This is a genomic window from Streptomyces sp. NPDC029292, assembly GCF_055569295.1.
In genome coordinates this window covers 95,209-149,984 of the sequence record NZ_JBVHXR010000001.1, presented here as the reverse complement: position 1 = coordinate 149,984, position 54,776 = coordinate 95,209, and the positions used below count along the sequence as shown (strand labels likewise).

Genomic DNA, 54,776 nt, shown 5'->3' with positions numbered 1-54,776 from the left:
GCTCTCCGTGAAGGACACCTGCTCGGCGGTCGGCTCCTCCAGCAGTTTCAGGGCCGTCAGCTCGTCGACGGTCTCCCGGGCCGCCGACTCCTCGATCTTCAGCGCCCCGGTCAGCCGGCCCACGAGCCGGTCGCGCTCGACGGTCCCGCCGTTGTCCGAGACGGCCCGCAGGGCCACCGACTGGTTGAAGGTGGTGCCGGTGCGCACCAGGACCGTTTCCAGGGCGGCCCGGCTCGCATAGTGGGCGAGGCCTATGACCTGGCCGCCGACGGGGGGAGTGGTGTTGGTCATGACTGCTCCTTCGCGGAAGGTTCGTTCTCGGGATGGGTCTTCGCGGGGTGGGTCTTCTCGGGCTGGGGATCGAGCGGTACGTCGAGCAGGGTGGCCAGCTCGCGGCTGAACGTCTTCGTACGTTCGCCGTCGAGCCCGCCGAGAGGTTCGAGGAGCTGCTCCAGGAGGCCCTGGACCACCCTGATCGCACGACGTGCGATCTCGCGCCCCTCCTCGGTGAGCGCCAACTGGACGGCCCGGGGGTCGGCGGGGTCCCGCGTGCGGTTGACGACTCCGGCCGCTTCCAGAGCGCGGGCCAGCTTCGAGACGTAGAGCGGTTCGAGTCCGGTGTGGTCGGCGAGTTGGCGCTGACTGGGCCGTCGCCCGTCCCGGTGCATGCCGTACAGCGACGCCACCAGGGAGTACTGCGCGTGGGTCAGCCCCAGCGGGGCGACCGCCCGGTCGACGGCCACGCGCCATTTCATCGACAGACGCCAGACGAGGAAACCGGGCGTCGCGCTCTCAGTTACCGAACTCATGCGAGAAACAGTACATGGCTACTATATCCATGGCTACTATTTTGCGGCCGCTCGGACCAATGGCGTACGCGCCTGGGACCGCGGTCGTAGGCCCCGCGCCGGTTCTGAGCCAAGTGCCCCTCAATGGGCGGGTCGATGGCCTGACGGAGGATCCCCGACGGGGTTAGGTTGTCCGCCATGAGCAATCTTGATCGCGAGGCGGTTCCCGCCCTCTGCGGTGGCCGCGGGTTCGTGGTGGCCGAGCCGGTGCGCGAACTCCTCAGCCCCCGCCGGGTCAAGCTCGGCGAGTCCACCGAAGTCCGCCGCCTGCTGCCCAACCTGGGCCGTCGCATGGTCGGCGCATGGTGCTTCGTCGATCACTACGGGCCCGACGACATCGCCGACGAGCCTGGCATGCAGGTCCCGCCGCACCCGCACATGGGCCTGCAGACCGTCAGCTGGCTGCACGAGGGCGAGGTGCTGCACCGCGACTCGACCGGCAGCCTCCAGACGATCCGCCCGCGCGAACTGGGCCTCATGACCTCGGGCCGGGCCATCAGCCACTCCGAGGAGAGCCCCAAGTCGCACGCCCGCTTTCTGCACGGCGCGCAGCTCTGGGTCGCCCTCCCGGACCCCCACCGCCACACCGACCCGCACTTCGAGCACCACGGCGATCTGCCCGTCGTGACGGCTCCCGGTCTCAAGGCCACGCTCATCCTGGGCACCGTCGACGGTACGACCTCGCCCGGCACGACGTACACGCCCATCGTCGGCGCCGACCTGGCCCTGTCGAGCGGCACCGACGTACGACTGCCTCTGGAGCCCGACTTCGAGTACGCCGTACTGTCCATGTCCGGTGAGGCCCATGTGGACGGCGTACCGGTACTCCCCGGCTCGATGCTCTACCTCGGCTGCGGGCGCAGCGAACTCCCGCTGCGCGCCGAGTCGGACGCGGGGCTGATGCTCCTGGGCGGCGAGCCCTTCGAGGAGGAGCTCATCATGTGGTGGAACTTCATCGGACGCACGCAGGCGGACATCGAGCAGGCACGCCAGGACTGGATGACGGGCTCGCGGTTCGGGGAGGTGGTGGGCTATGGCGGTGCCCCATTGTCTGCTCCTGAACTCCCGCCGGTACCGCTGAAACCGCGCGGAAGGGTGCGCTGAACCGGGGTTACGGCTCGGGGGCATGGATGCTGACCCAATGCCGACTTTCCTGACGCAGTGTCAGTGCGACTCCGGAGGTGTCGGAGCGGGTCCGGCGCCCGAGCCGAAGCTGCCGCTCGTGTGTGGGCCAGGCTGATGCTGACTTCGGCAACTCGTGCTGGGTGCAAGGCGCCACCAAGTGGCTGGGCGAACCGGATGCAGCCGACGGTCGCCTGCGCCCGGACGCCACCGACGACCGGGCGCAGCGGGTTCCAGGTAGCCCAGCCGGCGCAGGATCGACTGCCTCGGCACGTCGAGCTTGCGGTAGTGCGGCTCAGATGCGAAGGCACCGTCCACACCCATCGGGACCAGCCGGGCCGGACACGACGACAGCATGACCGCCAGCGGGGAGCTGTTCCCGCGGTCCATCAATCCTGCAGGCCGGGGCTACTCGGCGAGCCTAGCGATGTGGGCCCCGGCGGGCGGCGCCGGTGTCCCCAGTGCCCTGTCGCGGCGCCGTACCGTCCAGGCGGAGCGCGAGGACGGCCCGGTCGTCGTTGTCGGACCTCGCCGACCAGCGTTCGGTGTCGGTCCGCACGAACGACACGACCGCCTCCGGGTCCGGGGCGTGCTCGCCGCGGAAACGTTCGCCGAGCCGCTGCAGGACCGGATAGAAGACGCCGTCCGCGTCGCGCGCCTCGCTCACCCCGTCCGTATGCACGACGAGCACCTCCCCGGGCCCCAGCGGGTGCACCGTCGTGTCGTCTCCGCCTGCCGCCAGGGCGCCCAGGCCCAGCGGCAGCCCGGGCGCCGTGACCAGTTGGCGGGCGTCCTGCGGGCCGATCACCAGCGGCGAGGGGTGTCCGCGGTCGACGATCCGCACCTCGCCGCCGCCTGGCGGGAACTCCAGCACCAGCGCGGTCACGAAAAGCTCGGGGTCGCCCTCGTCACCAGCCGGGCTGTTGCGGGCGATGCTGAGCTCCAGCCGCTCGGCCAGACTGCTCAGGCTCTGCCACTCGTGCGCCGACACCCTGAAGCTGCCCAGCACCGCCGCGACGGTCTGGACCGCATCCAGCCCCTTGCCGCGGACGTCGCCGATGATCGCCCGTACCCCGAAGGGCGTCTCGCATACGTCGTACAGATCCCCGCCGACGAGCGTGCCGCCCTCCCCCGCCTCGTAGAACCCGGCGGCATGGACGGGGCCGAGCCGGCGCGGCACGGGCCGCAGCAGGGTCCGCTGCATGGCTTCCGCGACCGAGTTGGCCCGGACCAGGTGCTGCCGGGTCCGCTCCCGCTGCCAGGCCAGCGCGACGCTGGCGATACCGATGAGGAACGTGGCGGCGTAGACGGCGACATGGTGCTGCTCGTCGAAGTGGCCGGGGCGGCGGGCGGCCATCCACATCTGCAGGCCCAGGCACACCACGGCCGACAGCGCGGTGCCCCGCGGGCCGCGCGTCGCGGCCGCGAGCGGCGGTACGGCGATGAGCATGAAGCTCACCGGTTCGCGGCCCCTGACGATCACTTCGGCGAGCACGTCGACGGCCACTGCGATCAGCGGCAGCCACCACGCCCACCCCCGGCGCGGGGACGGGGGCCGCGGCCCGGCACGAAGGCTTCCTCGGGACACGGCGCGCGCCCTAGCTTCCGTGCCCGCCGGGACCGGTCACGGAGCGGGCGGTGCCGCCGCCCGTCGCCCCGCCCGTCGCCTCGGCCGCCGCGCGGCCGCCCGCGCCGGGCAGGCCGGCCTCGATGCGGGAGAGCTGGGCGGTCAGGCTCGCCAGCCACACCTCGAAGTCGACCAGCGCCGGCAGCGGCGGTGTGGGCGGCCGCGCGGGTTCTGGCCGCGTTCCGTCCGGCGGCGGCCGTTCCCCGGCGCACAGGGCGGCCAGCCGATCGGTGGCCCCGGCCGCCGCCCGGGCACCGGCCCGGGCCCGTTCCGCGGCGCCCGGAGGCAGGGCACGCGCGGGCATGTCGAAGCGGGGCAGCCACTGGGCACCGAGCAGGACCTGGCGGGCCGCGATGAGCACGCCGTGCCAGTCGGCGCTGACGGAGGCGCCGGCGGCCGGTTCACTGCGGAACTGGTCGTAGGCGGACTCGGCCAGGCGCAGCCGGTGCAGGGCGGGGACCGTCGGCGGGGGAGGCACGGAGGCCGGTGGCACGGCCGTCAGCACCTCGGCGGTGCCCTTGATCAGCGGCCCGCACTCGCGCAGCAGCCCCGCCATGGTCCTGCGCACCTCCCGGCGGGCACCGGCCGGCCAGGCGAGCATCGCGCACAGCAGACCGATGGCGCTGCCGGTCACCACGTCCACGATCCTCGCCTCGGCCAGCCGCCAGGTGGCCGGGGCGATCTGGGCGAACGCGGTGGCCACCACGAGCGTGAACAGCCCCTGCGCCCAGGCGATGCCGAGCAGCGGCCCGAGCGCGAAGGCAAGCAGCATGCCCGGTGCGAGGATCGCGGCGTAGGCGTCGGTGTGCTGTCCGACGCCGATGAGCAGGGCGCCCGCCGCGACGGCGCCCACGAGATTGCCGGCCACTGCCTCGCGAATGGCCGCCCAAGTCGCCCCGACGGTGGTCCTGCTCAGCGTCAGTACCGCCAACAGCACCCAGAACCCGTGGGTCAGGTCGAGCGAACCGGCGACCAGCCGTGCCGCGCCGAGGGCCAGTGCGATCCGGACGGCGTTGTGGAACTGCACCGAGCGGAGCGTCATGTTGCCGACGATCCGGCGCAGCCACAGCCGGGACGTGGTCGCCCCCGCGTACCAGAACAGCTCCCGTGGCTCGATCGGCGGGGTGCGCCGCCCATCGAGGCCGACCCGTACGGAGATTTCCAGGATGCGCACCGACTCGGCGACGGCCAGCAGCGCAGCCTGCCGACGCAGCACTGTCACCAACGCCGGCACCTCGCCTGCCGGCTCCGCCACCTGCCGCACGCGCATTTCCTGGAAGGCGCCGATCGCCTCGTCCATGCCCTGCGGGCCCGTGGCGGCTTGGCCCGCCCGCAGGGCCGCGGCAGTGTCGTCGCATAGCGACGTCACCTGTGGCAGCAGCCACTGGGATGCCGCGTCGGTACGGGCGCCACCCCTTTCGTCCGCCCGGCAGCCGTCCCGTATGTCGGCCCGGCCGTCCCGCAGGAGGTCGCGCAGTTGTCCCGTCTCGGTCTGATGGGCCAGCTGTTCGAGCAGCCGGCGGGCCCCCGAACCCGCCTGGGAAAGGCCGCGCATCGCACGGCCCGGGCCTGCGGGGCGTTCCGCGGGCGGGATCTTGGACAGCCGCAGCCGCGCGCCCGCGGCGCGCAGGACCTCGGGCGAGGGGCTGGTGCGGCCGGCGAGGGTGTCGCCCGCGGTCGCCACGGCCTTCGCGAGGCTCCATCGGTACGTCTCGCCCGCAGGCTGCGGCAGGAGGAACAGCTCGCACAGCGCCAGTACCACCACGCCCACGGTGAGCCCGGCCAGCCGCGCCCCCAGGGTCTGCGGTTCGTAGGGCGGGAAGCAGGCCAGGATGTAGAAGAGCTGGAGTCCCGGCGCCGCCCCGGCCGGCCGCGGCCCGGCGATGGCCGCGAAGGCCAGGAGGAATCCGACGACGAGCATCCCGAGCACCGCCGCCCAGGTCTGCACCGCCAGCACGGTCCCCAGTGCCACCAGCACCAGGCCCACCGGCAGCGCCTTCAGCATCACCGCGGCCCGTTGCCGCCCGGACCCCGGGATCGAGGACAGCAGCCCGAGAGCGATGGGCGCGAACAGCGCGTACAGCGCCAGCACCGGCTCGCCGAGCCCGTACAGGAAGGGGTAGAACCCCGCGGACGCCGCCAGTGTCACCCGCACCGACCGGTGCAGGATCTCGGCTCGCTCGGCCCCGCCCTTCACGGCGGGCCCCCGCCGGGAAGGGCGCGCGAGCCGAGCGGCGGGACCAGCGAGACGAAGACGGTGACGGCGTAGCCCATGTTGGTGACGGAGCCCGTGCCCGTCACCAGGACATAGGGGATGTTGCGGAAGATCCGCGACCCGGCCGCGAACAGCGCCGTCCCGGCAAGCAGGGAGCCCCTGCGCCCGAAGACGTCGCCCACTCTGCCGCCCACGATGAAACAGCAGCCGATGGCGAGCAGGTACGCGGACAGCTTCCACTGGGCGGCCGAGGCGGCGACACCGAACTCCTCGGCGATCCCCGGGACGGCCAGGTTCAGCGCGAAGAAGTCGAGCTGGATGCAGAACAGGGCCAGGGCGACCGCGATGAAGGCCCCCGTCCGCGCGGCCGGCGAAGACTCAGCGCGCATGAGCACGTTCCTCTCGGGCCGACGCCGCCGAGGCGTCGTGGGCGGGCCGGACACGCGCCCCGCCACCCCATTGTCGGTCGACCCCGTACGCACCGCAGCCCGGCCACCCCGGACCGCGGCGGGCTGTCTTCGGCTCGCTGGCGACCCGAACGCCTTCCGCGGCAGCTGCGACCAGGGCATGAGGATCACCGTGGTCCGAAGCGCATGGTCCCTCCGGCGGTCCCGATCTTGCCCGTGGCCCGAGTGACGCATCCGGAGCCGGGAGCCGCGAGCCGGGGGCGCGCACGGGGCGCCGCCATGGGGACGGCGCCCCGCGCGGGTGGTCAGCCGACGCGCAGGGTCAGCGCGGCGGTGTGCAGCTTTCCGTCGGTCTGGAACTGCAGGAACAGGCGCCAGTTGCCAGAGGCGGGCAGTTCGGCGTGGAAGGAGAGGTCCGGTCCGCCGTGATCGCCGTTGGCCTTCGTCTCCGGGTGGAGATGGGCGAACGCCTGGTCGCCTTCGTGGAATGCGGTGAGGTGGGCGTAGGTGTCCAGGTAGGGCTGCAGGTCGGTGACGGGCTTGCCGTCCTTGGTGATGCGCACCTTCAGCGGGTGTGCCATCCCGGCCATGAGTTCGCCCTGGACAGTGACGGTGTACCCGTCGACCTCGGCGTTGGCGGCGGCCGTGGGGAGCGGCGTCTTCGCGCTCTGGCCGGGGACGGTCACGGTGCGGCTGAGAACGAAGTCCTTGCCGCTGCCGCTGCCGGGGGTGAAGGAGGCGAACATGCGCCAGGAGCCCGGTGCGAGGGCGGCGAGGTCCGCCGTCCAGGTGCCGTCGGCGGCCATCGTCGGGTGGATGTGCTGGAAGCCGGTCAGATCCGAACGGATGGCGTAGAAGTGCATCCGCTTGGTCTGGTCGAGTGCGAAGCCGGTGACCGGCTTGCTGTCCTGACCCGTGATCGTGAAGCGGTAGGCGGCCTGCTTGCCCGCGGGGAGCGTCGTGTCCTGAGAGGTCAGGTGGTAGCCGCCCTTGGTGTCGGCCAGGCCGTTGCCGGCCGCCGTGTTCTCCATCCCGGGCATGTCACTCATCGACGGCGACGTACTCGCCGAGGAGGAGGCGGACGACTTGGCGCCATGCTCCATGCCCGGCATGGAGGATGAGTCGCCCGAAGAGCCGCAGGCGGCAAGCGTCAGGGCGAGAGCGGCTGCCGTACCGGCTGCGGCGAGGGCGCGACGGCGCCCGGTAGAACGAGAAGAAGCGAACATCGAACAGTGTCTTTCCGGTGGGCACGCCACACCGATGGCGCGCGAGTGAGCAGGAGGCGGGGCCGCTACCCGGTCGACGACCGGGTTCCGGCACGGGCCCTGTCACGTACGCGCGATACACACCTGGAGCAGCAGACCTCTTCCGCCTGCCGGTGGCCCCCGGCGCCCGGTGCGGGCCAGGCTCCATGGGCGGTCGGCCCATGACAGTGCGGTCAGTGCGGCGACGGCGAGGGCCACGAGCCCCGCCGCCGGCAGGGGCAGACGGTCGCGTGCGGGCGTCGAGACGCACTGCGCGCCGTGCCCCATCGCCGCTCCGTCTGTGGCCTGGATCTGCGGGTCGGCGGGATGGACCATCGCCGCAGTGGCCGCGGTCGTCATCGCGGCGGCGTTGCGGCCGTGATGCGCCGTGGCCGTTGTGGGCACCGCACCGTGGCAGCCGTCGGCGGCACTCGCCGGGGCGCCGTGCATGAGGAACAGGCCGAGCAGGACCGCGCACAGCGCCAGCAGCCGGGCCAAGCCCCGCCCGCGCTGCTTGCTGTCCATCATTCCCCGGTCCCTCCTGCTCTGTCCCGCACCTGCAGCCACAATACCCCCGTAGGGTAGCGCGCGTCGGGATGGTCCCCGTCCGCAAGTGACACGACTGAAGCGAATGCCATGAACGGCCTTGGGTCATCCAGACGGCGGCTTCACGCGGGTCGCAGTGCGTCCAGCTGCTGTTCGAACGGTACGACGGCGGTGCCGTCGGTCGCTCGGGCGGCAACCCCCGCGCGTTGGCGCATCAGCCCGGCCAGTTCGCCGGCCGCGCGCACGATCCGCTGGGGCAGCGTGTCGGTCAGCGGGTCGCCGCTGCCGCCCCAGTCCTCGGAGGCCGCGTACACCGCGGTGGGTACGACGACCGCGCGCAGGTAGGCGAAGAGCGGACGCAGCGCGTGCTCCAGGGCGAGCGAGTGCCGTGCCGTCCCGCCGGTCGCCGCGGCCAGCACGGCCTTGCGCGTCCTCGGCTGCACCGGCGCCATGCTGGGGCTGTGGGTGCAGGACCTCGACGGGTCCGGCGCGCACGCCGATTTCGCGTACGCCACCTACCGGGAGTGCCACCAGTGAGAGACCTCGGCCGCATCCGTCTGTTCTGCACAAGCCTCGGTCCGGCCGATGCCCCCGCCCTGCTCCTGGTGCACGGCTGGGGCGGTGACGGACGGGAGTGGTCGCCGCATGCCGAGGCGCTGGCCGAGCGGTTCCGTGTCGTCGTGCCCGACCTGCGTGGGCACGGCCGCTCCGAGGTACCGGGGGACGGCAACACTCCGGCGGAGATGGCCGAGGACCTCGCCGCGCTGATCGACGCCCTCGGTACCGGGCCGGTGGTCGCCGTCGGGCATTCGATGGGCGGCCAGGTCGTCAACCTGCTCGCCGTACACCATCCGCACGCCGTACGGTCGGTCGTCGCCCTCGATCCCGCCCACGGCGCCCACGGCGCGGAGGTCGACGGGATCCCCGCACGGCTCGCCGACTACCGCGAGAACGGCGCTCGCGCGGCGGCGTCGTTCGTCGCCGGGGCGTTCTCCCCGGCCGCTCCGCCCGGACTGCGCACCGCGCACATTCGCACCCTGCTCGGCACCCCCGACCATGTGATCGCCCAGGCGTACGCGGGGATGTACACCGACCCGGGCGCGGTCGGCATTCGCCCGCTCAGCGAGGCGTACCTGCGCCGACGCGCGCAGCCGGCACTCACAGTGTGGACGTCGCAGGAGGCCGCGGTGTGGGAGCGCGGCGTCCGGAACGTGCCCGGCTCACGTGTCGAGCACTGGCCCCGCACCGGCCACTACCTGCACGAGGAGCGGCTGGACCGCACGATCCGGCTCCTGCGGGACTGGGCCGGACAGACCACCGGCGCGCTCTGACGGCTGTGCGTCACGGGCCTTCCAACGGGAAACGTCCGTCCTCCTGAGACTTGAGCTGAGCGGTGTTGCCTGTGCTTGGGCCTGCGCGGACATCGCTCATGCCTCGATGCGATGGTGCAGAAGAACGGGCATCGAAATCGCCGGCGAGTGAGCCATATTCGGCACCCTCCAGTGTCAGTGGCGCGCCCTACTCTGGGCCGACACAGGATCCGCGACGAGAAACAGGAGGTTCCCATGACGACCCTGCCCGATCGGCCGAACACCGCATTGCTCGTCATCGACGTCCAGAACGGGGTGATGGAAGGCGCCCATGGCCGCGACGGCGTGATCGCGAACATCAACAGCCTCGTCGACAAGGCCCGCGCGGAGGACGTCACCGTGGTCTGGGTGCAGCACTCCGGCGACCATCTCAAGCCGGACAGCGAGAGCTGGCAGTACGTGCCGGAGCTGGTCCGCCGCGATGCGGAGCCTCTCGTCCACAAGATGTACGGCGACTCGTTCGAGGACACCGAGCTGGAAGCGCTGCTCGCCGAGCGCGGGGTGGGCCGGATCGTCGTCACGGGCGCCCAGACCGACGCGTGCGTCCGCTCGACCCTCCACGGAGGCTTCGTTCGCGGGTACGACGTGACGCTGGTTGGCGACGCGCACACCACGGAGGACCTCAGTGCCTACGGTGCTCCGCCCCCGGACCAGGTGATCGCGCACACCAATCTCTACTGGCAGGGGGAGAGCGCACCCGGGCGCCGCGGCGGAACCGTCGACGCGGCGGACGTGACCTTCGCGCCGGGCGACGCGGGCTGAGCCGCCCCACCGGCCATGACCGCCGCATGAGTGGCGCGAATGACGGGTGCCATTTCACGCCTCCCGTGCGAATGCATACGGAGGCCGGTCACACTCCAGGATTGAGTGATTGCCGGGCGTCATATTATCGGCGGATCTGTTTTGGTGGCCCGATGCGGGGAATTTGATTTCTAGTGCTTCGGACAGGAGGCACGTCCGTGGGAGCTGGTACGCCAGACCGCGGGTGTCTCCTGTCGGTCCGCGTGCGTGCCCTCCCATGGTGACTGTCCACCTCAGCACCCGTTGTGGGAGTGGTGAGCGCCATGCGTGTCACGGCCGGCATGAAGCAACATCCGCACGACGATGCCCCGGACACCGCGGCTGCCTTCGCCCGGCTGTCCGGTCTGCCTGACGGCCCCGAGCGGCAGGCGCTGCGTGACGAGATCGTCCGCTCCTGGCTGCCCATGGCGGAACGAATCGCCGGCCGCTACCGGGGCAGGGGCGAGTCCCTCGAGGATCTGAGGCAGGTCGCGGCCCTTGGCCTGGTCAAGGCGGTCGACCGGTACGACCCGGCCCTGGGCAACGCGTTCGAGAGCTACGCGATCCCGACCATCACCGGCGAGATCAAGCGTCACTTCCGCGACCACATGTGGATCCTGCATGTGCCGCGCCGAGTCCAGGACCTGCGCAACCGGGTGCGCGTCGCCATGAAGGAGCTGTCGCAGACGATCCCGGGCGCTCGGCCCACCGTCGCCGAGATCGCCGCGTACGCGCACCTGAGCGAGGACGACGTGCGCACCGCCCTGGAGGCGCTGGACAGCTTCGTAGCCCTGTCGCTGGACGCGGAGCTGCCGGGCAGTGAGGACGGATACGCCCTGGGGGACGCCCTGGGCGAGCCCGATGCGGGCTTCGATCTGGTCATCGACCGCGAGGCCGTGAAGCCGGCGCTGAGCACGCTGCCCGAGCGCGAGAGGACCATCCTCTACCTGCGGTTCTTCCGCGGCATGACCCAGAGCTGCATCGCGCAACAGCTCGGCATCTCGCAGATGCACGTGTCCCGTCTGATCAGCCATTGCTGCGCCACGCTGCGTGAACAGGTGCTCGCCGATGCGGCGTAACTCCTGGAGCGGTGAGGGGCAGGTACGCGGCCGCCCGGGCGGGTTTCCTCGCTCCGGGCGGCCGCGGGCGAGCTCACTGCCGAACCCTCCCGGGAACGGTTGGCCAGTTTGCCGCCTCCTCTCTGACTACCGGGGCGGCCTCGAACCAAACACGTTCGAGGCCGCGCGGGTCCATCACTTCCCGAGCCTCATGGCGTCGATGGCGGGTCCGGGATCTGCGTGGGGCCGTATTTGTCGAGGGTGTCCTCAAGAATCGCGTGCACATCGGGCGGCAGATCTCCCTGCTGCCCCCAGGTGATGATCATCTCCGCGATGTTGCGGAGTTTGATGTTCGTGTGCTGGGAGACTTCCCGGAGAACGTTCCACCCTTGATCAGGTGTCACCCGGCCGAGAGCGACCATCATGCCGATCGCCTGGTCCACGACGGCGTGCGAGGTGACGGCCTCCTTCAACTGCGCTATTTCTTCTTGCAGTTCGGCGGTGCCACGCGGCTCGTCGCCTTCCGAACCGGCGTCTGCGGTCATCGTCCCCTCCGGGATCGCGCTAGATCCTGCGAGTGCTTCGTCCAAGTACATCGTCGCCACTCGGCGGGGCGCGTGCCAGCGCGGGCGAGGTGACAACAGCGGCGGAGGATCAGCACGGCGGAGGGGCGGCACAGTCGAGGGGCGGGGCGCGGCGAAGGGGCAGCCGCTCGTCGAGCGCCTCCCCCTTCCCTGGGGCTCGCACGGCCTCACGCGGCCAGAGTCACCGCCGCCACCGCGGGCGTCCGCAGGGCGCGCCGGGCCGTGAGCAGGCTGGTGCCCAGTGTCACCGCCGTCGCGGTCGCGACGATGGTGAGCCAGATGCCCAGGCCCTGGTCCGGCCATGTCCCGCCCGTGCGGACCAGGGTGAAGGGGAGGATCCCGGCGAGCCCGGCCACGGTGCCGAAGAAGACGCCGGTCACCGTCAGGATCACTCCCTCGACGCCGACCATGCCGAGCACCTGGCCCGGCGTCGCGCCCGCCAGGCGCTGCTGGCCGAACTCCCGGCTGCGGTAAGTGGTCGCCGCGTACAGGGAGTTGATCAGCATGATGCAGGAGAAGACCACGATGATGCCGACGACCACCAGGTTGAGGGTCTCCAGATTCTTGGCATCGATGGACTTCGGTACACCCGAGGCGTCGATCGCGTCGTTCTCGACGGCTTGCATGGAGAGCGTCGCCGTCGCCATGCAGGTGAAGAGGATCAGCGACATCAGGACACCTGAGAGTTCGTCGGCGCGCCGACGCATGTTCCGTACGGCCAGATAGCCGCTCGGGCCCGTCAGGGGGAGCCGGTCGAGCAGGCCTTTCAGCAGCCTCGGCGCCAGGAGCGCGCACCCCACCGACAGCAGGATCGCCCCGTACGCGGGCGGCGCCATCAGAGCGGCGTCCTCGGCGGAGAAGGCGAACGTCGAGCAGGCGGCCGCGACGCCGACGGCCAGGGCCGCGTACGTGAAGAACTTCCGTGCGCCGCCCCGGGGTTGACGCGTCCGAGTCGCCCGCCGCACCGCGAGGAACGCCGCGCCCGCCGCCGCGAGGACCGTGATGCCGACCCCCGCCATCAGGGCGATGGGACCGAAGGAGTAGTCCACGGACCGGTCGACCTGACCGCTGTCCTGGAAGACGTTCAGCAGCGCCCGCCCGCCGAGCATCGCCGGACCGATCGCCAGCACCGCGCCCACCAGGGCGACCGCCACCGACTCCCCGACGACCATCCGCTTGATCTGCGCCGGCGTCGCCCCCGAGCACCGCAACAGCTCGATCTCGGCGCTCCGTTGACGGACATTCACCGTCAGCGTCGAGGCGACGGCGAAGAACACCAGCAGGGTGCCGTAGCCGCCGACGACGCTCGCCGCGGTGGACAGCGACTCCGCGCTCACGGAGTCGACGCCCGGCCGCCCCGCCGTGTCGTGCATCGAGTTGAACGTCATGATGATCGCCGCGCCCAGGAACGCGGACAGCAGCGTCGCGGTGAAGCGCCCGGGGCGCTGCCGGATGGAACGCAAGGCCAGTGCGAACATGGCTCACACTCCCATCGGCGCGTCGTCGCCCAGGTGCGCCAGACGCTCGGCCACCGCGTCGACGGTCGGCGCGTCCATCCGGCCGGCCAGCCGTCCGTCCGCGAGGAACACGACGGAGTCGGCGTACGAGGCGGCGACCGGATCGTGCGTCACCATGACCACGGTCCTGCCGTGCACCCGTACCGCCTCCTGGAGCAGCCGCAGCACATCCCGCGCACTGCGTGTGTCGAGCGCGCCGGTCGGTTCGTCCGCGAAGATCACCCGCGGCTCGGTGACCAGCGCCCGGGCGATCGCCACGCGCTGCCGCTGCCCTCCCGAGAGCTGGTCGGGCAGGTGGCCGAGCCGGTCGCCGAGCCCGACCACCGTGAGGATCTCCCGTGCCCGCGCACGGTCCACACGCTGCCGGGCGAGCTTGAGCGGCAGGACCGTGTTCTGGGCGACGGTCAGCGTCGGCAGCAGGTTGTACTGCTGGAAGACGAAGCCGATCCGGCTGCGCCGGAACTTCGTCAGCTCGGCCTCGCCGCCGCTCGTCATCTCCGCGCCGTCCACCATCACGATGCCGCTGTCGGGCCGGTCAAGGCCCGCCGCGCACTGGAGCAACGTGGACTTGCCGGACCCCGAGGGCCCCATGACCGCGGTGAAGGTGCCGCGCGCCAGACTGAGGGACACCCCGTCCAGAGCGGTCACGGCATTCTCCTCGGCCCCGTAGGTCTTGCTGACCTTGACCAGCCGCAGGGCCTCAAGGGCGGGTCCCGAGTCGTTCGTACGTCGCGCTGGGCGAAACATCGTCATCACTCTCCGTCCGGCACGCCCTGTGCCTCGCCGACGACGCTACGGAGAGCCGGGTCGGGCCACATGGGGCGCAGAACCCGTATTCCGGGGTGTACTCAGCGACACCGTGCCCCTGTGCTCACCGCCCGTACGGGTCATCAGAACGCGCCGACCTGCGCACACTCCCGGTGCAATGGACGGGTGACCGCGCCCCCGGACGACTGCCTCGCGCGCAACGACTGGATCTGCCGGCAGTACCTGACCACCCGCCGCCAGATTCTTCTCGACGCGGTGGTCCAGCACCTCCAGCTGACGGCGGTCTCCGTCCTGATCGGGCTGGTCATCGCCGTGCCGCTGGCCGTCCTGGCGCGCCGCTGGGGCTGGGCCGCGGGACCCGTCCTCGGGGTGACCACGATCCTCTACACGATCCCGTCGCTGGCGATGTTCTCGCTGCTCCTGCCCGTGTACGGGCTGTCGGCCGCCCTGGTGGTCTCGGGACTCGTCCTCTACTCGCTGACGCTGCTCGTACGGAACATCCTCGCCGGCTTGCGCGCCGTCCCCGAGGAGACCCGGCAGGCCGCTCGCGGCATGGGGTACGGGCCCGTCCGAATGCTGCTCACCGTCGAGTTGCCGCTCGCTCTGCCCGCCGCCATGGCCGGGCTGCGGATCGCCACCGTCTCCGCGGTGTCCCTGGTGACGGTGGGCGCGATCGTCGGCTTCGGCGGGCTCGGCAACCTCATCTACTCCGGCATGAACACGTACTTCAAGGCACAGGTCCTGACCGCGTCGGTGCTCTGCGTGGTCATCGCGATCGCGGCCGATCTCCTGCTGCTCGGCGTGCAATGGGTGATCACCCCGTGGGCGAGGGCAGCCCGCGGATGAACACCCTCGCCGACGCCTGGGACTGGCTCACCGACCCGGCGCACTGGTCCGGCGCCGACGGCGTCTGGCACCGGCTCGCCCAGCATCTCGTCCTGACCGTCGTCTGTCTGGTCATCAGCTGTCTGATCGCGCTGCCCGTCGCCCTGGTCCTCGGTCACCTCGGCAGGGGCGGCGCGCTCGCCGTCAACATCTCCAACGTCGGCCGGGCCGTACCGACCTTCGCCGTGCTGGTGCTGCTGCTCCTCACGCCGCTCGGGAAGTGGGGCGAGGGCCCGACGGTCGTCGCGCTGGTCCTGTTCGCCGTGCCGCCGCTGCTCACCAACGCGTACGTGGGGATGCGAGAGGTCGACCGCAGCGTGGTGCGGGCGGCGCGCGGGATGGGGATGACCGGGCGGCAGATGTTGTTGGGTGTGGAACTGCCCCTCGCGCTCCCGATGGTCCTGAACGGGGTGCGGATCGCGGCCGTCCAGCTCGTCGCGACCGCCACCATCGCCGCGCTCGCGGGCGGCGGCGGGCTCGGCCGGATCATCACGGCGGGCTTCAATCTGGCGAGTACGGCCCAGGTCGTCGCCGGTGCCCTCCTCGTCGCCGTGTTCGCCCTGATCGTCGAGGGGATCTTCGAGGTCGCCGAGCGGCTGGCGCCGCACTGGGCGCGGGGCGCGCGGTGAGACGGCGCATCGCACTGGTGGGCCTGGTCCTGTTGAGCGGCTGTAGCACCGGACCGTCCCTGGAGAACCGTGGCGCGGTCACCGCGCCGCCCGGCGACAGCAAACACCTCACCATCGGCTCGGCCGGATTCACCGAGAGCGACCTGCTGGCCCAGATGTACGCGCTACTGCTGAACCAGGCCGGCTACCACACGTCGATGCTCACCGTCGCCAACCGCGAACTGTACGAACCCGCCCTGGAATCGGGCCAGATCGACGTCGTCCCGGAATACGCGGCCACCTTCGCCGACTGGCTGAACGCGAAGACCAGCGGCGCCGACGCACCACCCGCGGGCTCGCCCGACCTCGACGCCACGATGACCGCCCTGCGCAAGCTGGCCACACCCCGCGGTCTCACCGTCCTCGACCCCGGCAGGGCCGTCGACCAGAACGCCTTCGCCGTGACCGGGGCATACGCCCGCCGGTACCACCTCAAGACGCTCAGCGACCTCGGAAAGTCCGGCCTGAGGGTGCGGCTCGCGGCCGGCGACGAGTGCGTGCAACGGCCTTACTGCGAGCCAGGGTTGAAGCAGACGTACGGCATCGACATCACCGGCGTCGACCCGAAGGGTGTCGGCACCACACAGGCGAAGCGGGCCGTGCAGAGCGGCCAGGACCAGATGGTGCTGACCACGACGACGGACGCGACCCTGGAGGCCTTCGGACTCGTCCTGCTCGCCGACGACAAGCACCTGCAGAACGCCGACTACATCGTGCCCGTCGTCAACCGCTCCCGCGCGGGCAGCGAGGGTGTCACCAAGGCCCTCGGCAAGCTCAACGACGTACTCACCACAGCCGACTTGGCGTCCATGAACCAGCAGGTGGACAGCTGGCGACGACTGCCGCAGGACGTGGCGCGCGCCTATCTGAAGGAGAAGGGCCTGCTGCACGGACCGCCACGTGACGTCGGTGACCGGACCGGTCATCCGCGGCCCGAAGGGCTGATGGACAACGTGGGGCCCGAAGGGAACCAAGCGGGCGTCAGGCATCCGCCACCGAATCGAACTCCACCTGCCCCCGCGACACACCCAGGGCGTCCGCGTCCACCGACCGCCGCAGCGCCTCGTGCAGCTTCGCGGGGGTCAGTACGCCGAGGAAGCGCGCCCCGTCCAGCACGGCGACCCAGCCCGCGTCGTGCTGGAGCATCACACCGAAGGCCTGCTTCAAAGGGGCGCCCACCGGAACCCAGGAGTTCATGCGGTGGGCGAGGTCGCGAACAAAACCCCCCGCCCCGAGTTCGTCGACGCCGACCCAGCCGTGCAGATCGCCCTCGGCGTCGAGCACGACGGCCCAGCGGGCGCCCTCCGCGTGCAGCCGGGTGACGGCCTGCGCCGCGGGCTCGTCGAGGCGGGCGATCGGCGGCTGCTCCAGGTCGTCGACCTCGATCGAGGTGACCGACAGCCGCTTCAGTCCGCGGTCGGCCCCCACGAACTCGGCGACGTACGGCGTGGCCGGCGTGCCGAGGACCGCCCCCGGCGTGTCGTACTGCTCGATGCGCCCCTGCCCGTACACCGCGATCCGGTCGCCGAGCCGGACCGCCTCCTCGATGTCGTGGGTGACCAGCAGCACCGTCTTGCGTACGGCCTGCTGCATCCGCAGGAACTCGTCCTGGAGCTGCTCCCGCACCACCGGGTCGACGGCCCCGAACGGCTCGTCCATCAGCAACACGGGCGGGTCGGCGGCCAGCGCCCGCGCCACGCCGACCCGCTGGCGCTGGCCGCCCGACAGCTGGTCCGGATAGCGCGATCCGTAGGTCTTCGGGTCCAGGCCCACCAGAGCGAGCAGCTCGGCGGCGCGCTCCCGCGCCTTCGCCTTCTTCCAGCCGACCAGCGAGGGCACGGTCGCCGTGTTGTCGAGAATCGTGCGGTGCGGGAACAGCCCGACCTGCTGGATGACGTAACCGATCCGCCGCCGCAGCCGCACCGGATCGACGGTGGCGATGTCCTCGCCGTTCACGAAGATCCGGCCCGACGTCGGCTCGATCAGCCGGTTCACCATCATCATGGTCGTCGTCTTGCCACACCCCGACGGTCCGACGAGCGTGACGAGTTCGCCCTCGGCGACCTCGAAGGAGAGGCCGTCCACGGCGGTCGTGCCGTCCGGGTAGCGCTTGGTGACCTGCTCGAACCGGATCATTTCCTCACGCTAACCGCGCAGGTCACTCCCCGCTCACCAGCACCACCTCCAGGGTGCGCGGACCGTGCACACCCTCGACCCGGTCGAGTTCGATGTCGCTGGTCGCGGACGGGCCGGAGATCCAGGTCAACGGGCGGGTCGGATCGAGCCGAACCAGCGCCTGGGGCACGGAGGAGACGACCTGGTCCGGGACGCGTACGACGCAGATGTGGTGGTCGGGAACGAGCGTGATCCGGCGACGGCCCTGGTCGGGGGAGCCGTCGAGGACGATGGTGCCGGTCTCGGCGATCGCCACGGCGCATGCGGTGACCACACTGTCGACCGCGTCCAGCTCGTGCGGCGTGTTGTCGAGCCGGTCCGGGACACGCCTCGCGTCGGTCGCCGCCAGCCATGCCTCGTCCAGACCGGCCGGTACGACCACCGACGCCGAGCCCCGCTCGGCGAGCAGCCCGGCGACGGTCGCCGCCAGCTCATCGACGTCGCAGCGGTGCACGACCGCCCGATAGTCCGCCAGGTTCTCGGCGAGCAGATCCACCGTCTCCTCGACACTCCGTTCGCCGTGCTCGCGCAGATAACTCCGCTCAACGGCCTGCTCGTACGGCGTGTCGTCCTGTCGTACGTCCGCGATCGCGCGCCGCACCCGGCCGAGGACCACATCCCTGCTGCTCACTTCGTGTCCTTTCCGCCCTGCGTACGCTGCCACCAGTCGCGGAACGGCTCCGCGGGCACCGGCGGCAGATCACGGCTCTCGCTCCACGCCTTGCCGGGACCCGGCAGCGTCCGCGGATGGAAGCGGCGCGTCCGCGATGCGAGCCGCTGGCCGGTGCGCAGTGCGCCGGGGTGGCTGAACGCCCAGCGCGCCGCACGCATCGCCGCCCGCTCGGCGGCATGTCCCTTGGCGGGCTTGAGGACGACCGTGTTGCCGTCCCGCGTCGCCCGGCCGCCCTCGGCCACCCGCTCGCGCAGATGTACGAGCACTTCGGGGATGTCGATCGCGACCGGGCAGACGTCGTAGCAGGCGCCGCACAGCGAGGAGGCGTACGGGAGGGAGGCGTCGATCTCGCTCGCGGTGCCCCGGAGTTGGGGGCTGAGGATGGCGCCGATCGGGCCCGGATAGACCGAGCCGTACGCGTGGCCGCCCGCCCGCTCGTACACCGGGCAGACGTTGAGACACGCCGAGCAGCGGATGCAGCGAAGGGCCTGACGGCCGACCTCGTCGGCGAGCGTGTCGGTGCGGCCGTTGTCGAGGAGGACCAGGTGGAAGGTCTGGGGCCCGTCCTCGTCGGTGGTGCCGGTCCACATCGAGGTGTACGGGTTCATGCGCTCGGCGGTCGAGGAGCGGGGGAGTGTCTGGAGGAAGACCTCCAGGTCCTGCCAGGTCGGCACGATCTTCTCGATGCCGACGACCGAGATCAGGGTCTCGGGGAGCGTCAGGCACATCCGGCCGTTGCCCTCCGACTCCACGACCACCAGCGTGCCGGTCTCGGCGACCATGAAGTTGGCGCCGGAGATGCCGACCTTGGCGCGCAGGAACTTCTCCCGCAGGTGCAGCCGGGCGGCCTCGGCCAGTTCGGCGGGCGTGTCGGTCAGGCCCTCGGGGGCCGGGCGGCCCCACTCGCTCATCTCGCGCGCGAAGATGTCGCGGATCTCGCCGCGGTTGCGGTGGATGGCCGGGACGAGGATGTGCGAGGGGCGGTCCTTGCCCAACTGCACGATGAGTTCGGCGAGATCGGTCTCGTAGGCGTGGATGCCCTCCGCTTCGAGGGCTTCGTTGAGGCCGATCTCCTGAGTGGCCATCGACTTGACCTTGACGACCTCACTCTCGCCGGTCACCTTGACCAGCTCCGCGACGATCCGGTTGGCCTCCTCGGCGTCGGCGGCCCAGTGCACGGTGCCGCCGGCCGCCGTGACCGACTCCTCCAACTGCACCAGATAGTCGTCGAGATGGCGGAGCGTGTGGTCCTTGATCTGCTTGCCCGCCTCGCGCAGCGCCGCCCAGTCGGACACTTCCGCGACCGCGTGGGCACGCTTGGCGCGGATCGTGTGGGTGGCGTGGCGCAGATTGCCGCGCAGGGTCGCGTTGTGTACGGCTTCGTGCGCGGCCTTCGGGAAGGCCGGCATGCCGACGAAGGTCCCGCTCATGCGCTCGGCTCCCGCACTGTGCTTCCGTTCATGCCAGCGGCTCCTCTTCCGTGCTCGCCAGGATCTCCGCGATGTGGACGGGGCGCATGCCCGTGTTGAGCCGGGCCATCGTGCCGCCGATGTGCATCAGACAGGAGTTGTCGGCGGCGCACAGCACATCGGCGCCCGTCGACTCGGCGCTGCGCACCTTGTCGGCGCCCATCGCCGCGGAGACATCGGGGTTCTTGACGGCGAAGGTGCCGCCGAAGCCGCAGCACTCGTCCGCGCCGGGCAGCTCGCGCAGCTCAAGTCCCTTGACGGCCTGGAGCAGTCGGCGCGGCCGGTCGCCGAGGCCCAGGCTGCGCAGGCCGTGACAGGTGGGGTGGTAGGTGACCGTGTGCGGGTAGTACGCGCCGACGTCCGTCACGCCGAGTACATCGACGAGGAACTCGGTGAGCTCGTACGTCTTCGGCACGACCGGCGCCAGCGTCTTGGCCAGGGTGTCGCCCCGCCCCTCGGCGCGCGCCCGCGCTCCCATCCGCGGATACAGCTCCCGCACCATCGCCCCGCATGATCCGGACGGCGTCACGATCGCCTCGTACTCCCCGAATACATCGGAGAAATGCCGGGCAAGCGGCTCGGCCTCATGACGGTAACCGGTGTTGTAGTGCGCCTGCCCGCAGCACGTCTGCCCCATCGGGAAGTCGACGTCAACACCCAGCCTGGTCAGCAGTTTCACCACTGCGCGGCCGGTGTCCGGATACAGCGTGTCGTTGACACAGGTCAGGAACAGGGCGACACGCATCGCAGCTCCTTGGGATCGATCATCGGATGAGTGCAGAGTACGCGGCGGGCGCGCGCCACGGGAGCCCCCGCTCACGGACGGGTGAGCCGGTCCTCGGCGGCGCGCCAGGCCGTCGCGTCGCCCCGGGGCTCGTACCGCTGCAACGGCTGCGTACGGGCGAGGAGCCGCCGCATCGACATGCGGTCGCCGACCAGCCCGTGTGCCCGGGCCTGAACGAGGACGTTGCCCAGCGCTGCCGCCTCCGCCGGGCCCGCCACCACAGGCAGGCCGCAGGCGTCGGCGGTCAGTTGGCACAGCAGGGCGTTGCGGGTGCCGCCGCCGACGATGTGCACGACGTCGACCGGGTGGTCGGCGAGGGACTGGGCCTCGACGACCGCCCGGCGATGAGCGAGGGCGAGCGAGTCGAGGACGCAGCGCGTGACCTCGGCCGGTGACTCGGGCACCGGCTGCCCCGACTCCCGGCAGGCGTCGGCGATCCGGGACGGCATCCGGCCCGGCGCCAGGAACGCCGCGTCGCTCGCGTCGACGACGGACCGCAGCGGTGTCACCTCGGCAGCGGCCGACAGGAGCTCCCCCAGGTCGGGCTGCCCCCATTCCCGTACGCATTCCTGGAGCAGCCACAACCCCATGATGTTCCGCAGATAGCGGACCGTGCCGTCGAGGCCCAGCTCATTGGTGAAGTTGGCCGCCCGGCTCGCCTCGGTGAGCACGGGCGCGTCCAGCTCCAGGCCCGCGAGGGACCAGGTGCCGGTGCAGATGTACGCGAAGCGCTCCCCGGTGGCGGGGACGGCTGCCACCGCCGAGGCGGTGTCGTGCGAACCGACCGTGGTCACCGGGACCGGGCCGGTCAGTCCGGTCTCCTCCAGCACGTGCGGCCGCAGCAGCCCCGCGGGGTCTCCCGGGCGACGCAACGGCGCGAACAGCTTGAGGTCGATGCCGAGACGCGCCGCGAGGTCGTACGACCAGTCGCGCGTCCGGGGATCGATCAGCTGGGTGGTCGAGGCGTTGGTGAGCTCGGTGCCCGCCTCACCGGTGAGCCAGTACGTCAGCAGGTCGGGGATGAGCAACAGACGCTCGGCGGAGACGAGTTGAGCGGATGATCGGGCCGCCGTCACCTGGTACAGCGTGTTGAAGGGCGCGTACTGGAGCCCGGTCGCCGCATACAGATCGGCGGGCGGCACGGTGGCCCACACCTTCTCGGCGACACCCTCCGTACGGGCGTCGCGGTAGTGCACCGGGTTGCCGAGCAGCGCCCCGTCCGCGTCCAGCAGCCCGTAGTCCACGGCCCAGCTGTCGATGCCGACCGAGTCGACCTGCCCCGCCGCGCGCAGGCCGTCGAGGACGCCCGCGTACAGCGCCAGGATGTCCCAGCGCAGCCCCTCGGGGATCCGGACCGGCCGGTTCGGGAAGCGGTGCGCCTCGGTGACGTCCAGCGAGTCCGGCCCCACGCGGCCGACCATGACGCGCCCGCTGGACGCGCCGAGGTCGACCGCCGCGTACGACTTCACAGCCCTCACCGGCTTCACGGCCGTCACCTGCGTCATCGGAGGAACGCGGCTGCGACGCCGGCGTCGACCGGGATGTGCAGGCCGGTGGTGTGCGTCAGGTCCCCACCCGTCAGGGCGAACACCGCGTTCGCGACATGCTCCGGCAGCACCTCGCGCTTGAGGATGGTCCGCTGGGCGTAGAACTCGCCGAGCTTCTCCTCCTCGATGCCGTAGGTCGCCGCGCGCTGCGCACCCCAGCCCGCCGCGAAGATTCCGGAGCCGCGCACGACGCCGTCGGGGTTGACCCCGTTGACCCTGATCCCGTGCTCACCCAACTCAGCGGCCAGCAGCCGTACTTGATGGGCCTGGTCGGCCTTGGTGGCCGAGTACGCGATGTTGTTGGGACCGGCGAAGACCGCGTTCTTCGACGCGATGTAGACGATGTCGCCGCCCAGGCCCTGCCGGGTCATCACGCGGGCCGCCTCGCGGGAGACGAGGAAGGAGCCGCGGGCCATGATGTCGTGCTGGAGGTCCCAGTCGCGGACCGAAGTCTCCAGCAGGGGCTTGGAGATGGAGATGCCCGCGTTGTTCACCACCAGGTCGACTCCGCCGAAGGCGAGCACCGCCGCCTTGAAGGCCTCGGCGATCTGCTCCTCGGAGGTCACGTCGACGGTGACGGCGACGGCCTTGTCGGGACCGCCCAGTCCCTCGGCCACCGTCGCGGCTCCCTCCGCGTTCAGGTCCGCGACCACGACACACGCGCCTTCGGCGGCCAGCCGCTGGGCGATCGCCTTGCCGATGCCGCTGCCCGCCCCCGTCACCAGCGCGACGCGCGTCGCGAGCGGCTTGGGCTTCGGCATCCGCTGGAGCTTGGCCTCCTCAAGGGCCCAGTACTCGATGCGGAACTTCTCCGACTCCTCGATCGGCGCGTACGTGGAGACGGCCTCGGCGCCGTGCATGACATTGATCGCGTTGACGTAGAACTCGCCGGCCACGCGCGCGGTCTGCTTGTCCTTGCCGAAGGAGAACATGCCGACACCGGGGACCAGCACGATGGCCGGGTCCGCGCCGCGCATCGCGGGGGAGTCGGGCAGGGCGTGCCGCTGGTAGTAGGCGGCGTACTCCTCGCGGTACTCGCCGTGCAGCTCCTTGAGCCGGGCGATGGCTGTGTCCAGGTCGGCGGTCGGCGGCAGATCGAGGACGAGCGGCCTGACCTTCGTCCGCAGGAAGTGGTCCGGGCAGGAGGTGCCGAGCGCCGCGAGACGCGGGTGCTCGGCGCGGGCGAGGAAGTCCAGGACGACGTCGGAGTCGGTGAAGTGGCCCACCTGCGGGCGGTCCTGGGAGGCGATGGCCCGGATGGACGGCGCCAGCGCCGCGGCCCGCTCGCGCCGGTCCGCCTCGGACAGGGCCCCGTACCCCTCAACGACGGGCCCGAACGGCTCCGCCTTCCCGTGCTCGGCGAGGAATGCCTCGGCGGTGCGGATGATGTGCAGCGAGTTGCGCTCGCACTCCTCGGCGGTGGCGCCCCACGCGGTGATGCCGTGGCCGCCGAGGACACAGCCGATCGCCTGCGGGTTGGCTTCCTTGACGGCCGCGATGTCCAGACCGAGCTGGAAACCCGGCCGGCGCCACGGCACCCACACCACACGGTCACCGAAACACTCGGCCGTCAGCTTCTCGCCGTCGGCCGCGCAGGCCAGCGCGATACCGGAGTCGGGGTGGAGGTGGTCGACGTGCGGCGCGTCCACCAGTCCGTGCATCGCGGTGTCGATCGACGGGGCTGTGCCTTCCCCTCCCGAGGGGCCCCCCTTGCCGTGCAGGCAGTAGTCGAACGCGGCGACCATCTCGTCCTCGCGCTCCACGCCCGGGTAGACCTCGGTGAGCGCCCGCAGCCGGTCCAGCCGCAGCACGGCCAGCCCCGACTCCTTGAGCGTGCCGAGGTCCCCGCCCGACCCCTTGACCCACATCAACTCGACGTCACCACCGGTCACGGGGTCCGTGTCGGTGCCCTTGGCGGACGCGTTGCCGCCCGCGTAGTTGGTGTTGCGGGGATCGGCGCCGAGCCGGTGAGAGCGGGCCAGCAGGGCGGCGGCTTCGGGATGGGGTGCCATGTTCCTAGTCCTTAAGAAGAGTTACGTACGTGTGCTCAGACGGGGACCCGAGGGTGCGCCCCGACAGGGGCGCGGGGAACTGCGCGATCAGCCCGACTCGACCCGCGGACTGCCACCGGCCCGGTCGGGCAGACGAAACGCAGCGATCACGCCCCCCAACCCGCCTGCTGCCCACAGACCCGCTCCTCGGCGATCTTCGCGGCCCAGCCGGAGCGGTGGTAAGCGGCGACCGGATCGGCCCCAAGGCCGAGCTCCTCGCGCACCTCGGCGAGCAGCGGCCGTACGTCGGTGTTGTACGCATCCATGAGCACGGCATTCGCCCCGAGCACGTCACCGGTGCGCTGGGCCTCGGCGAGCGCGGAACGATCGACGAGGAGTGCCTTCGCCGTGGCCTCCTGCACGTTCATCACCGAGCGGATGATCGCCGGAATCTTGGCCTCGATGTTGTGGCACTGGTCGAGCATGAAGGCCACGTCCGATGTGAACCCACCCCCGCGGATCACCTCGTACATGATCCGGAACAGCTGGAAGGGATCGGCGGCACCGACCATCAGGTCGTCGTCGGCGTAGAACCGGGAGTTGAAGTCGAACCCGCCGAGCTTCCGCTCGCGCAGCAGCGTGGCGACGATGAACTCGATGTTGGTGCCCGGCGCGTGGTGGCCGGTGTCGACGACGACCTGCGCCTTGTCGCCGAGCTTGAGACAGTGCGCGTACGCCGTGCCCCAGTCCGGCACGTCGGTGGAGTAGAAGGCGGGCTCGAAGAACTTGTACTCCAGCAGCATCCGCTGGTCGTCGCCGAGCCGCTCGTAGACCTTCGCCAGGCCCTCGGCGAGACGGTCCTGGCGCTCACGGATGTCGTCCTGACCGGGATAGTTCGTGCCGTCCGCGAACCACAGCTTCAGGTCCTTCGAACCCGTCGCGTCCATGATGTCGACGCACTCAAACAAATGATCAAGAGCCTTGCGGCGCACGGCGGCATCCGGGTGGCAGATCGAGCCGAGCTTGTAGTCGTCGTCCTGGAAGGTGTTGGAGTTGATCGTCCCCAGCGTCAGGCCGCGCTCCTCGGCGTACTTCGCCAGCGCCGCGTAATCGTCGACCTTGTCCCAGGGGATGTGCAGCGCGACGGTCGGCGCCGCCCCGGTGAACTCGTGCACCTTCGCCGCGTCGTCCAGCTTCTCGCGCGGATTGCGCGGGACTCCGGGTTGCGCGAACACCTTGAAGCGGGTCCCCGAGTTCCCGTACGCCCACGACGGCGTCTCGACGGCCTGGGTCTTGAGCGCGGCCTTCACCGCGGCGAGCTCGGTCACTTCGGGGCTCCTACGACTTCGGGTCTGAAAAGACGTCCGTGAACTTCTGTCTGAAACGATTCAGGAGGCGAAGCTATGAGCCCCCCAGGGGGCTGTCAACCCCTGCGGCGTAGACCGTTCGCCGTGACTCTTTCGCGACCTTGGGGCATCGAAAAATTTCGACACGAACCCATTGACGTGACCTGGGTGACCTGCCTAACGTCCCGGCAACCCAATTGAAACCTTTCACGACGCTGTGAGGGCCGTGCCGCCGGCGTCGTCGAGGAGCCCTCATGACCCACCCGTCCGACACGGGTCCGGCCCCGGTGCTGGCGCTGAAGGACATATCCAAGTCCTTCGGCGCCGTCCGCGCCCTGCGGGACGTGTCCCTGGAACTGTTCCCCGGCGAGGTGCACGCCCTCGCCGGAGAGAACGGCGCGGGCAAGTCGACCCTCATCAAGACGCTCGCCGGCGTGCACCGACCGGACGCCGGTCAGGTGCTGCTGGACGGTGAGCCCACCGTCTTCCACGGTCCTGCCGACGCCCGGGACGCGGGCATCGCCGTGATCTACCAGGAGCCCACGCTCTTCCCCGACCTGTCGATCGCCGAGAACATCTTCATGGGCCGTCAGCCCCGGCGGGCGCTGGGCCGCATCGACCACAAGGCGACGCACGCCGCGACCCTGGCCCTCATGAAGCGGCTCGGTGTCGAACTCGACCCCGACCGCCCGGCGCGCGGCCTGTCCATAGCCGACCAGCAGATCGTCGAGATCGCCAAGGCCCTCTCCTTCGACGCCCGCGTCCTGATCATGGACGAGCCGACCGCAGCCCTCACCGGCAGCGAGGTGGCGCGCCTGTTCGGCGTGGTCCGCACACTGCGCGAGCAGGGCTCGGCGGTGCTGTTCATCTCGCACCGTCTGGAGGAGATCTTCCAGATCTGCCGGCGGGTCACGACCCTGCGCGACGGTGCCTGGATCTCCAGCGAACCGCTGGACGGCATGACCGAGGACGACCTCGTACGCCGGATGGTCGGCCGCGACCTCGACGAGCTCTATCCCAAGCGGGCGGTGGAGGCCGGCTCGGTCGCGCTGAGCGTGCGCCGCCTGACCCGCGAGGGCGTCTTCACCGACGTCTCCTTCAACGTCCGGCGCGGCGAGATCGTCGGTCTCGCCGGGCTCGTCGGAGCTGGGCGTACGGAGGTGGCGCGGGCCGTGTTCGGCATCGACCGCTGGGACGCCGGTGAGGTGGCGGTCGACGGCAGGTCGCTGACGAACGGAGCGCCCTCCACGGCCATGGCGGCGGGGCTCGCCCTGGTCCCCGAGGACCGGCGCGCCCAGGGCTTGGTGATGGACATGTCCATCGAGCGCAACATCGGCCTGACCGGGCTGCGGACGACGGTCAAGGCGGGCCTGATGGACCGCGGCGCCGAACGCAGCCGCTCCCTCGACTGGGCCGTCAAGCTCCAGGTGAAGTACGCGCGCATCGCCGACACGGTCTCCACGCTCTCCGGCGGCAACCAGCAGAAGGTCGTCCTCGCCAAGTGGCTCGCCACCGGCCCCAAGGTGCTGATCGTCGACGAGCCGACCCGCGGCATCGACGTCGGTACGAAGGCCGAAGTGCACCGGCTGCTCGGCGAGCTGGCCGCCGACGGGGTGGCCGTCCTGATGATCTCCTCCGACCTGCCCGAGATCCTCGGCATGGCCGACCGCGTGCTCGTGATGCACGAGGGCCGGCTCACCGCCGAGATCCCACGCTCCGAAGCCACCGAGGAATCCGTGCTGGCCGCAGCCACCGGGAGGGCCGCGTGAGCGCCGCACGCACGGCCGCCGGGCCGCACACGAACACGATGCCCGCACCTCTGCGCCGCGCGGGCGGAGAAGCGAACAGAAGGAGGGCGGCATGACGGTGACTGCACCCAACCCCGCCCCCGCCGCCGAAGTGCCCAAGTCCAGCGGCACCCGGCTGGTCGACCGCGTCTTCAAGATGCGTGAGCTCGCCATCCTGGCCGTGTTCCTGGTGATGATCGTCATCACCCAGATGGGCAACTCGGAGTTCCTGTCCGAGCAGGGCATCAAGGACCTGCTGCTGAACGCCACGATCCTGGTGCTCGTCGCCACCGGCCAGTCGCTGGTCGTGATCACCCGGAACGTCGACCTGTCGGTCGGTTCGATACTCGGCATCAGCGCCTTCGCGGCCGGTACGTATCTCCAGGGCGGCGGAAACCCCGTCGTGGCGCTGGCCCTCGCGGTCCTGCTCGGGGTCGGCTGCGGACTGGTGAACGGGCTGCTCGTCAGCCTCGGCCAGGTGCCCGCGCTCGTCGTCACCCTCGGCACGCTCTACATCATCCGCGGCATCGACTCCATCTGGGTCGGCTCCCGGCAGATCACCGCGGCCAACCTCCCGAACGGATTCGTCGACTTCGGCTCCGGCGGCATCTCGGCGGTGCCGTGGCTCGCGCTGATAGCGCTGGCGGTGGTGGTCGTCACCGCGTACTACCTCAAGCACTTCGGCAGCGGACGCGAGCTGTACGCGCTGGGCTCCAACCCGGAGGCCGCACGGCTCGCCGGGATCCCCGTCCGCAAGCGGATCCTGACCGCGTACATCGTCTGCGGAGGCCTCGCAGGCCTCGCGGGCGCGCTGTACCTCGCCCGGTTCGGCAACGTGGACTCCGGCACCGGCAACGGCTACGAACTCACCGTCGTCAGCGCGGTCGTGGTCGGCGGCGTCGTCTTCACCGGCGGCTCCGGCAGCGTCTACGGGGCCGCACTCGGCGCGCTGCTGCTCACTTCCATCAACAGCGTGCTGCCCGCCCTCGGCGTCAGCTCCGTCTGGGTGCTCGCCATCAACGGCATCCTGCTCATCCTCGCCATCGCGGTCGACCGGATCGTCGCGCTGCGCGTGGCCCTGGCCCTGAAGAAGAGGAACGCCCGCCATGGCTGACTCGCCTCTCGCGCGCGCCGTCCGCTGGACCGCGTCTTTTCGGTGGGACGGGGTCGTCGGCGCCCTCCTCATCGTCGTCCTGCTGTTCTCCTTCGGCTTCGTCGACGGCTTCGGCAACGCCCTCAACCTGTCGTTCCTGATCGGCAACACCCTGCCGATCGCGCTGATCGCCCTGCCGATGACGCTGCTCGTGGTGGCCGGGGAGATCGACCTCTCCGTCGCCTCGACGGCCGGTCTGTCGGGTTCCGTCATGGGCGCCCTGTGGAACCAGGGCATGCCGATCGAGACGATCATCCCGCTGTGCCTGCTCCTCGGCGTGGTGTGCGGGCTGGTCAACGGCCTGCTCGTGACCCGGCTCGGGCTGCCGTCCCTCGCCGTCACCATCGGCACGCTCGCCGCCTACCGGGGCATCGCGCAGATCGTGCTCGGCTCCGACGCGGTGACCGACTTCCCCACCCAGTACCTGGACTTCGCGGCCGGACGCATCGGCGACACCTTCCTCCCGTACGCCTTCCTGCCCTTCCTCGTCCTGTTCGCCATCGCCGTGGTCGTGCTGCACGCCACCCCGTTCGGACGCTCGGCGTTCGCGGTCGGCGCCAGCGAGGAGGCCGCACGGTTCGCGGGCGTCCGCGTCAAGCGGCAGAAGCTGATTCTCTTCGTGGCCACCGGTTTCATGGCCTCCCTCACCGGCATCTTCTGGGCGCTGCACTACGCCAGCGCCCGCTACGACAACGCCACCGGACTCGAACTCTCCGTCGTCGCCGCCGTGTTGCTCGGCGGCATCGACTTCGACGGCGGCAAGGGCACGCTCGGCGGCGCGATCGCGGGAGTCTTCCTGCTTGGCGCGCTGCAGAACGTGATGAGCCTTGTGAACGTCTCCGCGCAGTCCCAGATCGTCGTCACCGGCGTTCTGCTCGTCGTCTCCGTGCTCGGCCCCCGGGTCGCTCGGCAGATCTCCGTAGCGAGGGCGGGCCGCAGAGCCGCCTCGACTGCGACCTCGTAACCCCTCCGCTCACCCTCATAAGGAACCCCGCCATGCGCAAGTCCTCGCTCCTCCGCACCTGCGCGGCGCTCGCCGCCGTCACCTCGCTCGCCCTGGCCGCCACCGCCTGCGGCGGCACCACCAAGAACGACGTCAAGGACGAGGGCGGCTCGGGCGCCGCCGCCGGCAAGGCCGACCCCAACGCGGCCACCAAGAAGGGCCTGACCGTCGGCTTCCTGCCCAAGCAGGTCAACAACCCGTACTTCACCTCCGCCGACAAGGGCGGCGAGGCGGCACTGAAGGAACTGGGCTCCAGCTACAAGGAGGTCGGCCCGAGCAGTGCCACCGACACCAGCGGGCAGGTGAGTTACGTCAACACGCTCACCCAGCAGCAGGTCGACGCGATCGCCGTCTCCGCGCAGGACCCGGGCGCCCTGTGCACCGCGCTCAAGCAGGCCATGACCAACAAGATCAAGGTCGTCACCTACGACTCCGACACCAAGACCGACTGCCGCAACGCCTTCGTCTCGCAGGCCAGCGCCGAGGACCTGGGCCGCACCGAGGTGCAGCTGCTCGCCGAACAGATCGGCTACAAGGGCGAGATCGCGATCCTGTCCGCCGCGCAGACCGCGACGAACCAGAACACCTGGATCGACTTCATGAAGGACGAGCTGAAGGACCCCAAGTACAAGAACGTCAAGCTGGTGAAGGTCGCGTACGGCAACGACGACGCCCAGCAGTCCTTCCAGCAGACCCAGGGCCTGCTCCAGGAGCACCCGAACCTCAAGGGGATCATCTCCCCGACCACCGTCGGCATCAAGGCCGCCGCCCAGTACCTCTCCGGCTCCAAGTACAAGGGCAAGGTCAAGCTGACCGGCCTCGGCACCCCGAACGACATGCGCAAGTACGTCAAGAACGGCACCGTCGACGCCTTCGAGCTGTGGGACCCGGCGCAGCTCGGCGAACTGGCCGCGCGCACGGCGGTGGCGCTGTCCTCGGGGCAGATCACCGGCAAGGAGGGCGAGACCTTCAAAGCCGGTGACATGGGCTCCTTCACCATCGGCAAGGACGGCGTGATCAACCTGGGCAAGCCGACCGTCTTCAACGCGAAGAACATCGACCAGTTCAACTTCTAGACGTTCAACGTGTAGGACCCGGAGGGTCATTGATGCAGCGCGTGTGCTTTCTGCTGAAGGTCCGTGCGGACCGCCTCGACGAGTACCGCGAGCGGCACGCCGCCGTGTGGCCCGAGATGCTTCAAGCACTCTCGGCCACCGGCTGGCACAACTACTCGCTCTTCCTGCGAGAAGACGGCCTGCTGGTCGGCTACTTGGAGACCGAGGACTTCGCGGCCGCGCAGGCCGGCATGGAGGCCACCGACATCAACGCCCGCTGGCAGGCGGAGATGGCGCCGTTCTTCGAGTCCCTGGACGGCGCCAGACCCGACGAGGCCATGAAGCCCCTCACCGAAGTCTTCCACCTAGCCTGACCAGGAGCCCCGCACGATGAGACGACGCACACTGCTCGCGACGGCACTGCTGGGCGCGGTGGCAGGCCCCGGTCTGGGAGCCGGTACGGCGCGGGCGGCCGACCCCGGCCCGTCCGTCACGCTGACCGGCACCACCCAACTCGACGCCCAGGCCCTGTTCTTCGTGTCCTACGACGGCCTGGTCAACAACAACTCGTTCCAGAAGAACGGGCTGTTGACCTACAAGGGCTATCAGTACGCGGCCTGGTACACCACCGACCGCAGCGCGGTCGTCGCCCGCCGGGCGCTCGGCGCGACGAGCTGGTCGACGGTCACCCTCGCCCACACGCTCAAGAGCTCCGACTCGCACAACGTCATCTCCATGGGCGTGTCCAGGACCGACGGCCGGCTGCACCTCAACATGGACTCGCACAGCGACGGCTTCTTCTACGTGAAGTCGGTCGCCGGACTCCTCGACAACGCGCCCGCCTGGACCTCCGCGGTCTTCGGCTCCGTCCAGACGTCCCTCGACGGACTGGCGCTCACGACGCAGTTCACCTACCCGCAGTTCCTCTCGACGCCGGAGGGCAAGCTCCAGCTCAGCTATCGCGTCGGCATCTCCGGCAACGGCCGCAACGCCCTCGCGGAGTACGACGGTTCGTCCTGGACGGCTCTCGGGGAGTGGTCCAGCTCGACCGGGACGTACACCAGCTCGCACGGCTCCAGTACCGCCCGCAACATGTACCTGCACGGCATCGACTACGACGTCAACGGCCGGCTGCACTCCTTCTTCACCTGGCGCGAACAGTCCGCCGCCGTCATGTGCAACAGCGGCGGCATCACCAACCACGACACCGGCTACGTCTACTCCACCGATCGCGGCCGCACCTGGCGCAACGACGCGGGCACCCTCGTCGGCACCACCGGAGGCTCCGACACCGTCGCGGTCACCGACAACGGACTGGTCATCGACTCCCTCAACCCCGACCACTCGCTGATGAACCAGGAGAGCCAGGCCACCGACTCCACCGGCCTGCCGCACGCGATCATCAGCTATGTGCCCGGCCGCTTCGGCCAGTGCACGACCAACTACGTCACCGACCGGACGGCCAACGGCCGCGCCTTCCACGTCCGCAAGAACTCCTCGGGCACCTGGACCAAGACCGAGATCCCGATCGCCCTGAACTCCAGCCAGCGCACCAAGCTGGTCCTCGACAAGTACGACAACGCCTACGCGATCATGCCGTTCGGCCGGATCGCCGGCGCCTCGAAGTCCTCCGGGTACACCGACTGGACGCTCCTTTACGACGGAAGCGGCCTCAATGCCTTCGGTGAGGTCGTGATCGATGAGATGCGTGTGTCGCAGGATGGGACCCTGTCGTTCCTGTACCAGGAGAAGTCCAGCGGTACGACGCCCTCGGCGCTCCACGTCGTCGACTTCCGGCTGCCCGCATGACCACCGGTTTCGGCGCGCACGCGAGTAATGTGAGGGCCTGCCCGCCGCTTCTACTCCCCTCGGAGGTTCCTGCCTGATGGCCCAGTCGGTGGGTATCAAGGACGTCGCCCGTGCCGCCGGAGTCTCCGTCGGCACGGTCTCGAACGTGATCAACCGCCCCGACACGGTTGCCTCCGAGACCCGGGCGCGTGTGCTGTCCGCCATAGACCGGCTCGGCTACGTCCGCAGCGAATCCGCGCGCCAGCTGCGGGCCGGGCGCAGCCGGATCATGGGCCTGCTCGTGCTCGACATGGGCAACCCGTTCTTCGTGGACGTGGCGCGCGGCGCCGAGCGCGCCGCCCGGGACGCCGGGCTCGGCGTGATGGTCTGCAACAGCGCGCAGAGCGCGAGCGAGGAGGCCGACTACCTGTCGCTCTTCGCCGAGCAGCGGGTGCGCGGGGTGCTGCTGACGCCCACCGACGCGAGCGGGCGCAACATCGAGGCGTTCCGCCGCAACGGCATCCCCTTCGTGCTCGTCGACCGGGTCGCCGAGGGCACCACCGAGTGTTCGGTCTCGGTCGACGACGTGGCGGGCGGCGCCCTGGCCGTACGGCATCTCCTGGACGCCGGTCACCGTTCCATCGCGTACGTCAGCGGACCGCCCGGCCTGAACCAGGTCAGGGACCGCCGCACCGGCGCCCTCCACGCCCTGGCCGAGGCCGGACTCAGCCCGGAGTGCCTGCGCGAGCTGCCCACCGAGCGCCTCGATGTGGCCGCGGGCCGCGACGCCGGCGCCCGGCTCCTCGGCCTCGCCGACCGCCCGACCGCCGTCTTCTGCGCCAACGACCTGCTGGCGCTCGGCGTCCTGCAGGCCATGTACGCGGCCGGGGTCGGCGTGCCGGACGACCTCGCGATCGTCGGCTACGACGACATCGAGTTCGCCGCCGCGGCGGCCGTCCCGCTCACCTCCGTACGCCAGCCCGCCGTGACCATGGGCGCCCTCGCCGCCGAGCTCCTGCTGGAGGAGACCGAGGCGGAGACCGCGCCCATACCGCACGAGCACAAGCGGGTCGTGCTCCAGCCGGAGCTGGTGGTACGCCGTTCCAGTCTGTCGGCGCGCTGAGCCACTGTTCAGTTGCCGTCGGCCGGGGTGCTGAGCCGTTGTTCAGTACGATTTCTTGATCCCCGGGCTCCGTCGCCCGCGGAACATGTGCTCAACTGGGACGCAGCCTGGAATCCGTACGTCTCGGGAGCCCTGTTGACCGTCAGCTACCGCCAGCCCGGTGTCGTCCTCACCGACCACCGCTTCACCGTGCCCCTCGACCACGACGACCCGGCGGGGGAGAGCATCGAGCTGTTCGCCCGCGAGGTCGTCGCGAGCGACAGGGCCGACAAAGCACAGCAGGACCTGCCGTGGCTGGTCTACCTCCAGGGCGGCCCCGGCTTCGGCGCCAACCGTTTCGTCGGCAAGCAGGCCTGGCTCGGCCGCGCCCTGAAGGAGTTCCGGGTACTGCTCCTCGACCAGCGCGGCACCGGCCACTCCACCCCCGCCAACCGGCAGACCCTCCCGCTGCGCGGCGGCCCCCGCGAACAGGCCGACTACCTCACGCACTTCCGCGCCGACTCCATCGTCCGCGACTGCGAGGCCATCCGCCCCCAGCTGACCGGCGGCGCCCCCTGGACCGCACTCGGCCAGAGCTTCGGCGGCTTCTGCACGGTGAACTACCTGTCCACCGCGCCGGAGGGGCTCAGCGCCGCCGTGATCACCGGGGGGCTGCCCTCCCTCGACGCGCACGCGGACGAGGTCTACCGGGCCGCGTACCCGCGCATCGAGCGCAAGGTCGCCGCACACTACGCGCGTTACCCGCAGGACGTCGAGCGGGCCCGCCAGATCGCGGAGTACCTCCTCCAGCACGAGCCGGTCCTGAACGGCGGCTACCGGCTGACCGTCGAGGCCTTCCAGTCGCTCGGCATCCTCCTCGGCGGCAGCGAGGGCAGCCACCGCCTGCACTACCTCCTGGAGGAGGCCTTCGTCCGCACTCCGCAGGGCGTGGCACTCGCCGACGCCTTCCAGGAGGACGTCCAAAGCCTGCTCTCGTACGCGGGCCACCCGCTGTACGCCCTCGTCCATGAGGCGATCTACGGCCAGGACGACCGCCCCACCGCGTGGTCCGCGGAGCGGGTGCGCGCCGACTTCCCGCAGTTCGACGCGGCCAAGGCGCTCGCGGACGACGGACCGCTGCTGTTCACCGGCGAGTCCGTGCACCCCTGGATGTTCGACGCCGACCCGGCACTGCGCCCCCTGCGCGAGACCGCCGAGGAACTGGCCTCGCGCACCGGCTGGCAGCCGCTGTACGACCCCGCCCGCCTCGCCGCCAACGAGGTGCCGGTCGCCGCGGCGGTCTACCACGACGACATGTACGTCGACACCGAGCACTCCCTGCGCACGGCACGCGCCGTCCGGGGCCTGCGCACCTGGGTGACGGACGAGTTCGAGCACGACGGCGTGCGGGCCGGCGGGCCGCGCGTCCTGGACCGGCTGCTGGCGCTGACGCGCGACGAGGTCTGACAGGTCCGAAACCGCGCCGTCCGGCCCCGCCACCGGGTTCCGCCGGACGGCGCAGCCGCGTCCACGGGTGATCGTGCCCGCCGCGCGGGAACTCGGAGTGCCGCAGTTCGACACGACGGTGGTCGAGATCCACAACTCCCTGGTCGTGTAGCGGCGTTCCTCGGACTCTTCAGTCGACAGGCCGCGTCTCCTAGGATTCTGACGGAGTGTCAGAATTTTTGGGGGTGCGGATGATCGACATCACGCGTACGGACATCCCGGAGGGCGAGTCGCGACTGCGCCTCGACATCGAGGACGGCATCGGCGTCCTTACCCTCTGCCGCCCGGCGAAGCTCAACGCGTGGAGCTGGGAGTCCACGCGACAACTCGGCCTGTTCGCCGACCGGATCCGCTTCGACCAGTCGATCCGGGTGGTCCTGCTGCGGGCCGAGGGACGGGCCTTCTGTGCAGGGATCGACGTCACGGCGCCGGGCGGCACGATCACCGGACGGTCCGGCGCCGAGCGCGCCCGCCACTACTACGAAGGCATCCGCTGGGCGCATGAGCGGTTCGCGGCCTTCGCGCGGCTGCCGCAACCGGTCGTCGCGGCCGTGCACGGCTACTGCCTGGGCTTCGGATTCGAGCTGGCGCTGATGGCGGACGTCAGGATCGCCGCCGCCGACACGGTGTTCGCACTGCCGGAGGCGCAGCTGGGCGTCGCGGTCGACGCCGGCGGTGATCTGCGGATCGCGCGCGAGGCGGGCGCGGGATGGGCGAAGCTGCTCGCGCTGACGGGACGCCGACTGGACGCGATCACCGCCGAGCGCCTTCACCTGGTCCAACTCGTCGTCACTCGGGAGGAGTTGGACAAGTCCGCCCGTGCCGTCGCCGCCGAGATCGCGGCCAACGCGCCCCTCGCCGTGCAGGGCATCAAACACGACATCGACGCGTACGCGGACGCCGGGCTCGCCGCGGCCCTCGACCGCACCGCCATGTCGGCGGCGCTCACCCTGACCTCGGACGACTCGCGCGAGGGATACGGGGCGAAGGGCGCACGCCGCGTGCCTCGCTTCCAGGGCATGTGACGGGCATGTTTTGATCGGTCACTGTTCTGCACCACGGAGATGGGGGACCGATGCACGACAGCGAACTCCTCGCGGACCGGTTCGAGGCGCACCGCGGCCACTTGAGAGCGGTGGCCTACCGCATGCTCGGCTCGCTCAGCGAGGCGGACGACGCCGTCCAGGAGGCCTGGCTGAAGCTCAGCCGCACGGACGCCGACGAGGTGAGGAACCTCGGGGGCTGGCTGACCACCGTGGTCGGCCGGGTGTGCCTGGACATGCTGCGCTCCCGCGCCTCGCGCCGCGAGGAGCCCATGGACACCTACGTCCCGGACCCGCTCATCAGCCCCTTGGAACGGATCGACCCCGAACAGGAGGTGCTGCTCGCCGACTCGGTCGGGCTGGCCCTCCTCGTGGTCCTGGAGACGCTGGAGCCCGCCGAGCGGCTCGCCTTCGTCCTGCACGACATGTTCGCGGTGCCCTTCGACGACATCGCGCCCATCGTGGGCCGCTCCTCCGCCGCGACCCGCCAGCTCGCCAGCCGGGCCCGCCGCCGGGTGCAGGGTGCCGCTCCGGAGCCCGAGCCCGACCTCACCCGGCAGAAGAAGGTCCTCGACGCCTTCCTCGCGGCCTCGCGCGGCGGAGACTTCGAGGCCCTCGTGGCGGTCCTGGACCCGGACGTCGTGCTGCGCGCCGACGCGGGCCCGCTCGTCGGCGGGGCGGCCGCGTCCAAGGTGGTCCGTGGCGCGGCGGCCGTGGCTCAACAGGCGCTCACGTTCGCGCGGTTCGCGGCGACCTCGCGGCTCGTGCTCATCAATGGCGAGGTGGGCGTCGTCGCGATGCTCGACGGGCAGCCGATGTCGGTCATGGGCGTCACCGTCGTCGACGGGAGGATCGTCGCCCTGCACATCCTGGCCGACCCCGAGCGGCTCGCACGGCTCGACCTCGCCGAGCTCGGCGACTGACGGTCAGCCGGTGAAGGGCCCCCGCCCCAGCTGGTCCCGCACCGGCACGACCGGCGGGCTGACGAGCCCCCTGCGCTGCCAGTTCGCGCCGTCCACCACCAGCGTGTGGCCGGTGATGAAACGGGCGTAGGGGGACGCGAGGAAGGTGGCGGCCCAGCCGAGTTCACGTGGCGCGCCGACCCGGAGGGCGGGCTGACGCGCGTCGTGCGCGTCGGCCCGGTCCGGGCTGCCGGGGAGGTCGTGCGCCGGGGCCCGGTCGAGGTTGCCGCGGATGTCGTCGGTCATGTCCTCGTGCGGCATCAGCCCGGGCACCAGACCGTTGACCTGGATGCCGTACGGCCCCCACTCCACGGCCAGTGTCCGGACCAGGGTGCGTACGCCCGCCTTGGCCGCCGCGCTGTGCGCGAAACCGGGGCCGCCCGTCCAGGCGTACGAGGCGCCGACGTCGATGATCGAACCGGGTGTGCCCGCGGCCAGATGGCGGCGGCCGAACTCACGCGTCACCAGAAACGTCCCCGTCAGCGTGATGTCGACGACCGCCCGCCAGGCGTTCGGGGACATGTCCTCCGCGGGCACGGGAAAGTTGGCGGCCGCGTTGTTGACCAGCACGTCGGGCAGACCACAGGTGTCGAACACCTCGGCGATGCGCTCGGCATCCCGGATGTCGCACACGGCCGTCGTCACCCGCGTGCCCAACCTCGCCAACTCCTCCCGCGCGGACCGCAGATGCTCCTCCCGGCGACTGATGAGCACCAGATCGGCACCCAGCCGCGCGAACTCCGCCGCGATCGCCTTGCCGAGTCCGGTGCCGCCGCCGGTGACCAGGACCAGCGAGCCGTCGTACGTCCCGGGCGGCAGCGCGCTCGCGCCGGGCGGGGGAGGAGCGGGGAGACCGGGGAGGGGGGTGTCGTCCATGGCCGTCTCGATACCCGGTGTGCCCGCAAACCGCCAGAGGCACCCGGACATCGGCGGGCATCCGCCTTCACTGCCCTTCACTTGACGACGATGCCCAGGCACACCTCCTGAGCACCGAGGACGAGACGGAGCGGGATCGTGCTGTAGGAGTGCTGCGGCGGCACGGTGATGTCGGGGTGCAGGTCCACGTGGCGCCAGGGGGCAGGGCGGGGGCGGGAACCACGGGGGTCGCGAAGGCGGCGTAGGCGCTGTCGATCGTGGTGGTGGCGGTGGCCGCGGCGGAAACGTTGGTCACGATCAGCTGAGCCCGCGTACGGCGGCGCCGGACCGGGCTCTCCTGCCGGCATCGGAATCGTCGTCCACGACGGCCGGGTGACGCTCTCCCTTCCCGGCATCGACGACGACACAGTGATCACACGGCTCGTCACCCGGTGATCAGGCGGCGGCCAGCGCCGGGCCGGTCGTACGCAGCGGCGTCACGGCCCGGCCGTCCGGCAGGAGTTCACCGGTGTCGTCGAAGGCGATGGTGCCGTTGCACAGCAGATACCAGCCCTGTTCCGGGTGGGCGGACACGATCACAGCGGCGTGGTGGTCCGGGCTGTCGCTGGTGGGGCACGGAGGCCAGTGGGTGCACATGATGTCTCCCCTGCGTCTGTGGCGTTTCCCTCTGTTCCGTCTGTAATAGCGGAGCTTGTTATCGGTTGGATTAGGGACTCCTCCCATGCCGAAAACTCACCGGTGAGGCTGCCGGCGAGGGAGACGAAGGCGTCGTGGAGTTCGGGCCGGAGACGCGGACGGCCGACCGGCGGGAGGCCGGTGCCGGCTCCCCACGCTGAGCTGGCTGGGTTGCGCCTGTCGTCGCAGTCATCGTGAGATTCTCCTGCCACGGATCGGTCCGAGGGTCGCCAAGCGCTCGGACATGAGGCGCCATCGCCCTCACCTTTGATCCTGACTCCACAAGTACCGCCTCGCACCCGGGCCGTGGGTGATGTGGTCACCTGCCAGGGGCGGATTCTCGAGAAGCTCTGAGAGGTTCCCGAGGACAGATCCGGAAAGGCGCAGGAAGATGGAATGGGGATGTGCCGAGTACGTCGTCGTCGAGTTCTCGGGCAGTCGCTTCCGCGTGGCCATGAAACAGCGGCACAGCCGACCGCGTAACCACCCGTCGCTGCGCCCGGGCGCCGTCCCCGCTGCACCGTAAGCGGGTTTGAGCGACGAGTTCAGCAGTCTGAAACGTCTGGGAAAGGTACCGGCCGGGTGTTGACCACCGAGGGGTTCGCCATTCAGAACGACCTCTTTCGGGACGGCGGCGACCCACGGCCCAGGGGCCGTCTGCAGGCCCCGGGCACGTCCACGACAGTCCCACGGCTGCCCGCGCAGGCTGTCGGGGCACCGATCAAGCGTTGCTCAAGTGGATCGCCACCCCGATCCCCACCTGGAGACAACCATGGGCAAAGTTCTCGGTGACGTGCTGGGTCTTGCGGCCGGCGTCGCGATCAGCCCGCTCCCGATCATCGCGATCATCCTCATACTCGCCACGCCTCGGGGACGTCTCAACGGACTCCTCTTCACCGTCGGCTGGATCCTGGGACTCTCGGCACTGGGCGCAGTGATGCTGGCGATCGCTTCCCCCGCAGGTGCCTCCGCCCACAATCACCCGGCCACCTGGGTGGGAGCTCTCAAGCTCGCCCTGGGCGTGTTCCTCGTTCTCTTCGGCGCCCGGCTGTGGCACCGGCGCCCGGCGGATCCCTCGCAAGCCCAGCTGCCGAAGTGGATGGGCGCGATCGACCACCTCACGCCGGTCAAGGTCTTCGGACTCGGAATGGCCTTGGCCGCGCTCAACGCCAAGAACGCCCCGCTGACCATCGCCGCGGGCGCCGCGATTGGCTCAGCCGGACTGCCGGTCGGGCAGCAGATCGCATCGCTGGCGATCTTCGTCCTGATCGCCACCCTCGGCCTGCTGGCCCCACTGGGAGTTTTCCTGCTCGGGGGAGAGCGAGCCAAAACCACGCTCGGCAATTGGAAAGACTGGGCAGCCCAGCACAATGTCGCCGTGATGGCCGTCCTGTTCTTCGTTCTCGGGTTGAAACTGCTAGGAGACGGTATCTCCATCCTCACCTCCTGACAGGCTTACTCGCGTCGCCGTGTGGTTCGATCACACGACCGCCTTGGGCGAGTGAGCCCCAGGACGGGACGGGTAGGGGCGTCGGGGGCGAAAACCCACCCTGCGGACCAACTCTTTAATGGTCCAGACCATGACACAGGACCAGTTCAGGCACCCCTTCCCGGCTCAGTAGGCTGCGTTCATGCAAGAAGACAGCGGAACAGCCCAGGGCCGGCTCCTCGAACTGCGGGCCGACTGCGGGCAGTGCTTCGGGCTGTGCTGCGCCGCGCTGCCCTTCGCCCGGTCGGCGGACTTCGCGATCGACAAGGACGCGGGGAAGCCGTGCCCGAACCTGGAGACGGACTTCCGGTGCGGTATCCACACGCAGCTGCGCCAGAAGGGCTTCACGGGGTGCACGGTGTACGACTGCTTCGGCGCCGGGCAGAAGGTCTCGCAGGTCACCTTCGGAGGAGAGGACTGGCGCTCGGGGTCACGGGCCCAGGCGCGGCAGATGTTCGACGTGTTCCCGGTCGTACGCCAGCTCCACGAACTGCTCTGGTATCTCAATGAGGCACTGACGCTCCCCGCAGCCCGCCCGGTGCACGTCGACCTCCGTCGAGCGCTCGACACGACGGAGCGGCTCACCCGCCGAACACCGGAAGAACTGGGAGAGCTGGACGTGGGCGCGCACCGGCAGGACGTCAACGCGCTGCTGCTGCGGACCAGCGAACTCGTGCGAGCGGGAGCCGGTCGCGGACGCAAGGGCCGCCCCAAGGACCGCCGGGGCGCAGATCTGATGGGCGCCCGCCTCAAGGGAGCCGACCTGCGGGGCGCCAACCTGCGCGGCGCCTATCTCATCGCCGCCGACCTGACCGGCGCGGATCTGCGCGGCGCCGACCTGATCGGTGCCGACCTGCGCGACACCGACCTCACGGACGCCGATCTGACCGGCGCGTTCTTCCTGACCCAGCCCCAGCTGAACGCGGCCCGGGGCAGCGCCGGCACCAAGCTGCCGGAGTCAGTCACCCGCCCGGGCCACTGGACGGCTCAGCGCTGAGGACTCCTGCGAAGCGGCGGGGGCGCGGCCTTCGAGATGGAGCCGCAGCCCTTCCGGCATCAGCGTCAGCCGCTCGGTCACGCGCAGCCGGTAGTCCGGGTCGGCCCGCAGTTCGTAGCGGCGCAGCAGCAGCCCGAGGACCAGCGTCGCCTCGTGCAGCGCGAACTGGCGGCCGATACAGGCCCGCGCCCCGGTGCCGAACGGCTTGAAGGTGTGCGCGGGCCGGGACCGTACCGCCTTCGGGTCGAAGCGATCCGGGTCGAACTTCTCCGCGTCGGAGCCCCACACGTCCGGATCCCGGTGCAGCAACGTGGTCAGGACCAGCGCCCACGCACCCTGCCGCATCGGATGGGCGCCGCCCAGCACCGTGTCCTGCCGGGCCTCGCGCGCGAACCCGGGCGCCGTCGGCCACAGGCGCAGCGACTCGTCCAGGACCCGGCGCACATACCGCAGCTTGGCGACCTGGTCGTAGCCGGGCCGCACCGTGTCGCCCCAGACGCGGTCCACCTCGGCCCGGGCGCGGGCGGCGACGTCCGGGTGCCGGGAGAGGTAGTACAGGGCGAAGGAGAGCGCGCCCGAGGTGGTCTCGTGGCCCGCGATCAGGAAGGTGATGACCTGGCGGCGGATGTTCTCCGGTGTCAGCCGCTCCCCGGTCTCCGGATGCGCGGTCTCCAGCATGCGGTCGAGCAGGTCACCGTCCCCGCTTGAGGATTTGCGGGCCGCCACCACCGAGTCGACCGTGCGATTGAGATACGCCATGTCCGCCTCGTTGCGGCGGGAGGCGCCGCGCAGCAGCAGCGGTGCCAGGGGCGTGGGCACGACATTGAGGCGCTGCGCGTACGTCAGTGTGCCCACCATCGCGTTCACGAACGGGTGCGGGCGGGCGCGCTCGAAGGAGCCGAAGTCATGGCCGAAGCCGGTCCGGGCGATCGTCTCCAGGGTCAGCTTCGTCATGTCGCCGGGCACGTCGACGGCACGCCCCGCCGTCCGCTCCCGGTCCCAGCGGTCCATCAGCCGCTCGGTCACCGCCAGCATCATCGGGTGGTAGCCCTCCATGGCCTCACGGCTGAAGCCCGGCGCCAGCACGTCGTGCGCCAGCTGCCAGTTGGGCTCGTGGTTGTACGCCGTGAACAGGCCGTCCCCGGCCACCGGCCGCAGATTGGCGACCCCGAGGCCGACATGCTTCGCGAACCGAGACTCGTCCGCCAGCTCCGCCGCGAGGTCCGCGCCCCAGACGAAGACGACCTCTTTGCCGAAGGCCTTGCGCCGGAAGATCGGCCCGAGCTGCCGCCCGAAACGCATCGAATCCTGCACCGGCGAACGGACGTTTGCGCTCAGTACGTCGCCGATCAGCGGGATCCGGCGCGGCGGATGCGCAATGCGGTGCAGCTCCGGCCAGCCCTGCTCCGCGCTGCGGAATCCCTTGGGCAGCGCGCCCGCTGTCGTCTCCGCCATGACGCCATCTCCCTTGTGCCTCTGTGGCAGTCTGAGTCTGTTGTACGTGGGTTCAATAGCGGATTTCAGTGTGGTCCCGTTGTTGAACCCACGTCAAGTAAAGTGCGGACATGGCCGGGAACCAGGGGGAGCGGGCAGCACGTACACGCCGTCGGCTCAGCACCGAGGAGCGCCGGGAGCAGCTCCTCTCGGTGGGGGCGTGTCTGTTCTCGGAGAGTCCGTACGACGATGTGTGGATCGAGCAGGTCGCCGAGATCGCGGGAGTCTCGCGCGGACTGCTCTACCACTACTTCCCGACGAAACGGGACTTCTTCGCGGCCGTCGTCGAGCGCGAGAGCAAGCGGATGCTGCGGATGACGGCGGCCGTGCCCGGAGTTCCGGTGCGCGAACAGCTCGGCGCCGGGCTCGACACCTTCCTCGCCTACGTCGAGGCGCACGCGCACGGCTTCCGTGCCTTCCACCGCGCCGACGCGGCGGGTGACCAGGCCGTACGCAAGGTCTACCGGCAGGCGCTGGCCGCACAGGAGCGGCAGATTCTCGAGGTGCTCGCCGCGGACCCCGAGCTCGGCTGGGCGCCCGAGGACCGCCCCGAACTCCGGATCGCCGTACGCGGGTGGCTGGCGTTCACCACGGCCGTCTGTCTGGAGTGGCTCCGGGGGGCGGAGCTGACCCGGGAGCAGGTGCGCGATCTGTGCGCGCGGGCGCTGCTGGGTGCGATCACACCCTGAAAAGGGTGCTCACAGGTTGGCGGGGCGTGGTTGGCGTACATCCGGATCTTCGATAGGTTAGGCAAGCCTTACCTAAGGAGGTTTCTGATGGGTGACCGTCACACCTGGACGGCCGCGCCTGCCGCGGCGGAGCATGCCCGCTCGATGCTCGACGCGGCATGGTCCTGCGCGGTGACCGCGGAGGGCGGCCGGGAGGAGTTCGTCGGCGCACACACCGTGGCCGCGGACGGCCGGGTGCTCCTGCATGTGTCGGAGGACAGCGCGCTGCTCGCGGCCGCGATCTGCGCGCCGCGCGGAGAGCCGTCCGCCGTCCTCGAATTCGCCGATGTCGCGCCCGTTCCGGTACGCAACCGGATCCGCGCCCGGCTGTGGCTCGCCGGCTGGTTCGTCCCCGAGGACGGGCACTTGTCGTTCCGTCCGACGCGCGCGGTGCTGCGCCGGCCGTCCGGCACGGTCGTGGTCGACCTCGACGAGTTCGCCGACGCCCGGCCCGACCCGCTGGCGACGGCCGAGGCCAAGCTGCTGACCCACCTCGCCGACGCTCATCCGGACGCGGTCGAACGGCTCACCCGCCTCGTCGAACCGGACAGCCTGCACGGCGCGGTGCGCGTCCAGCCGCTCGCCGTCGACCGGCATGGACTCACGCTGCGCATCGAGCGAGCGCGCGGCAACGGTGACGTACGCCTGCCCTTCCACGCACCCGCCGACGACGTCTCGCAGCTCACGGAACGCATGCACGTCCTGCTGACCCAGGCGAGCTCCGCCTCCTGCCCCCGCGCGCTACAGCGGCAGCGCACAGACGGCGATCGGTGAGGCGAACGGCTCACCCGCGAGCCGGAGTTCGCCGCTCCTGGCGTCGACGTGGAAGACACTGACCGTGCTCGACCGCTGGTTCGCCGCGAACAGCAGTTTCCCGTCCGGCGAGAAGGTGATGTGACGCGGGAAGTCGCCACCCACCGGCACGGTGTCCAGGAGCTTCAGGCGGGCGCCGTCCGCCTCGACCGCGTAGCGCGTGAGGCTGTTGTGGCCGCGGTTGGCGAGATAGGCGTACGACCCGTTCGACGTGACCAGGATCTGCGCCGGGTAACTCGTGCCCTCGCCGGTCCCTGTGGACTGCGGATCGTCCGGTGTGAGCCGTCCGGTGGCCGGATCGTAGGCGCAGACCGCGACCGTGTTGTCGACCTCGTTGGCGAGGTAGGCGTACCGGCCGCCGGGGTGGAAGGTGAGATGGCGCGGGCCCGCGCCCGGCCGTGTATGCGCCTGGGAGACCTCGGTGAGCGTGCCCTTGGACGGGTTCAGCCGGTAGGTGTAGACGGTGTCGGTGCCCAGGTCGACGGCGAGGACATGGCCGCCGTCGGGGCTGGTGATGAACTGGTGGGCGTGCGGGCCCTCTTGGCCCGGACCCGGCGCCGGACTGGAGTGTGTGACCAGGTCGGTACGCTCACCGAGCGCGCCGGAGGCGTCGATGGGGTGCACGGCCACGCTGCCGGAGGTGTAGTTGGCGCTCAGCAGCCAGCGGCCGCTCGGGTGCACGGACAGATGGCAGGGGCCCGCGCCGCCGGTGCCGCGCGTGCCGAGCACCTCGTTCTTCGGGAGTCGTACGGCCGTCACCCCGCCGTTCTCCCGCTCATTGACGGCGTACAGCGTGCGGCCGTTCGGATGCAGCGCGAGATACGACGGATCGCCGACGCCGGTGATGGTCCCGGTGCCGGTGATACGGCCCGTCGCGGGGTCGTAGGTGGCGCGGCCGATCCCTGTACCGCCGCCTTCGGCCGAGGTGTAGGTGCCGAGGAACAGTGGGCGGGGGGCCGGTGACGGAGATCCTGCCGTCGGCGTCGGCGTCGGCGTCGGTGTCGGAGTGGTCGGTGCGGCGTCCGCCGGTGCGGGGTCCGTCATGGGTGCGGCCGGCGCCGGAACCGTCGCCACCGTGGCGGCGCTCGCCAGCGCGCCGACGAAACGGCGCCTGGTCCAGCCGTTGCCCGAGCCTCGCGCCGGTTCTGCACCACTGCTCATGCCTGCACCTCGGGTGTCGGTTGCCTCAGTCGTGACAGCCACCTTGGCGTGCGACACCCGGGAAGTGCAAGAACGGCAACGAGTGTTGCGCAGGATGCAACGATCGTTGGTCGATTACCAGTCGCCGTCCTCGACCGGCTTGCCCGGCGCGTCCCCGAGCGGCTTCACCTGGTGGGGCGAGGGCTGCTGCCAGGGCTCGTGGTCGTCGCCGAGCCAGTCGCCGACCGGCTGCACCGAACCCAGCGTGTCCGTGGGGGCCAGGTCTGTGGCGTCCTGGTCGTAGTAGTCGAACCAGGGGAGCCCGGCCCGTGTGTAGGCCGCGCGGTCCACGGGTGACGGCGGCGGCGCCTCGCCGGTGATGCGGCGCCACTCCGGAGGCGTCACCAGATGCACGAACACCCGCCCGGCGGGCTCCTTGGCCCAGGACCGGAGCGGCCGGTCGTCCCGGTAGACCTCCTGGCGCATCGAACCGCCGACACCGAGGCCCATCGCGGAGGCCTTCCGCGCGCCGCCCTCGGGAGCGCCCCCGGCGACCGGGGCGGCGCCCGGTGCTGCTGGTGCGGCCATGGGGGGCGCGGCGCCGTAGCCACCGGCCGAGAGGGTCATCTCCGTGCGTGCCTGCGCCCTGCGGCGCTCCTCCTCGCGCCACGCGGCCAGCTCCGCGGCGCCCAGCCGGAACGACTGCAGCTGTACGCCGCCCCACACCTCCTCGCCGGTGACCTGGCCCTCGACGGTGGCGCCCAGGCCCAGGGGCACCGCCACGAACTGGCGGACCGTCCCCTTCCCGGAGTTGATGCCGTCGAGCCACGGCTGGCGCGGCAGCACCACGTAGTTCTGCGGGTCCCGGGTCAGCCGGGAGCTCCACGGCTTGCCCGAGACCGCGCACACCTTGCCCACGCCGACCTGCAGGGCGGCCGGTTCCGACGTCCCCGCGAAACTCAGCCACATGGCCTCGCGCAGATATACCGGCAGCATCACACCGCCGCGGGCCCGCCATTCGGCGGGCACCGTGTCCGCGTGATCCTCGACGCGACGTATCGGGAACTCGCCAAGTCCCGGGGGCAGCGCGTGCGTGCCCGTCTCGGGCAGCCGCAGCGTCCGTATGAACCGCACCCGCACCCCGCCCGGCAGCCTGAGCGTGTTCCCGTCGATCCGTACGGTGTCCTCGGACATTCGCCCGCTCCCCTCGTCGCCGTAACGCCTTCTCACGTAGAACGACGAGAAGCGGCGGGGCGGTTCCTCCTCCGGCGCAGCCGTCGCGGAAGGCGCAGATGCCGCCGCAGGCGGGTGAGGTGCGGCCGGCGCTCGCGCTCTTCGCGTGTGCAGCGGTCCAGCTCCTCCAGGAGCCGTCGGGTGCGGTGCTCCGTGTCGAGCTCGTCGATGATGCGGTTGACCTCCGTCAGGACGGCGCCGTGCAGCTCCCACTGGCGGGCGTCCCGCTGGATGTCCTCGAGGAACAGCTGGGCCAGCTTGTCGCGGGTGGCAGTCGCCGTGGTGAGTTCCGCGGCGAGCCGCGCCTCCGCCGACGCGGCGCTGCGGCTCACATCGGTGGTCACCAGCACGGCGAAGCTGACGATGGCGTCGGCGACCTCGGACAGCAGCTGCTCCAGGGCGGCCCCGGCCTGCGGCTCGAACAGCGGATGGGGCTCACGCACCTTGGCGAGGTCGGTGAGGCTGCGCGCGAGCACCCGCAGGACCACGGTGCAGATCTCCAGCGTGTCGAGGCCGGTGCGCAGCACGACCCGGTGCAGCAGACCCTCGCGCACCCGGGGGTTGAGCTTCAGGCTGTCCTCGGCCTGCCGCAGCGCCGCGTCCACCTGGACGATGTCGTGGTCGAGGCGGCGCGCCTCGTGCAGCCGTTCGGCCGCCAGCTGGTAGGGAGTGCGGCCCGCGGCCTCCTCGCCGATGCGCAGCATCAACTGCCGCATCCGGCGGGCCAGATCCTCGATGGACTGACCGGCTTCGCTCACCCACACCGGAGGCGGGAACACGAGGTTGGCGCCGAGCCCCACGACGGCCCCGATCAGCGTTTCCACCACCCGCGCCCACGCCGTGTCGCCGACCCTGGTGACGCCGAGGACCAGCATGGCGCTGATCGCCACCTCGGGCACGAACTCGTCGACCCGTACGAAATGCCCGACCACCAGCGAGGCCAGGATGATCAAGGCCAGGCTCCACCAGGTCAGCCCCACCAGGCTGCTGAAGCCGATGGCGATGACGACGCCGGTCACCACCGAGTTCACGCGCCGGATGCTGGTGGTGATCGTGGCGTACAGGGTGACCTGCACGACCAGCAGCGCGGTGAGGGGCGCGGTGAGCGGCGCGGGCTCGGGGCTGAGGTGCAGGGCGACGACGTACGCGATCGTCGCGGCAGCCGTCGACCTGAAGGTCTGGACGGCCACCGGCTCACGGTGTCGCTTCACGAGCTGGGCGACCGATGTCGCCCACTCCTCACGTACCTCTCGCATCCTTGGGCTTTTCCCGTTCCACAGGTGTACCGAACGTATTGATTGAGGACCGTGGCTGTCCGCAAGTGACCCTAGGTTGTTCTCAACAGCCGGAAGGCAACAGGAGGGGACCAGGGATGAGCAAGGTCGAGGGCATCGAGCTGCTGACGCGGGCACACACCTATCTGCGCGAGGTGGTCGCCGCAGTGCCGGAGGGGGCGTGGGCATCGCCGACGCCGTGCAGTGAGTGGACGGTACGCCAGGTCCTCAACCACGCGCGACTCGATCAGCAGGCGTACGGTGCCGCGATCACCGGCGTCGGCCGGCCCGAGTCCGACGCCTTCCAGCCCGCCGACGCGCTCGACGCCGACGCGCAGGGGGCCCTGGAGAAGGTGCTGCGCGAGGTGACGGACGCCTACGCGCAGCTGCCCGCCGACGCCGCGGAGGTGGCCACCCCGCTCGGCCCGCTGCCGCTGCGTCTCGCCGCCGCCGCGGGCGCCATGGACGCGGCCGTGCACGCGTGGGACATCGCCGTCGCGACGGGCCAGGACGCGCCGCTGGAGGAGGAGCTGGCCGAGGGGATCTGGGCCGCGGCGGAGCGGCTGGCCGATCATCTGCGGGATTCGTTCGGGGTGTTCGCCGCCGCGCGCGAGGTCCCGGAGGGCTACGGCCGGGCCGAGACGCTGCTCGCCTACCTCGGCCGGGACCCGCGCTGGACGCCCGCCGCGTCCTGACGCAGGCACGGGGAGTCGGGGGAAAACCACAGCGCCGCCCGCGTGGATTTCCCCCGCTTGGGTCTGAGGCCTGCCGGATGGTCCGTGGGAGCCCGGCACGGGAGCCTGGATCATGAAATGGCACCGATCCGGATATGCCCCTTGGAGGCCGTGCTCGCCCACGGAGTGATCGGCGTCGACATGAACGCCGACCACCTCGCCGCCTGGCGTCTGGACGCCCACGGCAACCCGACCGGTGTCCCGCGCCGTTTCTTCTACGACCTGTCCGGCACCCGGGAGCACCGTGACGCCCAGGTCCGCCACGCCCTCACCCGCCTGCTGCACTGGGCCAGAGCTTGTGGTGTGCGCGCCATCGCGGTGGAGGACCTGGACTTCGCCGCGGAGAAGACCCGCGAGAAGCACGGCCGCAAGAAGCGGTTCCGCCGGCTGATCTCCGGCATGCCCACCGGCCGCCTGCGCGCCCGGCTGGCCTCGATGGCCGACCAGACGGGTATCGCGGTCATCGCGGTGGACCCGGCCTACACCAGCCGCTGGGGCGCCCAGCACTGGCAGAAACCCCTCACCACCACAACCCGCAAGACCACCCGCCACGATGCTGCTGCCGTGGCGATCGGACGCCCCGCCCAGGGACACTCGATCCGGCGACGGACGGCACCGCCCCCTGCTCACCGGAGTGATGAGCAGGGGCATCGGACCGTCCAGGCCGGTCGGCGTGTGCCTGGGCGTGAGGGAACCCGCCCCCGCATTCCCGGACCACGGACACGATCCGTCCGGCCCGGACGCGGAGCGAACGCGGGTAACCAGAAGGCCCAATACTGTTCGGGGCGTTCGGCTGAGCATGAGTCCTGGCAACAGGACTCACTCCCGCTCAGTCTCCAGGAACGGTTTGCTGTGGTCGGCGACCGCTGCGGCGAGTTGCTGTTGCTGCGGCTCGGACAGCGGGTTTCCGTTGACGCTGTTCACCAAGTCCTTGGCCACGTGGCGCAGTTTGGTGTTGGTGCGCTGGGAGACCGTGACCAGGACGTTCCAGGCGTCCTCGGCGCTCAGGGCGAAGGTGGCCATCAGGACGCCGCGGGCCAGGTCGATGACGGGACGGGTCTGCATGGCCTGTCGCAGTTGGAGGAGTTCGATGCGCAGGTCTTGATCGGCATCGTCGTACAGCGCGTCCTCCCTCGTCCAGGCGAACAGGGGGCGGGTGTGAGTGAGGTCGAGCAGCCTCTCGACCGAGGCGCCGGCGGTGCGGATGGCGATGGTCTTGGCGTCCTCCAGGGCGCGCCGACGCATGCGCAGCAGGACGTTGAGCCCGGAGCAGTCGCAGAATTCGACGCCGCTCAGGTCGAGATCCACGCCGCTGACGGAACCGACGAGGGTGTAGCGCAGGGCGTGCTGCAGCATCTGGTCGGTGTCGATGTCGAGATCGCCGGACACCACCATGAGCACACGGTCGTCAGCCGGGTACGTCTCTATGCGCAGCCACGGCTGCGGAGGCGCAATCGCTGAGGTGTCCGCCGCGCCGGCGATCTCCTCCCCGCTCCCGAGGGAAAGCAGTTGTTCTGACATGGCAGCAGCTCCCGAGAACATCCACCTGTCTTGGCCTCTTCCAGGTTCAGCCCCCGGAACGTCACCCGTCAAGAGATACATGAAATCTATTTCGCCCTTTTGTTTACGTGAATGTCACGCCATACCCTGGGTCCATGGGTGGAGTACCGGAGACACACACAGGCTGGACGTTCCTCACCAACCACGCGCGCGTCCTGGCGGCGATCGCCGAGGATCCCAACACCCGCATCCGGGACATGGCGGCGCGGTGTCGGCTCACCGAGCGGGCCGTCCAGAAGATCATTTCCGATCTGGAGCAGGAGGGCTATCTCTCCCACACCCGGCAGGGACGCTCCAACATCTACCGCATCGAACCGGGGACCATCCTTCGGCACCCGGCCGATGCCGGTCTGAGCGTGACGGACCTGCTCTCCGTCCTCGCCCGGCATGACGCGCAACGCGGCAACCAGCCCCAGCAGTTGCAGACGACACCTCCCCAGGCGCGCCGGGCCGCAGCCGATCGGTGAAGCCCGCGGGCGTTCACGAGAGCGTGCCGAGAAGTCCATCGAGGACCGCTTCCTACCGCTGGGCGCCGGTGGTCCGCGGAGCGAGCAGCGCTTTGATCTGGAACCCCATGAGGGTGGCGAGCAGCGTGCCGATGCCGCGTTCGTCCGGTGTCGTCGTGGGGACCTGGCCGGCCGCGTGGGCCTGCCGCAGGTAGGCGTGCATCCGCTCGCGCCACTGGTCCACGGCCTGGAAGGCGATGACCACGCGGGCCTCGATGAGCCTTGGCCAAGTCCGCGGCCGAGTCCGGAGCCAAGTCCGCCGCCAAGCCCGTGGTCAGCCGAGCATCCCGGCCGTGCCCGCGATCATCAGCAGGCCGCCGACCTCGCCGAGAAGCGGGCTGTGGCCGAGCGGTGCGGGCGCCGCGCCAGACCCGGCTGAGCAGCATGGTCCCGGCTCTGGCGACGGCCCGGCACGAGGAAGAAAAAGAGGCAGCAGCCGGGGACCGCCACCGTGCGCGTGGAGCCCCTGGGGCGATGCCGTCGCCGCCGTCAGTACGGCCATCACGGCGAGATCGACGCTGCGGGCAGCACATCCGGCGAGGACTCTCCACGCGCAGGCCGCGCCGAGGGCGGCGAAGCCCAGCAGCAGCTCCCGTCCGACCGCTCCCGGGCCCGTCGCCGTCATAGCGGCGAGCGTGACCGCGTGCGGGCCCACCGCCGGACGGGACCGGGCAGGTGACCGGCCAGGCACAGGACCGCGCCCGCCAGACCGAACACACCCCGATCCCGGTGGACCGGTACCTCCAGCCGAAGGCCGAGCCGGAGATCGCGTTCGTGCTCGGCAAGCCGCTGGCCGGGCCCGGAGTGACCGCCGCCGAGGCCGCTTCCGCCGTCGAGTACGTGCTTCCGGCTCTGGAGATCATCGACTCACGCATCGAGGACTGGCGGATCACGCTGGCCGACACGGTCGCGGACAACGCGTCGTGCGGCGGCGGCGTCCTGGGCAGCCGACCCACCCGGCTCGCGGACGCCGAACGCGGGCTGACCCCACGGCCGGCGCCACCGTCGAAGGCGCCGACCACGTGACCGGGCGGTGCGGGACCGACTCCCGTGTCCCGCATCGCCCTTCGGGCCCTGATACCCCGTCACTCACCGGCACGCAGGGTATGGGCGCGGACGAGAACGTACTCAGGAAGCCACCGGAAGTCAGGCGTACACCTTCTCCAGGAAAGCGGACAGGCGGCCCACCGTCCGGGCGATCTGCTCCTGCACCGTGAGGCTCTCCTCGAAGCGGCCTCCGGGTTCGGGGGCCTTCTTGCCGCGCACGTACAGGGAGCAGGCGAGGTCGGCGCACATGTAGACGCCGACCGAGTTGCCCTCGCGGCCGGCCGCGCCCGCCTTGCGGGCCGTCATCAGCGAGACGCCGTTGCCCGGGTGGGTCGTCAGGCACAGCGAGCACATGCTGCGGTGCAGGAAGCCGCGTTGGGAGGAGGGGAAACGCAGGGTGACGCCCACGAGGGCGTCGGCCCGCTCGGTGACGAGATAGCTACGGTCCGGTGCGCCGGGATCTCGCCAGCCCAGGAAGTCCAGGTCGTCCCAGGGGCGTTCGTCGAGATCGCGGGGGATCGCGAGACGCTTCGCCTCCCCTTTGGAGCAGTTGATGAACGAGTTGCGGATGTCCTGCTCGGTGAGTGATCTCATGGGGGGAGTTCTCCTGGGGGATCGACGGGCAAAAACCTAGGGGTACTAGGTTTGGCCCTAAACTACATAGCCTCACGGGAGACATCCAATGCATTTCGGGAACGGTCGCACGGCGGGGAACGGACGGCCGACGGGGAACGGTCGGCCTACGGGAGGCAGTCGCACACCCCAGGAGCAGGCCCTCCGCCACGTCGCCGCCCGCTCCCGCGGCCCCGCGCTGGATCCGGCGCTGCGGGTGACCCTGAACTTCCACCCGGACCGGCTCGTACGCGAGCTCCCGATCCTGGAGGGGCTGGCCCAGGACGGCACGTACCGCTCGCAGTTCGTCACGGGCACGAGCAACGGCGGGCTGACCGCGCACCCCGGCGGCGACCGCTGGCGCTGGGAGAGCCGGATCTTCGGCGCGGCCTACGACACCGCGCCCGCGCACCAGCGCCCTGTGTACGGCGGGCTCAACTTCCGTCGCCAACTGGTGGGCGCGTCACCCCGCTTCGGCTCCTCGCACTTCCGGATGACCGGCGAGGCGCTGCGGCGCGCCACGTTCTGCTACCCCGACAGCGCGGCCGAGCCGTCCGCGTTCGGAGTGGCGTCCGGCATGTCCCTGATCGAGCTGGCCGAGGCGGACGACCAGGACGCGCTCAACGACTACATCGAGGCACAGGTGCACGGACAGGTCCTCCTGGCGCGGGACATGGAGGCGCTGGTCCTCGACCGGTCGTACCGCGGCACACCCGTCGAAGCCGCGGCCCTGCGGCTGCCGTGCCCGGTCGAGTGGCATCCCGGATACCGGCTCTCCGTGGCGGAGTTGCGCAACCACCCGGACTTCCGTGGCCCGGAGTTCGTCGAGCTCGGCGCCCGTATCGCCGAGGACGGGTATCTCGACCCACGGATCATCGGGGATGCGGCACGTACGGGCCGTTACGAGCCGCAGGACCTGAAGATGGTGTGGCACTGCATCGCGCGCTTCGGTGCCCCTCAGGGCGCGGGCACGGCCGTGGGCGGCCACACCCCGGGGGTCAGAACGCCCAGCGCGTAGGCGCGGGCGACCAGTTCCGTACGGGTGGCAGCCCCCCACCGCTCCGACAGCCGCAGCAGGTGGTAGGTGACGCCGTCCACGGTCAGGCCGGTCTCCCGGGCCGCCTGGGCGGTCGTCGCGCCCCCGGCGAGCAGCCGACCGCGGCGCACTGCTGGCCGCAGGCTCTCAACTCGCCTCCGCTCTCTGCTACTTCGGCTGCGACGCCCCGGACGCGGACTTCCTCCACGCCGACGAAGCGGCCGGGGCGGTCTCCCTGCGCCCGGCCTTCAGCGCGGCCCCCGTCGACGGCGTGGCCTTCGTCCAGCACCGGATCGCCGCCGAGGCGGACGAGGTCTGGGACCTGCTGACCGCCGGAGCCCGCGTCTACGTCTGCGGCGACGGCTCCCGTATGGCGCCCGGCGTCCGCGATGCCTTCCGCACGCTCCACGCGGACCGCACCCCGGGCGGTGACTCCGAGCAGTGGCTGAACGACCTGATCGCGGCAGGGCGTTACGTCGAGGACGTGTACGCGGCCGGATAAGGAGCACAAGCACGTGCAGGCTTGTGGGCCCAGCTGGCAGAGTGGGCCCACAAGCGACAGGGGGACTGCGGTGGACAGCTGGGAGCGGGCGCGGCGGGTTCTGGATGCTGCGGGGCTGCCCCCGGACGACCTCGTCGGCCGCCGCGCGTTGTCGGGCGGGACGTACAACACGGTCGAGGAACTACGACTCGCCGACGGCACGCGTTACGTACTGAAGATCCCGCCTCCGCCCACCGCTCCCGGCCTGCGGCATGAACGCGAACTCCTCGTCTCCGAGGTGGAGTTCTACCGGGCGGCCGCCACGGTCGGCGTGCCCGCGCCGCTGGTTGTCGGAGCCCGCGAGGACGGTCATCTCCTGATGACGCACTGTCCGGGAGCGCCATGGGGTGACCTGCGCCCCGGTGAACATGCCGCCCTGCGCATGGAGTTGGGCCGCTTGGTGGCACGCCTCCACCGTGTGACCGGCCCCGGCTTCGGCTACCCCTCCGGCGCCCTCGGCCCCCTCGCCCCCGACTGGCGCACCGCCTTCACCACCATGTACGACGCCGTCCTGGACGACGCCCGCCGCTACCGCGCCTGGCTGCCCCGCCCCGTGGACGAGGTGGCCCGCACCGCGAAGACCGCGTTCGACGCCCTCGACGAGGTCACCGTCCCCCGACTCGTCCACTTCGACCTGTGGCAGGGCAACATCCTCGTGGACCGCTCGGAAGCGGCACCCGAGCTCGGCCTCGCGGCGGCGCCGCCCCGGATCGGTGGCCTGCTCGACGGCGAGCGGATGTTCTGGGGCGATCCTCTGGCGGACTTCGTCTCGCTGGCCCTGCTCGGTGACATCAAGCGGGACGAGGATTTCCTGAAGGGCTATCAGGACGCAGGCGGCCGGGCCGGGTTCGACGCTCCGGCCCGACAGCGCCTCGCCCTCTACCGCAGCTACCTCTACCTGATCATGCTCGTCGAGACCGTGCCCCGGGGGGGGGGGGGGGGGGGGAAGGGCGGGGGGGGGGGGGGGGGGGGGGCGGGGGGGTGTGGGGATCTCTTGT

The 54,776-nt window shown here is 70.8% G+C and carries 52 protein-coding genes and 6 pseudogenes (1 of these 58 running past the window's edge); 29 read left to right on the top strand and 29 right to left on the bottom strand.

Annotation, left to right across the window (positions count from 1 at the left end; all coding sequences use genetic code 11):
- Positions 1–291 carry the 5' portion of a MarR family winged helix-turn-helix transcriptional regulator gene (locus ACZ4WS_RS00775; protein WP_467975926.1) on the bottom strand. 150 nt of this gene lie to the left of the window's left edge, so only the first 291 of its 441 coding nucleotides appear in the window; it begins with the start codon at positions 289–291; the stop codon falls past the left edge of the window.
- Positions 288–809, bottom strand: coding sequence for a MarR family winged helix-turn-helix transcriptional regulator (locus ACZ4WS_RS00770; protein ID WP_467975924.1), 522 nt, complete (start codon positions 807–809; stop codon positions 288–290). The genes ACZ4WS_RS00775 and ACZ4WS_RS00770 overlap by 4 nt, the downstream gene beginning before the upstream one ends.
- 177 nt (positions 810–986) lie before the next feature.
- Here ACZ4WS_RS00770 and ACZ4WS_RS00765 point away from each other — a divergent pair, with 177 nt between their 5' ends.
- Positions 987–1,952 (top strand): pirin family protein, encoded by a 966-nt coding sequence (locus ACZ4WS_RS00765; RefSeq protein WP_467975922.1) that lies wholly within the window; start codon positions 987–989, stop codon positions 1,950–1,952.
- A 439-nt stretch (positions 1,953–2,391) separates the two neighbouring features.
- Here the strand turns inward: ACZ4WS_RS00765 and ACZ4WS_RS00760 are convergent, their stop codons facing one another.
- The 6 genes and pseudogenes from ACZ4WS_RS00760 to ACZ4WS_RS00735 form a co-directional block, all read right to left on the bottom strand.
- Complete coding sequence (locus tag ACZ4WS_RS00760; RefSeq protein WP_467975920.1) at positions 2,392–3,477, bottom strand: PP2C family protein-serine/threonine phosphatase; 1,086 nt, start codon at positions 3,475–3,477, stop codon at positions 2,392–2,394.
- Positions 3,478–3,568: 91 nt separating this feature from the next.
- On the bottom strand, positions 3,569–5,794 hold the full coding sequence (locus ACZ4WS_RS00755) for an FUSC family protein (protein ID WP_467975918.1): 2,226 nt from the start codon (positions 5,792–5,794) through the stop codon (positions 3,569–3,571).
- On the bottom strand, positions 5,791–6,201 hold the full coding sequence (locus ACZ4WS_RS00750) for an MFS transporter (protein ID WP_467975916.1): 411 nt from the start codon (positions 6,199–6,201) through the stop codon (positions 5,791–5,793). Before ACZ4WS_RS00750 ends, ACZ4WS_RS00755 begins: the two co-directional genes overlap by 4 nt.
- Positions 6,202–6,524: 323 nt before the next feature.
- Positions 6,525–7,322 (bottom strand): hypothetical protein, encoded by a 798-nt coding sequence (locus tag ACZ4WS_RS00745; protein ID WP_467975914.1) that lies wholly within the window; start codon positions 7,320–7,322, stop codon positions 6,525–6,527.
- A gap of 225 nt (positions 7,323–7,547) precedes the next feature.
- The gene (locus tag ACZ4WS_RS00740) at positions 7,548–7,991 is read right to left on the bottom strand and encodes a hypothetical protein (RefSeq protein ID WP_467975912.1); all 444 of its coding nucleotides are present in this window, start codon (positions 7,989–7,991) and stop codon (positions 7,548–7,550) included.
- 140 nt (positions 7,992–8,131) lie between these two features.
- Positions 8,132–8,440 (bottom strand): annotated as a pseudogene (locus tag ACZ4WS_RS00735) (NAD(P)H-dependent oxidoreductase); the annotation flags it as partial.
- Between the two features lie 19 nt (positions 8,441–8,459).
- Between ACZ4WS_RS00735 and ACZ4WS_RS00730 the strand changes: the two are divergent.
- The 4 genes from ACZ4WS_RS00730 to ACZ4WS_RS00715 all read left to right on the top strand — a co-directional run bounded on the left by ACZ4WS_RS00730 (position 8,460) and on the right by ACZ4WS_RS00715 (position 11,238).
- Positions 8,460–8,546: a hypothetical protein gene (locus tag ACZ4WS_RS00730; RefSeq protein ID WP_467977112.1), complete on the top strand. Its 87-nt coding sequence runs from the start codon at positions 8,460–8,462 to the stop codon at positions 8,544–8,546.
- Positions 8,543–9,340: an alpha/beta fold hydrolase gene (locus ACZ4WS_RS00725; RefSeq protein ID WP_467975910.1), complete on the top strand. Its 798-nt coding sequence runs from the start codon at positions 8,543–8,545 to the stop codon at positions 9,338–9,340. Before ACZ4WS_RS00730 ends, ACZ4WS_RS00725 begins: the two co-directional genes overlap by 4 nt.
- A 234-nt stretch (positions 9,341–9,574) precedes the next feature.
- Entirely contained in the window at positions 9,575–10,141 is a 567-nt protein-coding gene (locus ACZ4WS_RS00720; RefSeq protein ID WP_467975908.1) for a cysteine hydrolase family protein, read from the top strand.
- Positions 10,142–10,443: 302 nt separating this feature from the next.
- Complete coding sequence (locus ACZ4WS_RS00715) at positions 10,444–11,238, top strand: RNA polymerase sigma factor SigF (RefSeq protein ID WP_467975906.1); 795 nt, start codon at positions 10,444–10,446, stop codon at positions 11,236–11,238.
- Positions 11,239–11,426: 188 nt separating this feature from the next.
- Here ACZ4WS_RS00715 and ACZ4WS_RS00710 read toward each other — a convergent pair whose 3' ends face one another.
- The 3 genes from ACZ4WS_RS00710 to ACZ4WS_RS00700 form a co-directional block, all read right to left on the bottom strand.
- Positions 11,427–11,762, bottom strand: coding sequence for an ANTAR domain-containing protein (locus ACZ4WS_RS00710; protein ID WP_467975904.1), 336 nt, complete (start codon positions 11,760–11,762; stop codon positions 11,427–11,429).
- A gap of 206 nt (positions 11,763–11,968) precedes the next feature.
- The gene (locus ACZ4WS_RS00705; protein ID WP_467975902.1) at positions 11,969–13,279 is read right to left on the bottom strand and encodes an ABC transporter permease; all 1,311 of its coding nucleotides are present in this window, start codon (positions 13,277–13,279) and stop codon (positions 11,969–11,971) included.
- 3 nt (positions 13,280–13,282) lie between these two features.
- Positions 13,283–14,071: an ABC transporter ATP-binding protein gene (locus ACZ4WS_RS00700; RefSeq protein WP_467975901.1), complete on the bottom strand. Its 789-nt coding sequence runs from the start codon at positions 14,069–14,071 to the stop codon at positions 13,283–13,285.
- A gap of 180 nt (positions 14,072–14,251) precedes the next feature.
- Here ACZ4WS_RS00700 and ACZ4WS_RS00695 point away from each other — a divergent pair, with 180 nt between their 5' ends.
- The 3 genes and pseudogenes from ACZ4WS_RS00695 to ACZ4WS_RS00685 all read left to right on the top strand — a co-directional run.
- On the top strand, positions 14,252–14,932 hold the full coding sequence (locus ACZ4WS_RS00695) for an ABC transporter permease (RefSeq protein ID WP_467975899.1): 681 nt from the start codon (positions 14,252–14,254) through the stop codon (positions 14,930–14,932).
- A complete protein-coding gene (locus tag ACZ4WS_RS00690) occupies positions 14,929–15,600 on the top strand; it encodes an ABC transporter permease (RefSeq protein WP_467977110.1) in 672 nt (223 codons plus the stop codon). The genes ACZ4WS_RS00695 and ACZ4WS_RS00690 overlap by 4 nt, the downstream gene beginning before the upstream one ends.
- Positions 15,579–16,526, top strand: a pseudogene (locus tag ACZ4WS_RS00685) (ABC transporter substrate-binding protein); the annotation flags it as partial. The gene ACZ4WS_RS00690 and the pseudogene ACZ4WS_RS00685, both read left to right, overlap by 22 nt.
- Positions 16,527–16,620: 94 nt before the next feature.
- Here ACZ4WS_RS00685 and ACZ4WS_RS00680 read toward each other — a convergent pair.
- From ACZ4WS_RS00680 to rhaI, 7 genes are all read right to left on the bottom strand, one after another.
- Positions 16,621–17,775: a betaine/proline/choline family ABC transporter ATP-binding protein gene (locus tag ACZ4WS_RS00680; protein WP_467975897.1), complete on the bottom strand. Its 1,155-nt coding sequence runs from the start codon at positions 17,773–17,775 to the stop codon at positions 16,621–16,623.
- A 22-nt stretch (positions 17,776–17,797) separates the two neighbouring features.
- Complete coding sequence (locus tag ACZ4WS_RS00675) at positions 17,798–18,445, bottom strand: LutC/YkgG family protein (RefSeq protein WP_467975896.1); 648 nt, start codon at positions 18,443–18,445, stop codon at positions 17,798–17,800.
- The gene (locus ACZ4WS_RS00670; RefSeq protein ID WP_467975894.1) at positions 18,442–19,917 is read right to left on the bottom strand and encodes a LutB/LldF family L-lactate oxidation iron-sulfur protein; all 1,476 of its coding nucleotides are present in this window, start codon (positions 19,915–19,917) and stop codon (positions 18,442–18,444) included. Before ACZ4WS_RS00670 ends, ACZ4WS_RS00675 begins: the two co-directional genes overlap by 4 nt.
- Positions 19,918–19,945: 28 nt before the next feature.
- Positions 19,946–20,701 (bottom strand): (Fe-S)-binding protein, encoded by a 756-nt coding sequence (locus tag ACZ4WS_RS00665; RefSeq protein WP_467975892.1) that lies wholly within the window; start codon positions 20,699–20,701, stop codon positions 19,946–19,948.
- A gap of 71 nt (positions 20,702–20,772) precedes the next feature.
- On the bottom strand, positions 20,773–22,209 hold the full coding sequence (locus ACZ4WS_RS00660; protein WP_467977108.1) for a rhamnulokinase: 1,437 nt from the start codon (positions 22,207–22,209) through the stop codon (positions 20,773–20,775).
- A gap of 32 nt (positions 22,210–22,241) precedes the next feature.
- Positions 22,242–24,299 (bottom strand): bifunctional aldolase/short-chain dehydrogenase, encoded by a 2,058-nt coding sequence (locus tag ACZ4WS_RS00655; RefSeq protein ID WP_467975891.1) that lies wholly within the window; start codon positions 24,297–24,299, stop codon positions 22,242–22,244.
- 146 nt (positions 24,300–24,445) lie between these two features.
- Positions 24,446–25,606 carry an L-rhamnose isomerase gene (gene rhaI / locus ACZ4WS_RS00650; protein WP_467975890.1) on the bottom strand — a complete coding sequence of 387 codons (1,161 nt, stop codon included), beginning with the start codon at positions 25,604–25,606 and terminating at the stop codon, positions 24,446–24,448.
- Positions 25,607–25,878: 272 nt separating this feature from the next.
- On the opposite strand from rhaI, the gene ACZ4WS_RS00645 reads away from it, so the two are divergent.
- The 10 genes from ACZ4WS_RS00645 to sigJ all read left to right on the top strand — a co-directional run bounded on the left by ACZ4WS_RS00645 (position 25,879) and on the right by sigJ (position 36,984).
- Positions 25,879–27,393, top strand: a complete 1,515-nt coding sequence (locus ACZ4WS_RS00645) for a sugar ABC transporter ATP-binding protein (protein WP_467975888.1) — start codon at positions 25,879–25,881, stop codon at positions 27,391–27,393.
- Positions 27,394–27,484: 91 nt separating this feature from the next.
- Positions 27,485–28,525, top strand: coding sequence for an ABC transporter permease (locus ACZ4WS_RS00640; RefSeq protein ID WP_467975886.1), 1,041 nt, complete (start codon positions 27,485–27,487; stop codon positions 28,523–28,525).
- Complete coding sequence (locus ACZ4WS_RS00635) at positions 28,518–29,528, top strand: ABC transporter permease (protein WP_467975885.1); 1,011 nt, start codon at positions 28,518–28,520, stop codon at positions 29,526–29,528. The genes ACZ4WS_RS00640 and ACZ4WS_RS00635 overlap by 8 nt, the downstream gene beginning before the upstream one ends.
- A 32-nt stretch (positions 29,529–29,560) precedes the next feature.
- Positions 29,561–30,643, top strand: coding sequence for a rhamnose ABC transporter substrate-binding protein (gene rhaS / locus ACZ4WS_RS00630; protein WP_467975883.1), 1,083 nt, complete (start codon positions 29,561–29,563; stop codon positions 30,641–30,643).
- Between the two features lie 32 nt (positions 30,644–30,675).
- Positions 30,676–30,996: an L-rhamnose mutarotase gene (locus ACZ4WS_RS00625; protein WP_327433972.1), complete on the top strand. Its 321-nt coding sequence runs from the start codon at positions 30,676–30,678 to the stop codon at positions 30,994–30,996.
- Positions 30,997–31,012: 16 nt separating this feature from the next.
- Complete coding sequence (locus ACZ4WS_RS00620) at positions 31,013–32,431, top strand: BNR repeat-containing protein (protein WP_467975881.1); 1,419 nt, start codon at positions 31,013–31,015, stop codon at positions 32,429–32,431.
- 76 nt (positions 32,432–32,507) lie between these two features.
- A complete protein-coding gene (locus tag ACZ4WS_RS00615; protein WP_467975880.1) occupies positions 32,508–33,533 on the top strand; it encodes a LacI family DNA-binding transcriptional regulator in 1,026 nt (341 codons plus the stop codon).
- A 135-nt stretch (positions 33,534–33,668) separates the two neighbouring features.
- Positions 33,669–34,979, top strand: coding sequence for an alpha/beta fold hydrolase (locus tag ACZ4WS_RS00610; protein WP_467975878.1), 1,311 nt, complete (start codon positions 33,669–33,671; stop codon positions 34,977–34,979).
- Positions 34,980–35,209: 230 nt separating this feature from the next.
- A complete protein-coding gene (locus ACZ4WS_RS00605; protein ID WP_467975877.1) occupies positions 35,210–36,043 on the top strand; it encodes an enoyl-CoA hydratase/isomerase family protein in 834 nt (277 codons plus the stop codon).
- A 50-nt stretch (positions 36,044–36,093) separates the two neighbouring features.
- A complete protein-coding gene (sigJ, locus tag ACZ4WS_RS00600) occupies positions 36,094–36,984 on the top strand; it encodes an RNA polymerase sigma factor SigJ (RefSeq protein WP_467975876.1) in 891 nt (296 codons plus the stop codon).
- 3 nt (positions 36,985–36,987) lie between these two features.
- Here sigJ and ACZ4WS_RS00595 read toward each other — a convergent pair whose 3' ends face one another.
- Positions 36,988–37,899 carry an SDR family oxidoreductase gene (locus ACZ4WS_RS00595; RefSeq protein WP_467975875.1) on the bottom strand — a complete coding sequence of 304 codons (912 nt, stop codon included), beginning with the start codon at positions 37,897–37,899 and terminating at the stop codon, positions 36,988–36,990.
- A gap of 435 nt (positions 37,900–38,334) precedes the next feature.
- The gene (locus ACZ4WS_RS00590) at positions 38,335–38,535 is read right to left on the bottom strand and encodes a DUF5999 family protein (protein WP_467975874.1); all 201 of its coding nucleotides are present in this window, start codon (positions 38,533–38,535) and stop codon (positions 38,335–38,337) included.
- A gap of 811 nt (positions 38,536–39,346) precedes the next feature.
- Here ACZ4WS_RS00590 and ACZ4WS_RS00585 point away from each other — a divergent pair.
- Both ACZ4WS_RS00585 and ACZ4WS_RS00580 read left to right on the top strand, forming a co-directional pair.
- On the top strand, positions 39,347–40,024 hold the full coding sequence (locus tag ACZ4WS_RS00585) for a GAP family protein (protein WP_467975873.1): 678 nt from the start codon (positions 39,347–39,349) through the stop codon (positions 40,022–40,024).
- 181 nt (positions 40,025–40,205) lie between these two features.
- A complete protein-coding gene (locus ACZ4WS_RS00580; RefSeq protein ID WP_467975872.1) occupies positions 40,206–41,060 on the top strand; it encodes a pentapeptide repeat-containing protein in 855 nt (284 codons plus the stop codon).
- On the opposite strand, the gene ACZ4WS_RS00575 is transcribed toward ACZ4WS_RS00580, so the two are convergent.
- On the bottom strand, positions 41,022–42,515 hold the full coding sequence (locus tag ACZ4WS_RS00575) for a cytochrome P450 (RefSeq protein ID WP_467975871.1): 1,494 nt from the start codon (positions 42,513–42,515) through the stop codon (positions 41,022–41,024). The two genes, ACZ4WS_RS00580 and ACZ4WS_RS00575, sit on opposite strands and share 39 nt — an antisense overlap.
- A 110-nt stretch (positions 42,516–42,625) precedes the next feature.
- On the opposite strand from ACZ4WS_RS00575, the gene ACZ4WS_RS00570 reads away from it, so the two are divergent.
- Positions 42,626–43,243, top strand: a complete 618-nt coding sequence (locus ACZ4WS_RS00570; RefSeq protein WP_467975870.1) for a TetR/AcrR family transcriptional regulator — start codon at positions 42,626–42,628, stop codon at positions 43,241–43,243.
- Between the two features lie 87 nt (positions 43,244–43,330).
- On the top strand, positions 43,331–44,056 hold the full coding sequence (locus ACZ4WS_RS00565) for a DUF2470 domain-containing protein (protein ID WP_467975869.1): 726 nt from the start codon (positions 43,331–43,333) through the stop codon (positions 44,054–44,056).
- On the opposite strand, the gene ACZ4WS_RS00560 is transcribed toward ACZ4WS_RS00565, so the two are convergent.
- From ACZ4WS_RS00560 to ACZ4WS_RS00550, 3 genes are all read right to left on the bottom strand, one after another.
- A complete protein-coding gene (locus tag ACZ4WS_RS00560; RefSeq protein ID WP_467975868.1) occupies positions 44,024–45,256 on the bottom strand; it encodes a lactonase family protein in 1,233 nt (410 codons plus the stop codon). The genes ACZ4WS_RS00565 and ACZ4WS_RS00560 overlap by 33 nt on opposite strands.
- A 114-nt stretch (positions 45,257–45,370) precedes the next feature.
- Positions 45,371–46,429, bottom strand: coding sequence for a hypothetical protein (locus ACZ4WS_RS00555; RefSeq protein WP_467975867.1), 1,059 nt, complete (start codon positions 46,427–46,429; stop codon positions 45,371–45,373).
- 32 nt (positions 46,430–46,461) lie between these two features.
- The gene (locus ACZ4WS_RS00550) at positions 46,462–47,724 is read right to left on the bottom strand and encodes an FUSC family protein (RefSeq protein ID WP_467975866.1); all 1,263 of its coding nucleotides are present in this window, start codon (positions 47,722–47,724) and stop codon (positions 46,462–46,464) included.
- Between the two features lie 116 nt (positions 47,725–47,840).
- Between ACZ4WS_RS00550 and ACZ4WS_RS00545 the strand changes: the two genes are divergently transcribed.
- Positions 47,841–48,437 (top strand): TIGR03086 family metal-binding protein, encoded by a 597-nt coding sequence (locus ACZ4WS_RS00545; RefSeq protein WP_467975865.1) that lies wholly within the window; start codon positions 47,841–47,843, stop codon positions 48,435–48,437.
- 132 nt (positions 48,438–48,569) lie between these two features.
- Positions 48,570–49,313: pseudogene (locus ACZ4WS_RS00540) on the top strand (IS200/IS605 family accessory protein TnpB-related protein); the annotation flags it as partial.
- Here the strand turns inward: ACZ4WS_RS00540 and ACZ4WS_RS00535 are convergent.
- On the bottom strand, positions 49,296–49,997 hold the full coding sequence (locus ACZ4WS_RS00535; RefSeq protein WP_467975863.1) for an ANTAR domain-containing protein: 702 nt from the start codon (positions 49,995–49,997) through the stop codon (positions 49,296–49,298). The pseudogene ACZ4WS_RS00540 and the gene ACZ4WS_RS00535 sit on opposite strands and share 18 nt — an antisense overlap.
- A gap of 134 nt (positions 49,998–50,131) precedes the next feature.
- On the opposite strand from ACZ4WS_RS00535, the gene ACZ4WS_RS00530 reads away from it, so the two are divergent.
- Positions 50,132–50,503 carry a helix-turn-helix transcriptional regulator gene (locus tag ACZ4WS_RS00530; RefSeq protein ID WP_467975861.1) on the top strand — a complete coding sequence of 124 codons (372 nt, stop codon included), beginning with the start codon at positions 50,132–50,134 and terminating at the stop codon, positions 50,501–50,503.
- A 52-nt stretch (positions 50,504–50,555) separates the two neighbouring features.
- On the opposite strand, the gene ACZ4WS_RS00525 is transcribed toward ACZ4WS_RS00530, so the two are convergent.
- Both ACZ4WS_RS00525 and ACZ4WS_RS00520 read right to left on the bottom strand, forming a co-directional pair.
- Complete coding sequence (locus tag ACZ4WS_RS00525) at positions 50,556–50,747, bottom strand: hypothetical protein (protein WP_467975860.1); 192 nt, start codon at positions 50,745–50,747, stop codon at positions 50,556–50,558.
- Between the two features lie 69 nt (positions 50,748–50,816).
- Positions 50,817–51,167 carry a hypothetical protein gene (locus ACZ4WS_RS00520; RefSeq protein ID WP_467975859.1) on the bottom strand — a complete coding sequence of 117 codons (351 nt, stop codon included), beginning with the start codon at positions 51,165–51,167 and terminating at the stop codon, positions 50,817–50,819.
- A 50-nt stretch (positions 51,168–51,217) separates the two neighbouring features.
- On the opposite strand from ACZ4WS_RS00520, the gene ACZ4WS_RS00515 reads away from it, so the two are divergent.
- Positions 51,218–51,568: a 2-keto-4-pentenoate hydratase gene (locus ACZ4WS_RS00515; protein WP_467975857.1), complete on the top strand. Its 351-nt coding sequence runs from the start codon at positions 51,218–51,220 to the stop codon at positions 51,566–51,568.
- 120 nt (positions 51,569–51,688) lie between these two features.
- Here ACZ4WS_RS00515 and ACZ4WS_RS00510 read toward each other — a convergent pair whose 3' ends face one another.
- Positions 51,689–52,183 carry an FBP domain-containing protein gene (locus ACZ4WS_RS00510; protein ID WP_467975855.1) on the bottom strand — a complete coding sequence of 165 codons (495 nt, stop codon included), beginning with the start codon at positions 52,181–52,183 and terminating at the stop codon, positions 51,689–51,691.
- An 88-nt stretch (positions 52,184–52,271) separates the two neighbouring features.
- Between ACZ4WS_RS00510 and ACZ4WS_RS00505 the strand changes: the two genes are divergently transcribed.
- Positions 52,272–53,219, top strand: a complete 948-nt coding sequence (locus ACZ4WS_RS00505; RefSeq protein ID WP_467975853.1) for a DUF3626 domain-containing protein — start codon at positions 52,272–52,274, stop codon at positions 53,217–53,219.
- On the opposite strand, the pseudogene ACZ4WS_RS00500 reads toward ACZ4WS_RS00505, so the two are convergent.
- A pseudogene (locus ACZ4WS_RS00500) lies at positions 53,159–53,353 on the bottom strand (diguanylate cyclase); the annotation flags it as partial. The gene ACZ4WS_RS00505 and the pseudogene ACZ4WS_RS00500 sit on opposite strands and share 61 nt — an antisense overlap.
- Between ACZ4WS_RS00500 and ACZ4WS_RS00495 the strand changes: the two are divergent.
- Both ACZ4WS_RS00495 and ACZ4WS_RS00490 read left to right on the top strand, forming a co-directional pair.
- Positions 53,353–53,739 (top strand): annotated as a pseudogene (locus ACZ4WS_RS00495) (reductase); the annotation flags it as partial. The pseudogenes ACZ4WS_RS00500 and ACZ4WS_RS00495 overlap by 1 nt on opposite strands.
- A 70-nt stretch (positions 53,740–53,809) precedes the next feature.
- Positions 53,810–54,715 (top strand): annotated as a pseudogene (locus tag ACZ4WS_RS00490) (phosphotransferase family protein); the annotation flags it as partial.
- Positions 54,716–54,776: the final 61 nt, after the last annotated feature.

What these genes read in the sequence shown, in the direction of transcription:
- ACZ4WS_RS00770 (WP_467975924.1), bottom strand. Translation starts at nt 809, where the DNA reads ATGAGTTCGGTAACTGAGAGCGCGACGCCCGGTTTCCTCGTCTGGCGT.
- ACZ4WS_RS00765 (WP_467975922.1), top strand. Translation starts at nt 987, where the DNA reads ATGAGCAATCTTGATCGCGAGGCGGTTCCCGCCCTCTGCGGTGGCCGC.
- ACZ4WS_RS00750 (WP_467975916.1), bottom strand. Translation starts at nt 6,201, where the DNA reads ATGCGCGCTGAGTCTTCGCCGGCCGCGCGGACGGGGGCCTTCATCGCG.
- ACZ4WS_RS00745 (WP_467975914.1), bottom strand. Translation starts at nt 7,322, where the DNA reads ATGGAGCATGGCGCCAAGTCGTCCGCCTCCTCCTCGGCGAGTACGTCG.
- ACZ4WS_RS00740 (WP_467975912.1), bottom strand. Translation starts at nt 7,991, where the DNA reads ATGATGGACAGCAAGCAGCGCGGGCGGGGCTTGGCCCGGCTGCTGGCG.
- ACZ4WS_RS00730 (WP_467977112.1), top strand. Translation starts at nt 8,460, where the DNA reads ATGCTGGGGCTGTGGGTGCAGGACCTCGACGGGTCCGGCGCGCACGCC.
- ACZ4WS_RS00720 (WP_467975908.1), top strand. Translation starts at nt 9,575, where the DNA reads ATGACGACCCTGCCCGATCGGCCGAACACCGCATTGCTCGTCATCGAC.
- ACZ4WS_RS00715 (WP_467975906.1), top strand. Translation starts at nt 10,444, where the DNA reads ATGCGTGTCACGGCCGGCATGAAGCAACATCCGCACGACGATGCCCCG.
- ACZ4WS_RS00710 (WP_467975904.1), bottom strand. Translation starts at nt 11,762, where the DNA reads ATGACCGCAGACGCCGGTTCGGAAGGCGACGAGCCGCGTGGCACCGCC.
- ACZ4WS_RS00705 (WP_467975902.1), bottom strand. Translation starts at nt 13,279, where the DNA reads ATGTTCGCACTGGCCTTGCGTTCCATCCGGCAGCGCCCCGGGCGCTTC.
- ACZ4WS_RS00700 (WP_467975901.1), bottom strand. Translation starts at nt 14,071, where the DNA reads ATGACGATGTTTCGCCCAGCGCGACGTACGAACGACTCGGGACCCGCC.
- ACZ4WS_RS00690 (WP_467977110.1), top strand. Translation starts at nt 14,929, where the DNA reads ATGAACACCCTCGCCGACGCCTGGGACTGGCTCACCGACCCGGCGCAC.
- ACZ4WS_RS00680 (WP_467975897.1), bottom strand. Translation starts at nt 17,775, where the DNA reads ATGATCCGGTTCGAGCAGGTCACCAAGCGCTACCCGGACGGCACGACC.
- ACZ4WS_RS00670 (WP_467975894.1), bottom strand. Translation starts at nt 19,917, where the DNA reads ATGAGCGGGACCTTCGTCGGCATGCCGGCCTTCCCGAAGGCCGCGCAC.
- ACZ4WS_RS00665 (WP_467975892.1), bottom strand. Translation starts at nt 20,701, where the DNA reads ATGCGTGTCGCCCTGTTCCTGACCTGTGTCAACGACACGCTGTATCCG.
- ACZ4WS_RS00655 (WP_467975891.1), bottom strand. Translation starts at nt 24,299, where the DNA reads ATGGCACCCCATCCCGAAGCCGCCGCCCTGCTGGCCCGCTCTCACCGG.
- ACZ4WS_RS00645 (WP_467975888.1), top strand. Translation starts at nt 25,879, where the DNA reads ATGACCCACCCGTCCGACACGGGTCCGGCCCCGGTGCTGGCGCTGAAG.
- ACZ4WS_RS00640 (WP_467975886.1), top strand. Translation starts at nt 27,485, where the DNA reads ATGACGGTGACTGCACCCAACCCCGCCCCCGCCGCCGAAGTGCCCAAG.
- ACZ4WS_RS00635 (WP_467975885.1), top strand. Translation starts at nt 28,518, where the DNA reads ATGGCTGACTCGCCTCTCGCGCGCGCCGTCCGCTGGACCGCGTCTTTT.
- rhaS (WP_467975883.1), top strand. Translation starts at nt 29,561, where the DNA reads ATGCGCAAGTCCTCGCTCCTCCGCACCTGCGCGGCGCTCGCCGCCGTC.
- ACZ4WS_RS00625 (WP_327433972.1), top strand. Translation starts at nt 30,676, where the DNA reads ATGCAGCGCGTGTGCTTTCTGCTGAAGGTCCGTGCGGACCGCCTCGAC.
- ACZ4WS_RS00620 (WP_467975881.1), top strand. Translation starts at nt 31,013, where the DNA reads ATGAGACGACGCACACTGCTCGCGACGGCACTGCTGGGCGCGGTGGCA.
- ACZ4WS_RS00615 (WP_467975880.1), top strand. Translation starts at nt 32,508, where the DNA reads ATGGCCCAGTCGGTGGGTATCAAGGACGTCGCCCGTGCCGCCGGAGTC.
- ACZ4WS_RS00605 (WP_467975877.1), top strand. Translation starts at nt 35,210, where the DNA reads ATGATCGACATCACGCGTACGGACATCCCGGAGGGCGAGTCGCGACTG.
- sigJ (WP_467975876.1), top strand. Translation starts at nt 36,094, where the DNA reads ATGCACGACAGCGAACTCCTCGCGGACCGGTTCGAGGCGCACCGCGGC.
- ACZ4WS_RS00595 (WP_467975875.1), bottom strand. Translation starts at nt 37,899, where the DNA reads ATGGACGACACCCCCCTCCCCGGTCTCCCCGCTCCTCCCCCGCCCGGC.
- ACZ4WS_RS00590 (WP_467975874.1), bottom strand. Translation starts at nt 38,535, where the DNA reads ATGTGCACCCACTGGCCTCCGTGCCCCACCAGCGACAGCCCGGACCAC.
- ACZ4WS_RS00585 (WP_467975873.1), top strand. Translation starts at nt 39,347, where the DNA reads ATGGGCAAAGTTCTCGGTGACGTGCTGGGTCTTGCGGCCGGCGTCGCG.
- ACZ4WS_RS00580 (WP_467975872.1), top strand. Translation starts at nt 40,206, where the DNA reads ATGCAAGAAGACAGCGGAACAGCCCAGGGCCGGCTCCTCGAACTGCGG.
- ACZ4WS_RS00575 (WP_467975871.1), bottom strand. Translation starts at nt 42,515, where the DNA reads ATGGCGGAGACGACAGCGGGCGCGCTGCCCAAGGGATTCCGCAGCGCG.
- ACZ4WS_RS00570 (WP_467975870.1), top strand. Translation starts at nt 42,626, where the DNA reads ATGGCCGGGAACCAGGGGGAGCGGGCAGCACGTACACGCCGTCGGCTC.
- ACZ4WS_RS00565 (WP_467975869.1), top strand. Translation starts at nt 43,331, where the DNA reads ATGGGTGACCGTCACACCTGGACGGCCGCGCCTGCCGCGGCGGAGCAT.
- ACZ4WS_RS00560 (WP_467975868.1), bottom strand. Translation starts at nt 45,256, where the DNA reads ATGAGCAGTGGTGCAGAACCGGCGCGAGGCTCGGGCAACGGCTGGACC.
- ACZ4WS_RS00555 (WP_467975867.1), bottom strand. Translation starts at nt 46,429, where the DNA reads ATGTCCGAGGACACCGTACGGATCGACGGGAACACGCTCAGGCTGCCG.
- ACZ4WS_RS00550 (WP_467975866.1), bottom strand. Translation starts at nt 47,724, where the DNA reads ATGCGAGAGGTACGTGAGGAGTGGGCGACATCGGTCGCCCAGCTCGTG.
- ACZ4WS_RS00545 (WP_467975865.1), top strand. Translation starts at nt 47,841, where the DNA reads ATGAGCAAGGTCGAGGGCATCGAGCTGCTGACGCGGGCACACACCTAT.
- ACZ4WS_RS00535 (WP_467975863.1), bottom strand. Translation starts at nt 49,997, where the DNA reads ATGTCAGAACAACTGCTTTCCCTCGGGAGCGGGGAGGAGATCGCCGGC.
- ACZ4WS_RS00530 (WP_467975861.1), top strand. Translation starts at nt 50,132, where the DNA reads ATGGGTGGAGTACCGGAGACACACACAGGCTGGACGTTCCTCACCAAC.
- ACZ4WS_RS00520 (WP_467975859.1), bottom strand. Translation starts at nt 51,167, where the DNA reads ATGACGGCGACGGGCCCGGGAGCGGTCGGACGGGAGCTGCTGCTGGGC.
- ACZ4WS_RS00510 (WP_467975855.1), bottom strand. Translation starts at nt 52,183, where the DNA reads ATGAGATCACTCACCGAGCAGGACATCCGCAACTCGTTCATCAACTGC.
- ACZ4WS_RS00505 (WP_467975853.1), top strand. Translation starts at nt 52,272, where the DNA reads ATGCATTTCGGGAACGGTCGCACGGCGGGGAACGGACGGCCGACGGGG.